This window comes from Salmonella sp. 32070601201500089SM (genome assembly GCF_017573605.1).
Taxonomy (GTDB): domain Bacteria; phylum Pseudomonadota; class Gammaproteobacteria; order Enterobacterales; family Enterobacteriaceae; genus Salmonella; species Salmonella enterica.
This window is the reverse complement of record NZ_JAGETK010000008.1, coordinates 115344-173014: the sequence shown is the minus strand read 5'-3', so window position 1 is coordinate 173014 and position 57671 is coordinate 115344. Positions and strand designations below refer to the sequence as shown.

At 48.8% G+C, this 57671-nt stretch carries 55 protein-coding genes and 2 pseudogenes (2 of these 57 cut by a window edge); 30 read left to right on the top strand and 27 right to left on the bottom strand.

The genetic code is table 11. The features are described from left to right. Both J4728_RS14710 and tyrR read left to right on the top strand, forming a co-directional pair. On the top strand, positions 1-258 hold the final stretch of the coding sequence (locus tag J4728_RS14710) for a YcjF family protein (RefSeq protein WP_023261136.1). 804 nt of this gene lie to the left of the window's left edge; only the last 258 of its 1062 coding nucleotides appear in the window; its start codon lies beyond the left edge, outside the window; the stop codon is at positions 256-258. 147 nt (positions 259-405) lie between these two features. After that, the gene (gene tyrR / locus J4728_RS14705; protein ID WP_001235493.1) at positions 406-1947 is read left to right on the top strand and encodes a transcriptional regulator TyrR; all 1542 of its coding nucleotides are present in this window, start codon (positions 406-408) and stop codon (positions 1945-1947) included. 89 nt (positions 1948-2036) lie between these two features. Here the strand turns inward: tyrR and tpx are convergent, their stop codons facing one another. Continuing rightward, positions 2037-2543, bottom strand: a complete 507-nt coding sequence (tpx, locus tag J4728_RS14700) for a thiol peroxidase (protein WP_000084401.1) — start codon at positions 2541-2543, stop codon at positions 2037-2039. A 115-nt stretch (positions 2544-2658) separates the two neighbouring features. Here tpx and ycjG point away from each other — a divergent pair, with 115 nt between their 5' ends. After that, positions 2659-3624, top strand: coding sequence for an L-Ala-D/L-Glu epimerase (gene ycjG, locus J4728_RS14695; protein WP_001258064.1), 966 nt, complete (start codon positions 2659-2661; stop codon positions 3622-3624). Here the strand turns inward: ycjG and mpaA are convergent. Continuing rightward, positions 3599-4327: a murein tripeptide amidase MpaA gene (gene mpaA / locus J4728_RS14690; protein WP_208211985.1), complete on the bottom strand. Its 729-nt coding sequence runs from the start codon at positions 4325-4327 to the stop codon at positions 3599-3601. The two genes, ycjG and mpaA, sit on opposite strands and share 26 nt — an antisense overlap. Positions 4328-4516: 189 nt before the next feature. Between mpaA and J4728_RS14685 the strand changes: the two genes are divergently transcribed. Next, the gene (locus J4728_RS14685) at positions 4517-6130 is read left to right on the top strand and encodes an ABC transporter substrate-binding protein (RefSeq protein WP_001216553.1); all 1614 of its coding nucleotides are present in this window, start codon (positions 4517-4519) and stop codon (positions 6128-6130) included. A 96-nt stretch (positions 6131-6226) separates the two neighbouring features. Here J4728_RS14685 and J4728_RS14680 read toward each other — a convergent pair whose 3' ends face one another. After that, the gene (locus J4728_RS14680; protein WP_000814362.1) at positions 6227-7156 is read right to left on the bottom strand and encodes an aromatic alcohol reductase; all 930 of its coding nucleotides are present in this window, start codon (positions 7154-7156) and stop codon (positions 6227-6229) included. A gap of 118 nt (positions 7157-7274) precedes the next feature. Between J4728_RS14680 and J4728_RS14675 the strand changes: the two genes are divergently transcribed. Then, positions 7275-8180: a LysR family transcriptional regulator gene (locus J4728_RS14675; protein ID WP_001748425.1), complete on the top strand. Its 906-nt coding sequence runs from the start codon at positions 7275-7277 to the stop codon at positions 8178-8180. 276 nt (positions 8181-8456) lie between these two features. Beyond that, entirely contained in the window at positions 8457-9326 is an 870-nt protein-coding gene (locus tag J4728_RS14670) for an aldo/keto reductase (protein ID WP_000456781.1), read from the top strand. A gap of 90 nt (positions 9327-9416) precedes the next feature. On the opposite strand, the gene bdcA is transcribed toward J4728_RS14670, so the two are convergent. Continuing rightward, complete coding sequence (gene bdcA, locus J4728_RS14665; RefSeq protein ID WP_208211983.1) at positions 9417-10130, bottom strand: SDR family oxidoreductase; 714 nt, start codon at positions 10128-10130, stop codon at positions 9417-9419. Between the two features lie 77 nt (positions 10131-10207). Between bdcA and J4728_RS14660 the strand changes: the two genes are divergently transcribed. Both J4728_RS14660 and J4728_RS14655 read left to right on the top strand, forming a co-directional pair. Further along, positions 10208-10798: a TetR/AcrR family transcriptional regulator gene (locus tag J4728_RS14660; protein ID WP_208211981.1), complete on the top strand. Its 591-nt coding sequence runs from the start codon at positions 10208-10210 to the stop codon at positions 10796-10798. Positions 10799-10926: 128 nt separating this feature from the next. Beyond that, positions 10927-11163, top strand: a complete 237-nt coding sequence (locus tag J4728_RS14655) for a YgdI/YgdR family lipoprotein (protein WP_001168017.1) — start codon at positions 10927-10929, stop codon at positions 11161-11163. Between the two features lie 213 nt (positions 11164-11376). Here the strand turns inward: J4728_RS14655 and J4728_RS14650 are convergent, their stop codons facing one another. Next, complete coding sequence (locus tag J4728_RS14650) at positions 11377-12486, bottom strand: hypothetical protein (protein ID WP_208212000.1); 1110 nt, start codon at positions 12484-12486, stop codon at positions 11377-11379. Positions 12487-12878: 392 nt separating this feature from the next. Beyond that, entirely contained in the window at positions 12879-13766 is an 888-nt protein-coding gene (locus J4728_RS14645; protein ID WP_151339218.1) for a GyrI-like domain-containing protein, read from the bottom strand. Positions 13767-14028: 262 nt separating this feature from the next. Here J4728_RS14645 and zirU point away from each other — a divergent pair, with 262 nt between their 5' ends. From zirU to J4728_RS14625, 4 genes are all read left to right on the top strand, one after another. Then, positions 14029-14874 (top strand): two-partner-like secretion system exoprotein ZirU, encoded by an 846-nt coding sequence (gene zirU, locus J4728_RS14640; protein WP_208211979.1) that lies wholly within the window; start codon positions 14029-14031, stop codon positions 14872-14874. A gap of 74 nt (positions 14875-14948) precedes the next feature. Beyond that, positions 14949-16931 carry a two-partner secretion translocator ZirT gene (gene zirT / locus J4728_RS14635; RefSeq protein WP_208211977.1) on the top strand — a complete coding sequence of 661 codons (1983 nt, stop codon included), beginning with the start codon at positions 14949-14951 and terminating at the stop codon, positions 16929-16931. 20 nt (positions 16932-16951) lie between these two features. Beyond that, positions 16952-17782, top strand: a complete 831-nt coding sequence (zirS, locus tag J4728_RS14630; protein ID WP_001242918.1) for a two-partner-like secretion system exoprotein ZirS — start codon at positions 16952-16954, stop codon at positions 17780-17782. Positions 17783-17880: 98 nt separating this feature from the next. Further along, positions 17881-18438: a redoxin family protein gene (locus J4728_RS14625; protein ID WP_023258477.1), complete on the top strand. Its 558-nt coding sequence runs from the start codon at positions 17881-17883 to the stop codon at positions 18436-18438. 105 nt (positions 18439-18543) lie between these two features. Here the strand turns inward: J4728_RS14625 and J4728_RS14620 are convergent, their stop codons facing one another. Together J4728_RS14620 and J4728_RS14615 are read right to left on the bottom strand one after the other, a co-directional pair. Beyond that, a complete protein-coding gene (locus J4728_RS14620; RefSeq protein WP_000051809.1) occupies positions 18544-18882 on the bottom strand; it encodes an antibiotic biosynthesis monooxygenase family protein in 339 nt (112 codons plus the stop codon). Positions 18883-18909: 27 nt separating this feature from the next. Then, the gene (locus tag J4728_RS14615; protein ID WP_208211975.1) at positions 18910-19596 is read right to left on the bottom strand and encodes a B3/4 domain-containing protein; all 687 of its coding nucleotides are present in this window, start codon (positions 19594-19596) and stop codon (positions 18910-18912) included. Positions 19597-19639: 43 nt separating this feature from the next. Here J4728_RS14615 and J4728_RS14610 point away from each other — a divergent pair, with 43 nt between their 5' ends. Further along, complete coding sequence (locus tag J4728_RS14610; RefSeq protein ID WP_000163372.1) at positions 19640-20242, top strand: helix-turn-helix domain-containing protein; 603 nt, start codon at positions 19640-19642, stop codon at positions 20240-20242. Between the two features lie 81 nt (positions 20243-20323). On the opposite strand, the gene J4728_RS14605 is transcribed toward J4728_RS14610, so the two are convergent. After that, positions 20324-21355 (bottom strand): mechanosensitive ion channel family protein, encoded by a 1032-nt coding sequence (locus tag J4728_RS14605; RefSeq protein WP_000493670.1) that lies wholly within the window; start codon positions 21353-21355, stop codon positions 20324-20326. A gap of 238 nt (positions 21356-21593) precedes the next feature. On the opposite strand from J4728_RS14605, the gene J4728_RS14600 reads away from it, so the two are divergent. Beyond that, on the top strand, positions 21594-21848 hold the full coding sequence (locus J4728_RS14600) for a DUF2534 family protein (RefSeq protein WP_000605645.1): 255 nt from the start codon (positions 21594-21596) through the stop codon (positions 21846-21848). A 54-nt stretch (positions 21849-21902) separates the two neighbouring features. Here the strand turns inward: J4728_RS14600 and uspE are convergent, their stop codons facing one another. From uspE to ogt, 3 genes are all read right to left on the bottom strand, one after another. Then, positions 21903-22850, bottom strand: a complete 948-nt coding sequence (uspE, locus tag J4728_RS14595) for a universal stress protein UspE (RefSeq protein ID WP_001262138.1) — start codon at positions 22848-22850, stop codon at positions 21903-21905. A 150-nt stretch (positions 22851-23000) separates the two neighbouring features. Further along, positions 23001-23753, bottom strand: coding sequence for a fumarate/nitrate reduction transcriptional regulator Fnr (gene fnr / locus J4728_RS14590; protein WP_000611914.1), 753 nt, complete (start codon positions 23751-23753; stop codon positions 23001-23003). Positions 23754-23948: 195 nt separating this feature from the next. Then, positions 23949-24464, bottom strand: coding sequence for a methylated-DNA--[protein]-cysteine S-methyltransferase (gene ogt, locus J4728_RS14585; protein WP_208211973.1), 516 nt, complete (start codon positions 24462-24464; stop codon positions 23949-23951). A 257-nt stretch (positions 24465-24721) separates the two neighbouring features. On the opposite strand from ogt, the gene smrA reads away from it, so the two are divergent. The 4 genes and pseudogenes from smrA (at position 24722) to dbpA (ending at position 29839) form a co-directional block, all read left to right on the top strand. Continuing rightward, positions 24722-25285: a DNA endonuclease SmrA gene (gene smrA, locus J4728_RS14580; protein ID WP_001046799.1), complete on the top strand. Its 564-nt coding sequence runs from the start codon at positions 24722-24724 to the stop codon at positions 25283-25285. A gap of 410 nt (positions 25286-25695) precedes the next feature. Further along, positions 25696-26850, top strand: a pseudogene (locus J4728_RS14575) (methyl-accepting chemotaxis protein). Between the two features lie 145 nt (positions 26851-26995). Further along, positions 26996-27979 carry a zinc transporter ZntB gene (gene zntB / locus J4728_RS14570; protein WP_000387374.1) on the top strand — a complete coding sequence of 328 codons (984 nt, stop codon included), beginning with the start codon at positions 26996-26998 and terminating at the stop codon, positions 27977-27979. Between the two features lie 486 nt (positions 27980-28465). After that, positions 28466-29839, top strand: a complete 1374-nt coding sequence (gene dbpA / locus J4728_RS14565) for an ATP-dependent RNA helicase DbpA (protein WP_000123700.1) — start codon at positions 28466-28468, stop codon at positions 29837-29839. A 43-nt stretch (positions 29840-29882) separates the two neighbouring features. On the opposite strand, the gene ttcA is transcribed toward dbpA, so the two are convergent. Further along, positions 29883-30818, bottom strand: a complete 936-nt coding sequence (gene ttcA / locus J4728_RS14560; protein ID WP_001156217.1) for a tRNA 2-thiocytidine(32) synthetase TtcA — start codon at positions 30816-30818, stop codon at positions 29883-29885. A 105-nt stretch (positions 30819-30923) separates the two neighbouring features. Continuing rightward, positions 30924-31073, bottom strand: a pseudogene (locus tag J4728_RS14555) (tyrosine-type recombinase/integrase); the annotation flags it as partial. Between J4728_RS14555 and J4728_RS24180 the strand changes: the two are divergent. After that, positions 31029-31181 carry a hypothetical protein gene (locus J4728_RS24180; protein WP_000089155.1) on the top strand — a complete coding sequence of 51 codons (153 nt, stop codon included), beginning with the start codon at positions 31029-31031 and terminating at the stop codon, positions 31179-31181. The pseudogene J4728_RS14555 and the gene J4728_RS24180 overlap by 45 nt on opposite strands. After that, positions 31174-31512 (top strand): SMR family transporter, encoded by a 339-nt coding sequence (locus J4728_RS14550; RefSeq protein ID WP_000159240.1) that lies wholly within the window; start codon positions 31174-31176, stop codon positions 31510-31512. Before J4728_RS24180 ends, J4728_RS14550 begins: the two co-directional genes overlap by 8 nt. A 52-nt stretch (positions 31513-31564) precedes the next feature. On the opposite strand, the gene uspF is transcribed toward J4728_RS14550, so the two are convergent. The 3 genes from uspF to J4728_RS14535 form a co-directional block, all read right to left on the bottom strand. Beyond that, positions 31565-31999, bottom strand: coding sequence for a universal stress protein UspF (gene uspF / locus J4728_RS14545; RefSeq protein ID WP_001082296.1), 435 nt, complete (start codon positions 31997-31999; stop codon positions 31565-31567). A gap of 481 nt (positions 32000-32480) precedes the next feature. Further along, the gene (gene nifJ / locus J4728_RS14540) at positions 32481-36005 is read right to left on the bottom strand and encodes a pyruvate:ferredoxin (flavodoxin) oxidoreductase (RefSeq protein ID WP_208211971.1); all 3525 of its coding nucleotides are present in this window, start codon (positions 36003-36005) and stop codon (positions 32481-32483) included. Between the two features lie 60 nt (positions 36006-36065). Continuing rightward, positions 36066-36365 carry a hypothetical protein gene (locus J4728_RS14535; RefSeq protein WP_001137722.1) on the bottom strand — a complete coding sequence of 100 codons (300 nt, stop codon included), beginning with the start codon at positions 36363-36365 and terminating at the stop codon, positions 36066-36068. On the opposite strand from J4728_RS14535, the gene J4728_RS14530 reads away from it, so the two are divergent. Further along, a complete protein-coding gene (locus J4728_RS14530) occupies positions 36281-36547 on the top strand; it encodes a DUF333 domain-containing protein (RefSeq protein WP_001200680.1) in 267 nt (88 codons plus the stop codon). The genes J4728_RS14535 and J4728_RS14530 overlap by 85 nt on opposite strands. Before the next feature lie 43 nt (positions 36548-36590). Here J4728_RS14530 and hslJ read toward each other — a convergent pair whose 3' ends face one another. Both hslJ and ldhA read right to left on the bottom strand, forming a co-directional pair. Then, complete coding sequence (gene hslJ, locus J4728_RS14525) at positions 36591-37001, bottom strand: heat shock protein HslJ (RefSeq protein ID WP_000750316.1); 411 nt, start codon at positions 36999-37001, stop codon at positions 36591-36593. Positions 37002-37111: 110 nt separating this feature from the next. Continuing rightward, complete coding sequence (gene ldhA / locus J4728_RS14520; RefSeq protein WP_000762209.1) at positions 37112-38101, bottom strand: D-lactate dehydrogenase; 990 nt, start codon at positions 38099-38101, stop codon at positions 37112-37114. 239 nt (positions 38102-38340) lie between these two features. Between ldhA and J4728_RS14515 the strand changes: the two genes are divergently transcribed. The 4 genes from J4728_RS14515 to J4728_RS14500 all read left to right on the top strand — a co-directional run bounded on the left by J4728_RS14515 (position 38341) and on the right by J4728_RS14500 (position 42091). Beyond that, positions 38341-40977 carry a YdbH family protein gene (locus tag J4728_RS14515; protein ID WP_208211969.1) on the top strand — a complete coding sequence of 879 codons (2637 nt, stop codon included), beginning with the start codon at positions 38341-38343 and terminating at the stop codon, positions 40975-40977. Further along, positions 40977-41168, top strand: a complete 192-nt coding sequence (locus J4728_RS14510) for a YnbE family lipoprotein (RefSeq protein WP_000784063.1) — start codon at positions 40977-40979, stop codon at positions 41166-41168. Before J4728_RS14515 ends, J4728_RS14510 begins: the two co-directional genes overlap by 1 nt. Before the next feature lie 7 nt (positions 41169-41175). After that, on the top strand, positions 41176-41499 hold the full coding sequence (locus tag J4728_RS14505) for a YdbL family protein (protein ID WP_000760345.1): 324 nt from the start codon (positions 41176-41178) through the stop codon (positions 41497-41499). 142 nt (positions 41500-41641) lie between these two features. Beyond that, a complete protein-coding gene (locus J4728_RS14500) occupies positions 41642-42091 on the top strand; it encodes a GFA family protein (RefSeq protein WP_208211967.1) in 450 nt (149 codons plus the stop codon). On the opposite strand, the gene azoR is transcribed toward J4728_RS14500, so the two are convergent. Then, positions 42088-42693: an FMN-dependent NADH-azoreductase gene (azoR, locus tag J4728_RS14495; RefSeq protein ID WP_000048924.1), complete on the bottom strand. Its 606-nt coding sequence runs from the start codon at positions 42691-42693 to the stop codon at positions 42088-42090. The two genes, J4728_RS14500 and azoR, sit on opposite strands and share 4 nt — an antisense overlap. 200 nt (positions 42694-42893) lie before the next feature. On the opposite strand from azoR, the gene hrpA reads away from it, so the two are divergent. The 3 genes from hrpA (at position 42894) to cybB (ending at position 48307) form a co-directional block, all read left to right on the top strand. Further along, positions 42894-46796: an ATP-dependent RNA helicase HrpA gene (hrpA, locus tag J4728_RS14490; protein WP_208211965.1), complete on the top strand. Its 3903-nt coding sequence runs from the start codon at positions 42894-42896 to the stop codon at positions 46794-46796. A 63-nt stretch (positions 46797-46859) separates the two neighbouring features. After that, entirely contained in the window at positions 46860-47660 is an 801-nt protein-coding gene (locus J4728_RS14485) for a YdcF family protein (protein ID WP_001098497.1), read from the top strand. 116 nt (positions 47661-47776) lie between these two features. Further along, positions 47777-48307 (top strand): cytochrome b561, encoded by a 531-nt coding sequence (cybB, locus tag J4728_RS14480; protein WP_000527273.1) that lies wholly within the window; start codon positions 47777-47779, stop codon positions 48305-48307. A 270-nt stretch (positions 48308-48577) separates the two neighbouring features. Here the strand turns inward: cybB and J4728_RS14475 are convergent, their stop codons facing one another. The 6 genes from J4728_RS14475 to J4728_RS14450 form a co-directional block, all read right to left on the bottom strand. Beyond that, positions 48578-49240 (bottom strand): class I SAM-dependent methyltransferase, encoded by a 663-nt coding sequence (locus J4728_RS14475; protein ID WP_001520112.1) that lies wholly within the window; start codon positions 49238-49240, stop codon positions 48578-48580. A 463-nt stretch (positions 49241-49703) separates the two neighbouring features. Then, positions 49704-51254: a glycosyltransferase family 39 protein gene (locus J4728_RS14470; RefSeq protein ID WP_208211963.1), complete on the bottom strand. Its 1551-nt coding sequence runs from the start codon at positions 51252-51254 to the stop codon at positions 49704-49706. Positions 51255-51390: 136 nt separating this feature from the next. Then, entirely contained in the window at positions 51391-52071 is a 681-nt protein-coding gene (locus J4728_RS14465; RefSeq protein ID WP_000560166.1) for an amino acid ABC transporter permease, read from the bottom strand. Further along, entirely contained in the window at positions 52068-52799 is a 732-nt protein-coding gene (locus J4728_RS14460) for an amino acid ABC transporter ATP-binding protein (protein WP_001196340.1), read from the bottom strand. Before J4728_RS14460 ends, J4728_RS14465 begins: the two co-directional genes overlap by 4 nt. Before the next feature lie 24 nt (positions 52800-52823). After that, positions 52824-53471: an amino acid ABC transporter permease gene (locus J4728_RS14455; protein ID WP_208211961.1), complete on the bottom strand. Its 648-nt coding sequence runs from the start codon at positions 53469-53471 to the stop codon at positions 52824-52826. Between the two features lie 6 nt (positions 53472-53477). Further along, the gene (locus tag J4728_RS14450; protein ID WP_131041357.1) at positions 53478-54239 is read right to left on the bottom strand and encodes a transporter substrate-binding domain-containing protein; all 762 of its coding nucleotides are present in this window, start codon (positions 54237-54239) and stop codon (positions 53478-53480) included. A 906-nt stretch (positions 54240-55145) separates the two neighbouring features. Here J4728_RS14450 and J4728_RS14445 point away from each other — a divergent pair. After that, complete coding sequence (locus tag J4728_RS14445) at positions 55146-55490, top strand: DUF1294 domain-containing protein (RefSeq protein ID WP_000281189.1); 345 nt, start codon at positions 55146-55148, stop codon at positions 55488-55490. 120 nt (positions 55491-55610) lie between these two features. Here J4728_RS14445 and sseJ read toward each other — a convergent pair whose 3' ends face one another. Further along, entirely contained in the window at positions 55611-56837 is a 1227-nt protein-coding gene (sseJ, locus tag J4728_RS14440) for an SPI-2 type III secretion system effector SseJ (RefSeq protein WP_001131436.1), read from the bottom strand. A gap of 425 nt (positions 56838-57262) precedes the next feature. Here sseJ and J4728_RS14435 point away from each other — a divergent pair, with 425 nt between their 5' ends. Next, a protein-coding gene (locus J4728_RS14435) for a membrane protein (protein WP_000997196.1) crosses the window boundary here: on the top strand, positions 57263-57671 show its 5' portion. The gene runs 308 nt beyond the window's last position; the window shows 409 of its 717 coding nt (coding positions 1-409); the start codon lies at positions 57263-57265; its stop codon lies beyond the right edge, outside the window.

Below are 57671 nucleotides of genomic sequence, written 5' to 3'. Positions count from 1 at the left end.
GCGGGGGCCAGTGAGCTGGTGCGTGAAGTCGGTATGGACTGGATGTCTCAGGATCTGGCCGCACGCCTGTCCACGCGCGCGGCGCAGGGGATTGGCGCAGGCCTCCTTACCGCTCGACTGGGAATAAAAGCGATGGAGCTATGTCGACCATTGCCGTGGATCGACAACGATAAACCACGTCTCGGTGATTTTCGTCGTCAGCTTATCGGTCAGCTAAAAGAGACGCTGCAAAAGAGTAAGTCGTCGCCTGAGAAATGACCTTCCACAGGGCGCTGATTGCCTGGCTTTACGCCGCAGCGCCCGTTTTTCCGCCATGCTGTCAATATTTGTTGACAGAATCCTTCCTGCCAGCCGAATAGTGGCTTATCATCTATTTAATGGTTCATTATTCAGGTGAAGGTTCCCATGCGTCTGGAAGTCTTTTGTGAAGACCGACTTGGTCTGACCCGCGAATTACTTGATTTACTGGTGTTACGTAGCATTGATTTACGCGGAATCGAGATTGATCCCATTGGGCGAATTTATCTTAATTTTGCTGAGCTGGAATTCACCGACTTTAGCAGCCTGATGGCCGAAATCCGCCGTATTTCCGGCGTAACGGATGTCCGTACCGTTCCCTGGATGCCGTCCGAACGTGAACATCTGGCCCTGAGCGCGCTGCTTGAGGCGTTGCCGGAGCCGGTGCTCTCATTGGATATGAAGAGTAAAGTGGAGATGGCGAACCCGGCGAGTTGTCAGCTTTTTGCCCAGAGCCAGGAGCGAATGCGGCACCATACCGCCGCACAATTAATCAACGGCTTCAATTTTCAGCGCTGGCTGGACGGTAACCCGCAAAGCTCCCATAACGAACATGTCGTGATCAACGGGCAAAACTTCCTGATGGAGATTACGCCGGTACATTTACAAAACGAAAATGACGAATACGTGTTGACCGGGGCGGTAGTGATGTTGCGTTCCACGATTCGTATGGGGCAGCAGCTACAGAATTTGTCCACGCAGGATCTGAGCGCGTTTAGTCAGATTATTGCCGTGAGCGCAAAGATGAAGCACGTCGTTGAGCAGGCGCGCAAACTGGCGATGCTCAGCGCGCCGCTGCTGATTACCGGCGATACGGGAACCGGCAAAGATCTTTTCGCCTATGCCTGTCACCAGGCAAGCCCTCGTTCAGCGAAACCGTATCTGGCGCTCAACTGCGCTTCAATCCCGGAAGATGCGGTAGAAAGCGAACTATTTGGCCATGCGCCGGAAGGTAAAAAAGGTTTCTTTGAACAGGCGAATGGCGGTTCGGTGCTGCTGGATGAAATTGGCGAAATGTCGCCGCGTATGCAGGCGAAGCTGCTGCGTTTTCTCAACGATGGTACGTTCCGTCGCGTCGGCGAAGATCACGAAATTCATGTTGATGTCCGCGTTATCTGCGCCACGCAGAAAAATCTGGTGGAGCTGGTGCAAAAAGGACTGTTCCGCGAAGATCTCTATTATCGACTTAACGTTCTGACGCTTAATTTGCCGCCGTTGCGCGATTGTCCGCAGGATATTATGCCGTTGACCGAACTGTTCGTGGCGCGTTTTGCCGACGAACAGGGCGTTCCGCGACCGAAACTGTCTGCCGATCTGAGTACGGTCCTCACTCGTTACGGCTGGCCGGGTAACGTTCGCCAGCTTAAAAATGCGATTTACCGGGCGCTGACGCAACTGGAAGGGTATGAGCTGCGTCCGCAGGATATCCTGCTGCCTGACTACGATGCCGCGACGGTGGCAGTCGGCGAGGATGCGATGGAAGGTTCGCTGGATGACATTACCAGTCGTTTTGAACGTTCTGTCCTTACTCAGCTTTATCGTAGCTATCCGAGTACGCGTAAACTGGCGAAACGGTTGGGGGTATCGCATACCGCGATTGCCAATAAGCTGCGTGAATATGGTCTGAGCCAGAAGAAGGGTGAAGAGTAGAAAAAAAGAAGGCCTCCGGATAGAGGCCTTCTTGTGACAAAAGAGCACCGCCTGTAGCACTGACAAACGTAGCGCCAGCAGGCGCTGGCTTATGCCTTCAGGACATTAAGCGCGGCGTCGTAATCCGGCTCGTGGGTGATTTCATCCACCAACTGGCTGAAAATAACGTTGTCGTTTTCGTCAAGCACGATGACTGCGCGCGCCGCCAAACCTTTCAGCGGGCCGTCAACGATTTCGACGCCGTAGTTTTTCAGAAACTCGTTATTACGCAGAGTGGAAAGCGTAATAACGTTGCTCAGGCCTTCCGCGCCGCAAAAACGCGACTGTGCAAAAGGCAGGTCAGCAGAAACGCACAATACGACGGTATTCTCCACTTCTGTGGCCAGTTGATTAAACTTACGAACTGATGCGGCGCATACGCCAGTATCAATGCTTGGGAAAATATTCAGCACTTTGCGTTTGCCTGCATATTGGCTGAGGGAAACGTCAGACAAATCTTTTGCGACAAGAGTAAAAGCCTGTGCTTTGCTACCAGCCTGCGGAATAACGTTGGCAACGGTGACCGGGTTACCCTGGAAATGTACAGTCTGTGACATAATTATGTTCCTATTTACTTATAGTTAACGTCGAAATCCAGTTTAAGTCATTATTCATTAACACGGCAAATACTATTTGTAGCAAGCCGCGTCCGGCGCTATCAGAGGGGAAGAGATGAGATCTGTTAAGGTATATGAGGAAACCTGGCCGTTACATACGCCTTTTGTTATTGCGCGTGGTAGCCGAAGCGAAGCGCATGTTGTCGTTGTCGAACTGGAAGAAGAGGACGTAAAAGGCATCGGGGAATGTACGCCATATCCACGTTATGGTGAAAGTGATGCCTCGGTCATGGCGCAAATCATGAGTATTGTGCCTCAGTTGGAAAACGGGCTGACTCGCGAAGCATTGCAGAAACTGTTGCCGGCAGGCGCGGCGCGCAACGCGGTGGATAGCGCCTTATGGGATTTGCAGGCCCGCCAGCGGCAGCAAAGCCTTGCCGGGCTGCTCGGCGTGACGCTGTCCCCGGTTTTTACTACCGCGCAAACGGTAGTGATAGGCACGCCGGAACAGATGGCTGCCAGTGCGGCGGCACTATGGGAAAAAGGGGCGACGTTGCTGAAAATCAAACTCGATGCTCGTCTGATTAGCGAACGTATGGTGGCGATCCGCTCGGCGGTGCCGGAGGCGACGCTCATTGTGGACGCCAATGAATCGTGGCGCCCGGAGGGGCTGGCGGCGCGTTGCCAGTTACTGGCGGATCTGAATGTCGCGATGCTGGAGCAACCGCTGCCCGCGCAGGATGACGCCGCCCTGGAAAATTTTATTCATCCGTTGCCCATCTGTGCAGATGAGAGCTGCCATACTCGCAGTAGTCTGAAAGCCCTGACGGGGCGCTACGATATGATCAACATTAAGCTGGATAAAACCGGCGGTCTGACCGAGGCGCTGGCGCTGGCAACGGAGGCGCGGGAGCAAGGATTCGGCCTGATGCTGGGCTGTATGCTCTGTACATCAAGAGCGATTAGCGCCGCGCTGCCGCTTATGCCGCAGGTGAGCTTCGCCGATCTTGATGGCCCAACATGGCTGGCGGTTGATGTTGAGCCCGCGCTACGCTTTACGACGGGTCAACTCCATCTTTAGGATGCCAGCGGAGCAGATTCGACATCGCCAGCAAGTATTTTTCGCTGGCTTCATCGGCAGAAACAGGGGGAAACTCGGCGGTAATGCAGTGCAGGTTGAGGTCGGCGCACCAGCTGCCAAACGAACCGGGCGTTTCGTAACCTACGCTGGTTACCAGCGGCAACGCAAACGCATCGGCCAGCCACTCGCCTAGCTCGCTGCGACGTGGATCTTCAATGCAGGCTAGCGGATCGTGAAAAGAGACGACCCAGGCGGGTTGGAGTCGATAAATTAACTGGCAAAGCGCCTGGGTTTCCGGTTCTGAGCCGGGATGGTCGCCGGTTAGCAGCACGACATCACGCTCTTGCGCGCGGCTATTCCAGCGATAAACTGTCTCACCCGCTTTCCAGTTGGCGGCGGGAAAGTTACGGTTTAGATCAATGCCATTCGCATTTGCCCTTAACCCCAGTTGACAGCCATCAGGATTAACGGCAAGTACGACATGATGACGGCGAAGGGTTGGATTTAAGGTGCGTAACGCACAGGAGAGCGTCACCACGGATGAGGTTTCATCCCCGTGGGTGCCAGCCAGTATCAGACCGCTTTCGCGATTGGCGGCAGGCGCCGGAAACCAGATTAGCGGCGCGCCTAGTAGCGAACGTCCATAATGTTCAGTGCCAGGCGGAAATGCGCCGCGCTCGGCACGGGGGCGGGTGACAGTCATACGCGTTTCCCGAAGCTGAGACCAGTAGGGTAATCATCGTAGTGTTGTGTAAAACCCGCCGATTATCAAATGGTTTCTATTTACCCTCTTGTATGGCGCGATATCAACTTTCTGGCGGAAGATAATTGCATTTCTTTCTGCTGAAACAAATAATTACGTTGTCATTTAACTCATCTTTGAGGAACTTCTATGAGGCATTCTGTTTCAGTAACCTGTTGTGCGCTGTTGGTTAGCAGCTTTTCCCTGGCATATGCTGCGGATGTTCCCGGCGGAACGGTACTGGCAGAGAAACAAGAACTGGTGCGTCATATCAAAGATGAGCCCGCTTCGTTAGATCCAGCGAAAGCCGTTGGGCTGCCTGAAATTCAGGTGATCCGCGATCTGTTTGAAGGGCTGGTTAACCAGAACGAAAAGGGTGAAATTATCCCTGGCGTCGCCAGCCAGTGGAAGAGCAATGATAATCGTATCTGGACGTTTACGTTGCGGGATGATGCGCAATGGGCCGATGGAACGCCGGTGACCGCCCAGGATTTTGTCTATAGCTGGCAACGCCTCGTTGATCCCAAAACGCTTTCCCCCTTCGCCTGGTTTGCCGCTCTGGCTGGCATCACTAATGCGCAAGCCATTATCGACGGTAAAGTCACGCCGGATCAGCTTGGCGTCAGTGCCGTGGACGCGCACACTTTGCGTGTTCAGCTTGACAAGCCGTTGCCCTGGTTTGCCAGTCTGACCGCCAGTTTTGCCTTTTATCCGGTCCAAAAAGCGAATGTTGAAAGCGGCAAAGACTGGATGAAGCCGGGAAAACTGATTGGCAATGGCGCGTATGTTCTTAAAGAGCGCGTGGTAAATGAAAAACTGGTGGTCGTGCCTAATACGCATTACTGGGATAACGCGAAAACGGTACTGCAAAAAGTAACATTTTTACCCATTAACCAGGAATCGGCTGCGACGAAACGTTACCTTGCCGGTGATATTGATATCACCGAATCTTTCCCTAAAAATATGTACCAGAAATTATTGAAGGATATTCCAGGGCAAGTTTATACACCGCCGCAATTAGGGACTTATTATTATGCGTTTAACACGCAGAAAGGGCCGACGGCGGATTCCCGCGTTCGTCTGGCGCTAAGTATGACCATTGATCGCCGTTTGATGGCGGAAAAAGTCTTAGGTACCGGTGAAAAACCGGCCTGGCATTTTACACCGGATGTCACGGCAGGATTTAAGCCCGATCCTTCACCGTTTGAACAAATGAGCCAGGAAGAACTTAACGCCCAGGCGAAAACATTGCTGCGTGCAGCAGGCTACGGATCGCAGAAGCCGCTTAAATTAACTCTGCTTTACAATACCTCAGAAAACCATCAGAAAATCGCGATTGCGGTGGCGTCAATGTGGAAGAAAAATCTGGGGGTGGATGTGAAATTGCAAAACCAGGAGTGGAAAACGTATATCGACAGCCGTAATACCGGTAATTTTGATGTTATTCGCGCCTCCTGGGTGGGTGATTACAACGAACCGTCGACTTTCTTATCCTTATTAACGTCCACGCATACGGGGAATATTTCACGCTTTACTAATCCGACTTATGACAAAATCCTGACGCAAGCGACGATGGAAAATACCGCCGAAGCACGTAACGCGGATTACAATGCAGCGGAGAAAATTTTAACGGAACAAGCGCCTATAGCGCCTATTTATCAGTATACCAATGGCCGGTTAATTAAACCGTGGGTAAAGGGATACCCCATTACTAACCCGGAAGATGTGGCCTATAGCCGTACAATGTATATCGTGAAGCACTGATGCGTACTGGTTTCTTGTTAACTCAAGGTAGCCACGCCCGCCGCCTGATGCTGGCAGAAGGCATGGGGATTAAGCGAGCGCCTGATGCCGCCGTTCTCATTGCTGTGTTTTCAGCCAGGCGGCAATATCCTGTGTCGGCAGATGATGTTGTGCATTCCAGGTGTCACTCATCGGCCACCACATACCGTCACCACGCGCGAAGGCGACGCGATAGCGCAGCATTGGATCATGCGGATGTAAACGGAGCTGCTCCTGTAAGTCAGGTAGCGTCAATACGCCTCGGGTAAAGGTTTGCTGCGTCACGCGTTCGACCGTTTCCGCCAGTTTTGCATAAGAGGTCGTTTCCCCCGCGACAAAGACGACTTCGTTAGTGATACGCGGCTGATGCAGATAAATTTCAGTGGTCAGGCGACCAATATCCGCAGGCGACGTGACGGTGACCTGCATTTCCCATCCGCCGAGGGCATTGATGGTTTTTTTGGCTAAGTTGACCACACCAAAGGCTGGTTCGAAGAGAAAAGAGGTAAATATACCAGTTGAAACAATCACCCACTCTGTGACGTTTTGCTCGCGCAAAAGCGTCCTGACGTCATACTGTTCGTCCCACACCGGCTGGCCACTGCCTTTGCCGACCACATCGTAATTCACGCCAAACTGCCAGGGGAAATAGCGCTTAACGCCCGCCTCCAGTACCGCGCGGGTGATTTTTATCTGGGTACCCGCACCGGCGACAAACCCCATACAATTGATGATCGTATCAAAACCGTGGAATTGATCTTTTAACGCTGCAACCGAACTGCCTGCGATGTCGACCGGGATAAACCGCGCACCGGCATCTGCCAGTTGTTGATGAATGCTGGAACGTCGTTTGCTCTGTTTATCCCTGGATCGCCCTGACACAATAACGCTAACGGAACCATTACGCTGTGTGACCGCCGGAACCAACGACGCCAGCACTGACGCCCCCAGTTGTCCCGCACCCAGCACCAATACTTTTTCACCTACCTGATTATTGGATTGTTTCATTTGCACCTCTCTGTGTTGATTCACCTGTAGATAGAGATTACGTCAGGGATCTGCGTTCGATAAGACGCCGAAGACGGGTTAGACTGTTCTGATAAATGGGATAATTGGCGGGGGGAAAATGGACAAGCTGGAAGCGATGCAGGTCTATGTTTGCGTGGTGGATACCCATAGTTTTATCAGAGCCGCCGAAGTGCTGGGCGTGCCGCGCTCAACGGTATCGCGGGTGGTTAAAGAACTGGAATCCTGGCTTAAGATTCAACTTTTGCAACGTACAACTCGCAAACTTAGCGTGACCGCAGAGGGGCGGCGTTACTACGAAGAGTGTAAAAGAGTACTGGCAGATATCGCGGCCATGGAGTCGTCATTTCCCGGCCGGGCAGCACAACCCAAAGGGCGTTTTAAAGTGGGGATGCCGCAATCTCTCGCCCGGCATTGCATTATTCCTACGCTCCCGGCCTTTTTGCGCCAGTATCCGGAGCTGGAGCTGATACTTTGTTCCAGCGATAGCGTGGAGGATATTATCCTGCAAGGGTATGACTGCGTGATTCGGGCCGGCAGGATCGATGATTCCACCACGCTGGTTGCCCGTCCGCTCGCCAGTTTTAACTGGGTGATAGCAGCATCGCCCACTTACATTGAGCGTTACGGTAGCCCTGAAAATTTAGATGATCTGCAAAAACACCATGCGGTCGGCTACCTGAACCACCGCACCGGGCGTACCACCGACTGGTTTTTTACGCGTGAAGGGAAGGATTACGCGATGCGGGTGCAGGAGACGCTGGTTGTCGATGATACGGACGCTTATATTCAGGCCGGAATACAGGGACTGGGGTTAATTCGCGTCGCCAGCTATCTGGTTGCGCCGTATCTGCACAGCGGGGCGCTGGTGACCTGCATGGACAACCATTCTTACGATTTGCCGCTTGCGCTGGTCTATCCGCAAAACAGGTTTCTGCCGCCTGCGGTACGCGCTTTTTATGACTGGTGCAAAACGGCGCTGAGCCAGCCGGAGCCTCTTCGCTAAAAAATATTATTCCGGATATCGCATTGCCTGTTCAGAAAACTTTTTCACAGACGGTCAAAATGACGGTACTGGTTTTTGACGCATAAGTAAAAGGCATTATCAAACAGGTGCTACACGGCGAGGATATAGCAAGCACGGAACGTTTGGATGCAATAAAAAATCTGTACAACTGTTATTAATGAACTTTTTGTATAAATATAATCGGATTTAACAATACTCATTGTACCTGTATTTTGCTCTTATCATGGCGTCTTTACGACGAAAGGGTGCTTTAGCGTGGAATATTCAATATTAAGTAACAACCTTAAAATGCCTATGGTGGGTTTTGGCGTTTTTAAGGTAACCGACAAAGAAGAATGTCAGCAGTCAGTGTTAAGCGCTATTCGCAGCGGTTATCGTCTTATCGATACCGCTGCGGTATACGGCAATGAAGATGCCGTTGGTGACGCTGTTCGTAAAGCTATCGCGACAGGTCTGTGTACCCGTGAGGAGTTATTTATTACTTCTAAACTGTGGGTGCAAGATATGGCTAACTACGATCTGGCCAAAGCAGGTATTGAAGCGTCGCTGAAAAAATCCGGGTTAGATTATTTTGATCTCTATTTATTGCATCAGGCAATGGGCGATTATTTTAGTGCGTGGCGCGCGCTGGAAGACGCTTATGAAGCCGGTAAACTAAAAGCCATTGGCGTGTCCAACTTCTATGCGCATGTGTTAGCCAACTTCTGTGAAACCGTCAGAATTACGCCAATGGTAAACCAGGTCGAATTGCATCCATACTTTGCACAACCCGCCGCGCTGGAAACCATGAAGCATTATAACGTTCAGCCTGAAGCGTGGGCGCCGTTAGGCGGCGGGAGACATAAACCGTATGAAAATGTCATGCTTCAAAGGATTGCCGATGCCCATCAAAAAACCATCGCGCAGGTTGTCCTGCGTTGGAACGTGCAGCGTGGCGTCACGGTTATTCCTAAATCCACTCGACAGGAACGCATTGAAGAGAACTTTGCCATCTGGGATTTCTCACTAACGGATAATGAAATGGCTCAAATCAACGCCCTTGATTTAGGCTACGTTGGCGAAGCGGTGAAGCATTTTAATCCTGAATTTGTTCGCGGTTGTCTTGGCGTTAAAATCTACGATTGATCCCGGCGCTTGCGGATGTTTTCTCGCATGAACAGCTTCTAACACGGTTGCCGGAGCGTAGACGGCAACCGTGTGATATTCGCCTGGCCGTCAGGCGCCGAAGGCACCATCGATGGTGTGCATCGCGCCGGTGACGAAAGAGGCTTCCGGGCCGGCAAGCCATGCCACCATTCCAGCCACTTCTTCAGGTCTTCCGTGTCGTTTGATTGCCATGAAACTGTGCATCAGCTCTTTCATGGGGCCATCTTCCGGATTGATGTCGGTATCAATGGGGCCTGGCTGCACCACATTTATCGTAATCCCGCGGGGGCCAAAATCACGGGCCAGGCCGCGCGCCAGCCCTTGCAGGGCTGATTTACTGGCGGCGTACGCGGCCATTCCCGGTACGGGCATCCGATCGCCATTCACGGAACCGATAATAATAATGCGTCCACCTTCCGGCATATTGCGGGCTGCTTCGACTGACGCATGGTAAGGCGCATGGATATTAATACGGAACAAACGATCTATCGCATCGCTATCTTGTTCCAGCGCATCGCCGAAGAGAGCCACGCCCGCATTGACGACCAGAATATCCAGTGGTCCGTACTCACGCACGAGGCTGATGACGGCATCCCGATCGGCGCTATCCGTCTGGATGGCGGTGCTTCCGGTTTCCGCTGCCAGTTTTTCGGCGGCTTCACGCGATCCGGCGTAGCTGAAAACGACCGATGCGCCGTCAGCGCTAAAGCGTCGTACAATAGCCGCGACGATACCACGACTTCCCCCTAAAACCAGTACAGATTTGTTGCGAAATAGCATCATCAGGATGTCCTTTATGATATTGTAGTAGCCACTACAATATGCGTAATGAAATCATGCCGTCAAGGAGTTATGTAGTAATGACTACAAAACATAGCCGAACGCCGGGTCGCCCTCGTCAGTTCGATCCGGAGCAAGCCATTGAAACCGCTCAACACTTATTTCATTCGCGCGGATACGACGCGGTGAGCGTAGCGGATCTGACAAAAGCGTTCGGGATCTATCCTCCCAGTTTCTATGCGGCGTTTGGCAGCAAGCTGGGGCTGTATACTCGCGTATTAAAGCGTTACAGGATGACCGACGCGATTCCGCTCGGGGCGCTTCTGCGTCACGATCGCCCGACCGCGAAGTGTCTTATCGATGTGCTGATGGAAGCGGCAAGACGTTACGCTGCCGATCCTGATGCCACCGGATGTCTGGTTCTGGAGGGTGCTCATTGTAACGATAAACCGGCACGAGAGGCCGCCTGCGAGTTTTACATCGCTGCTGAAAACCTGATTCGCACTTATGTCGCCATGCGGTATCCGCAAGAGGCTGACCGGACGACGGACTTTATGGGGACGCTAATGGCGGGACTTTCCGCCAAGGCGCGAGCGGGGTATAGCCTGGAGCGTCTTCAGGAGAGCGTGCTTCTGGCTGGGGATGTGCTGGAGCGATTACTGCCGGATTAACGCAGCGCATCAAAAAACCTGAGCCAATCAGATACGGGCAAACAGAGAGCAATAGCCCTAATCATCCATCTTGCCGTTGCGGTATTCGGTAAAGTACATCAAAAATAGAGGTGTCAGGGAAACAAGAAATGCAAAAGTGTAGTCTTATTACGGTACTTAGCTTATCAGTGTTGATGCTAGCCGGATGTACAACGACCTATACCATGACGACCCGGACGGGAGAGATTATTGAAACGCAGGGTAAGCCGGAGGTTGACACCGCAACCGGAATGACGAAATACGCTGATGTTTATGGTTATCATCGCGTTATTAAAACCAGTGAAATAGTGCAGACGACAGAAGGCGCATCGAAGCTGGACTGGTAATGCGCTAAAGCAGTTGGGAGGCCGTGTCCAGTATGGGTACCGGACTGTTTCTGGGCCAGAATTGGATAGAGCGCCTGTATAGCCGAATTCCGGGTCTCGGCTTGATTTGTGTCGTCAGTTATTTGGTTGTTCCCTGTATAGTGAAGATAAACAGTACTCATGGCTAACGGTCTGTTTTGGATTGCTAACTATCCCGGATTCTGCGCGTTTTATTTAGTCACAACCATGGTTAAGAATATTTTGGGTCAGACTTACACGCCGGGTATTAAGATAATCCGTCGCATAGAGAGCTTGATCGGCATCATTCGGTTCAAGAAGAAACGGCGTGACTTTGGGTATGAGATCAGCAAACAGGTTATATTGATCCACAGAGGCAAAATGCCGGGTAGCGCTGGCCCAGGGCATTCGCATCAGCTCTGCGTAAGAAGGGGATAGTTGAACAGGTAAATCAAATTCTTTCAGATTAGCAAGCATCTCCTTATTCATATAAAATGTGACCCTGTTTCGCGAAAAGGTGTTAAGCACTGCCTTCAGTCGTTTAACTTTTGCTTCTTTACTCATGCTATTATCAAAAAAACGTGGTGAAAGCATAATAGCAATCGATGCATTTGATGAAATAACATTATGTAGTGGTTTCAGGGCTACAACAATCTGATCGTTTGTGAAGATACGCTGCGTACCAGAGGAAGTAGTATAGTTTCCACCCAGCCAGATCACATAATCTGTTGTTTTGAGGGGAAGCGCTTTTTCCGGTATATTACCCCTGTCAGGTGCCACTGTTTCAATTGCTAGTGAGTCTTGTCCCCAGACATTATTTACTTTAGAACTCAAAAAATTATATTCTGAAATATTCCTTAGTTTTAGTAGAGTTATCTGCGAGCGGGTAAAAAAGAGATTGAATCTCACTTTGTTCTGCAATTGCCGAAGTAATCTGAGCGTGTTCTGATCGATCAGATGACTATACAGACCAACCGTTTTTCCGGAAAGTATTGCTGAGGCATTGTTCGCAAGAAGCATCTCTTTTATAGCTCCTTGCCCAATAATCAGTACGCAACGGTATTTTTCTGGTCTGATTTTATCTATGGGGATATCGGTAAGATTGACCAGGTCAGGAGTGCCATGCCGCCAATTATCATGAATGACTGTGGCTCCGGAGGCGTCTCCTCCGGCTCCCCTGGTGATAATAAGAGGAGGGTGGGTACTGGCATGTGCGATATACGAAAAACACGCTACCATTGCTAGCGTTGTGTTTCTGATGGTTGTATACATATCGTCTGCCCTGATTTCGAAAATATGAATAATGTCTCCTCTTATAATGTACATCAAAAAGAGAGCATTTTAATTGAACGTTATCTCAACGAGATAAAAGGTTAGCACAGTAAAGTATAGAGAGAATGTAATTATACCAACATTATAGATGTGGGAGCATGAAGGCCCCGCAAGCCGCCCGGCCAGCATACTCCCATTAATAGTTAAAGTATGGACTTTGCTTTTACCGTAAACTGTAGCCAATATTACCTGATCACTACACCGTACAGTACTGTCAGAAATCTGTCCCCGGTGTCGCGTGCACGCAATTTATTTTTTTTAAATTCTTTCAAAACGTTAACTATATTTAATAGTCACTTATTTTACCAGAATCAATACTGAGAGTTTTATTACCGTTCTGAAAAGAGAAGACTTTTCAGATGAAATGCGTGGATGGTACGAAGTCATTACAGTACAGGGATGTAATAATAAAGATCGACAATGGATTCATTACTCTGTTGCTTTTGGACGGATGCCAAATGGAAGTATTCAATATCTTCTCCTTCTCTCCTGATAAGATTCAGTTTTGGCAATATACACATATATATTGTATTGGAAAATTGTTGATATTGTTCCTTATGACCAACGAAATGGAATTTTGCATATTTACCACATTTTATTACCCTCGACATGGGTATTTTTCCTCCATCGACGGAATTATGTTCCATACCAAAAAAACTGCTTACGGCGATGACCTGGTCTTTGGTATTATCCGGCTTAAAAGACGAGAGACAATACACATTTTCGCCCCACGTTCTGAGCGTCTCATGAATGATTTTCCATTTTATAGGCGACGCTTTTTTAGGAAGGTCATTTGTTGCGATCTGATGAGATGTTTGAAATCCGAAAATTTCTTTTGACGTAAGCTGACAAATTTCGAACTGATAATGCTCATCACAGTCAAGCCAGTAGGGAGGCCGTAGGTTTCTGAGATCCCAGAAATCAGCCTTGCGATAGTTATTGGGATTGACGCCAAATGTTTTTTTGAACTCTCGACTATAGGACTGCACTGAATCAAACCCCATTCTGAACGCGATATCTGTGACCGACTGAGAGGTCAGCTTTAGCAGAGTGGCGCTTCTGCTCAACTTGCGTTGTCTGATATATTTTCCGATAGAGACGCCACACTTTTCTTTAAAAAAATCCTGCAAACTCCTTCGCGAATAACCTGTTATAACAACCAGCTTTTCAATATCAATCCTCTCTTCAAGATTTTTTTCTATTTGCTCTAATACTGAGATTATTATGGCTTTTTCATCATCATTCCTCTTTATTGAAGCCGAAAATATAAACATTTAAGGTGTTTGACATACTGTGTTATTAAACTGGTGGGTGGTTGTTAGCTTTTCTGGCAAAACAAGAAAGATTTAAATTGCTTGACGTTTCTGAATAAACTTTACACTTGGAGATCGGATTTTGCCAGTAAAGCTAAGTAATTAGCATGGCGAAGGGCATAATTTCACAGGCGGTTAAAATGATTGAATAACCCTGAATTTTTAGCCCGTGAGATTATAAATCTCGTAATTATTTCTAATGATTTAATAAAAGGGAATTGTTTTGTACTTCAAAAGATCTTTATTAACGTTAGCAATTTGTGCATCCGTGGTCTCAGTAGAGGCGGTGGCGAATACCAGAGCCAATGATATGGCTTCTTCTGCTACACCTGCTTCTGTTGGTCACCGTCCTGTGGCAACTACTAATGCAAAAAAAATAGAAGTGTCTGGGGAACTGACGACCGGTTCAACCCTCCAGATAGCGGATGTTTTTATTAGGGATGAGGATGGGGATCCCTTATCGCTGGATAAAATGAATAATGCCGACGATATTAAATGGTATCTGGTGGATAATGAGGCCGCCGATCCTTCTGGAACCCCGGCGGCAACCGGGACGGCTTTTACCATTCCTGCTGATGCAGGCGGTAAAAAAATTAAAATCGTTTACCGAATTAAGACGGCAACGGGGACGCCGGATAGTGCATTCTTGCCTGCCACTGTCTTATTAACTTCTGCATCTTCTGGGGTGGGCGGCGACTCCGCCGCAGACGGTACGATTTCTAATAAGCTACGTTCTGTCACTATCAATGTGGTGAATGAAAGTGGTAAACCGACTGATGAACTCAACGGTACCAATGACGCCAACACTCCAGTGGTAGGCGGCACCCTTGAAGCGGTACTGGAATGTGCCGCCACAGCGGCGGCTGAGTGTGAGGTCAGTAATTATAACTTTACCTGGCAGATGGCGGATGCCGGGACACCAGATAAGTTCACCGATCTGAATAATAACAACGCTGAAAAACATAAATATATTATTAAGGGAACCGAGCAGAATAAACTGTTCCGTGTCCACGTTACGCCTAAAACGACGAAAGCCACGCCGGAGAATAAACGCGCTATCCGTCGCTGATGGTTATCGCTAAATAAACATCTTATTTAAATACTCCCCCTGCCAGGCAGGTGGGTATAGCAGGAGGCAATAAAGTGGTTTTTTCTAAAAAACCTATTACTAAATATATAACCTGGGCCATTGTTAGCAGTCAGCTTTCACTCCCGGTTATCGCTGATAGCGATAATGAAATTCAGTCGTGGATTGCGGGGACGGCATCGTCTATTTCTCCGCACCTGCAGGAGGGGACGCTGGAGGATTATGCCAAAGGAAAAATAAAGGCATTACCAGGGCAAGCCGCTAATCATCTGGTGAACGAGGGGATGAAGAGCGCTTTTCCGGAGATTATTTTCCGTGGTGGCGTCAATCTTGAAGATGGCGCGAAATATCGCTCATCAGAGTTCGATATGTTTATTCCCGTCCAGGAAACAACATCGTCTTTACTCTTTGGTCAGCTTGGCTTTCGCGACCACGACAACAGCAGTTTCGATGGCCGCACCTATGTTAACGTTGGTATGGGTTACCGCCAGGAGGTCAATGGATGGCTGTTCGGCGTCAATACGTTTCTGGATGCCGACATCCGTTATTCCCACTTACGTGGCGGCATTGGCGGGGAAGTCTATAAAGACAGTATGGCCTTTTCCGGCAACTATTATTTCCCTCTCACCGGCTGGAAAACGTCAGCAGCGCATGAGTTACATGATGAGCGTCCGGCATATGGCTTTGATCTGCGAACAAAAGGCACGCTTCCCGATTTTCCCTGGTTCAGTGGCGAGCTGACATATGAACAGTATTACGGGGATAAAGTTGATCTATTGGGTAACGGTACATTAAGCCAGAATCCCCGCGCCGCAGGTGCGGCTCTGGTCTGGAATCCTGTCCCCTTACTTGAGGTCAGAGCAGGATATCGGGACGCCGGTAATGGCGGATCGCAGGCGGAGGGCGGTCTGAGAGTCAACTATTCCTTCGGTACGCCGTTACATGAACAGCTTGATTACCGCAACGTTGGGGCGCCGTCGAATACGACTAATCGACGTGCCTTTGTCGATCGTAATTACGATATCGTCATGGCGTATCGGGAGCAGGCCAGTAAAATCCGCATTACGGCAATGCCGGTGTCAGGCCTGTCCGGGACGCTGGTGACATTAATGGCGACGGTAGATAGCCGTTACTCGATTGAGAAAGTTGAGTGGTCGGGTGATGCGGAGCTTCTCGCCGGACTCCAGCTTCAGGGGAGTCTGGGCAGCGGCCTTATCCTTCCACAACTTCCGCTGACGGCGACCGACGGTCAGGAGTATAGCCTTTATTTAACGGTGACTGACAGCCGGGGTACTCGCGTGACCTCCGAGCGTATCCCGGTAAGGGTGACACAGGATGAGACCAGTTTCCGTTCCTGGATAAATGTTATCAATGACGATGTTCAGGTTGAGGACGGCAACTTTGTTATCAGTACGCCGCTTCCTGCCGGAGAAGAGGGGAAGGTTATTGAGTGGCACTACGTGCGCGAGCGTTCTGAAGAGGAGTGGGCGTCGCTCAAACCACGTCATATTAAGTATCAATCAGATACGCCGGGTCTGGCATTTAAAGCGCCCGGTGGTACAGAGCGTGACGGCCATTGGGTTGAACGGGTTCTGGTGACCCATATCGGCGATGATGCCCGCTCGCTCAAATTACATATTGAAGCAAGCGGACCAGACGATAAACATCCGGTGAAGGGTACCGTACTACTACAAGCGCAGTCAGACAGTATTGCGCAGAAGGTCACTTCTGTGGAGGTGCTTTTTACGCCGGGTACTGAAGAAGCCAACGGAAGCGTTACTGCGCCAGTCGTCGGAACAGAAATGCGAGCCAGAACGCTTTGTGTAAATAACACGGACTGTACTGATGCGTTTAATTATCAGTGGGAAATCTCGGATGAAATGAAATCCTGGCAATCCGTACCGGGGGCGACAAAAGCCACCTGGCTTCTTCCTTATAGTCTTAATGGGGAATCGCTTCAGAATAAATATATCCGGGTCAGAATTATTTCTGATAAGGAAAATGCTAAGGGTAATACCGCAACCTCTGATGCGAATTAATGTTTTAAAAAGGATCAACAGTGCGTATGTCGAAACATAATCTTATTATCTATAGCCTGCTTCTGGCGGCTGCGCCGATAAGCGTCTTGGCGGATTCGTCGACAACGTCCGCGGCAACCGTCGGGATGTTTTCTCCTCCTACGGCGCCGAGCGTTGGGCACAGGCCTGGAACACCTCGTGATACCTACGAATTGCAGTTTAATGGACTTGGCTTTTCTATTGAAAAGTATACACCTTTTCCGGGAATGACTATTGCGAGGAATGCCAGAAATGTAGGCATCAGAGATCCGGATAATAACTATCAGTCTGCGGAAACTTTTACTACAGTATGTACGTATTATCAGATCAATAAAGATAACTCTCAGCATATACTTAAACGAGAAAAGCCATGTGAGCATAAATTTAATATCCAAAAGGAACATCGGGGTTCAAAGATTAAACTAGAAATTTATAATGAAACGGATATGGCTTCAGCGTCAGGGTACACGCCTGTGCCATCGGTATCTGAGTTCCAGTATATTGAAACAGAAACTATATCTAATACGCCAAGCCCAGATTTAACAGTTATGAGTATAGATAAGTCTGTATTATCGCCGGGTGAAAGTGCCACCATCACAACTATTGTTAAGGATATCGACGGGAATCCTGTAAATGAAGTTCACATTAATAAGACTGTAGCGCGTGAAAATTTAAAAGGCTTATGGGATTATGGCCCTCTTAAGAAAGAAAATGTTCCAGGTAAATATACACAAGTTATAACCTATCGTGGGCATAGTAATGAACGTATTGACATATCTTTTAAATATGCAATGAGTTTCACGAAAGAAATTTCCATCAGAGGAAGACTATAAAACTATATTAATTATTATGTCTAATATAATTCTTTTTATCACCATCATCTTATTATGGATGTTCACCTGGTTTTTTAGCGGATTGCTAAATAATTATTATGGCTAAAATAATACAAACGTTAAAAGGAGAAGTTTTTATGACGCCAACAACAACACAGGATTATATCTCATTGGGTCAGGAACACGCTGTCACCTTTGGCAAAACGCAACTGACCCTCAAACCCGGTATACTGGCTGAAGGCGAACCATTACCCTGCACAAAGGGGCTGGTGAGCCATAATTTATTACCGGGTTACTGTATCCCGGGGATAAAAAAGCGGATTATTGTCGTCCCGTCACTGGATACGCCGGTTTGTGAATGGCAGGTAAAAGACTATAGTGACCGCCTTAAATCAGCGGGTAGCCACTCAAACCGGGCGGTATATGTGCTGAGTATGGATACGCCATTTGCTCAGGCCCGTTTTATTCGGGAACATGATATTCATCCCGGCATAACCTTTGTTTCTGACTACGCTTGCCGCCAGTTTTTGGATAATTCCGGGCTGAAAATTAATGAGCTCAGTATTTTTGCCAGAGCGTTGATAGAGTGCGATGAAAACAATGTGGTTACGCGTGTTAGTGTACCACGAGATATCACTCATCTTCCTGTTTACTAATCACTTATATCAGCACCGCCCCTGCACAGAGAACCGAATAACCGGCAATGCAGGGGCGCAGGCATTCTCTTGTGTGCCCCCACATTTAATATATATACTATTGCATCACGCATAAGGAACTGAAAATGATGCCAGCGGATGGGGCAGGTTAACGTTATGGCACCCCTGAATTTCTGCAATAATCGTCTGGTAACCGGAAAGCCACTTATGACTTTGTGATTTGGCCTGCTGGTGCTGTAAATTATTTATCAATAGCTCCATTGATTCGCGGGTCTGCCAGTAATAATTATTAACTATTCTTCCGCTGGCGGCATCGGTATAGCTTTCCATCCCAATATAGCCATCAATAGACTGCGTATAGCGCTCAATCCAGCCATCCAGTTGATAAAACTCTTCGTCGTACTCTTTTTTTTCGAAAATAAAACTTGTCAGAAACAGCGACATGGTATTTCTCCTGTTACGCAATATCAATCAAACACCTATCAACGTGGATTCAAAACGTAAACCTGGCATCATTTTTTCAAGGCCGTCAGTCAGCATGTTTCCTGCCGCGTACAATTCATCAACCGGCATTTCCGGCAAGCTTTCAAGGATAAACCACATCGCTTTATCTGAAGCGCTTAGTCGGGTACGTACTCCCTGACGCCAGTTCCAGCGCCGACAGGTGACGCCTCTGTCATCGCGCCAGATAACTTCGCCCGGTTCTGGCGACTCGGTGGCGGGTTGTCCTTCTTTCAGAGTATCAAATGTTTCACTACCGTCTGCGAAAACCAGCCGTGGCGATCCACAATAAGCCGCGCTATTTTCGCAGCCTACCGGTACGGCATAGCGCAGGCTCACGGCGTTATAAAGATCAACGACCGGGTCCAGCGCCGCCATTGTTCCATCCTTCAACACGCGTTTTCGTAGCGCTTCCGCCGAGCAGGGGGTGCGCTTTGGTTTTGCGCCGAATGCTTTAAACACCGCATTCCAGGCGTCTATATGCGCCTGTGCCCACGCCGGTTGGCCGTTAATTACGGCCTGACAGGCCTCTTTTAGCGCGATTTCTCCGACCTGCGCATCGCGAACCGGAGCGGCAATAACATTAATACTTAATGCACGAAAGCCGGGAGCGATACGGGCCAGTTCCGGGCTGATTGACGGTAACATAGAAGACATCGCATAATCCTGTAATGACTATTTTCTTCTATGATATCGACCAATGACCAAAAAAGTCAACTTATCGACCACGGCGGGCGCCGACGTCAGCACAATAAATGAAGCTGTTTCCCAACGTATCAAACAATTTCGTAGCCAAAAAAAGATGTCGCTGGATGAGCTTGCGCGGCGTTCCGGCGTCAGTAAAGGAATGCTGGTGGAAATTGAAGGCTGTAAAGCCAATCCAAGCATTGCGCTGTTATGTAAGATCGCGGCGGCAATGGGAGTGTCCGTGGCGGATGTTGTCAACGTCGCCAGCGAGCCGATGGTCCATCTTATCGACCGGGATGCTATTCCGGTGTTGTGGCGCGGCGAGAAAGGCGGCAGCGCAAAACTGATGGCGGGAACCAGCGGGCCGGATATGCTGGAACTCTGGCAATGGATAATGCATCCTGGTGAACAGTTTGAATCGGCAGGGCATCCGGCAGACACCTGTGAATTACTGTTTGTTAATCAGGGAACACTGACATTAACAGTTAATGGTAGACGCTTTATTATTCGGGAGGGCTGCTCCGCTGTAGCCAGAACCGACATGCCTCATGCCTACGTTAACGACACTAATGAGGTGCTTGAATTTACCATGACGGTGAATGAAAAGAGCCGTTGATCACCTTAAGGCGCTAACAACCCGTCATCCGGACAGGGAAGCCTCGGTGCCCGATAAGCGTTATCGGGCACCGGCTATCTTTTATTTTATCGCAGGCGCGGCCTCCGGGTCATCGATATAGAGCGTCTGGCTTGGGAAGGCGAAGTCAGCGCCGTTTTCCTGGACAATCGCAATAATTTTCAGGTAAACATCCTGCTGTACGGCAAGCCATTCCTGCCATACTGTTGTTTTGGTAAAGCAATACACCATAATATTCAGCGAAGAGTCGGCGAATTCATTAAAATAGACCAACAGCGTCTGTTTCTGATCGATATCGCTGTGCGCCTGCAGCATGTTTCTGATAGCGTCAACAATGAGGCCAATTTTGTCGGCATCTTCGTAACGTAATCCAATAACCGTTTTTATTCGACGGTTGGTCATCCGTCCCGGATTCTCAACGCTAATGGATGAAAAGACGGAATTAGGCACGTACAACGGGCGGTGGTCGAATGTGTTAATTCGTGTAATTCGCCAGCCGATTTCGGCGACCGTACCTTCGATATTTCTGTCAGGAGAACGAATCCAGTCTCCGATACTGAAGGGGCGATCGAAATAGAGCATAATACCGGAGAAAAAATTGCTCAGGACATCTTTGCCCGCCATACCAACAGCGATACCGCCGATACCGCCAAAGGTCAGCAGACCGGACAGACTCATGCCAAAATGTTCGCCATACAGTAAGACAATCGCGACAATAATGGTTATTTTTATGACCCGTGCCAGAATACGTGTACTGGTGACATCTCTACCTTTATTGACCTGTGCTTTTTCAAATTGGTTAATAATCAGGAAAAGTTTTATCGTCAGAATAAGCGCAATGAGCGAGGTGCAGATAAAATCAATGACCCCGGAAGAGATAAAACGCAAATTATAATCTTCAATAGCATTATTCAGTATGCTCCCGATGGTCCCAATAATAATCGCGTAAATAAAAAACTGTGCCGCATGGAACGTGAATCCTTTCTTCCACTGTACGTTACGGCTGAGCCAAAATCTCACGACCAGCAACGCCATACCGCAACTGAAAAGTATCGCCAGATTAAATGCGTTTTTGAGAAAAAATTCAGTGAACATTATTGTTTTCCGCTCCTTCCTACGATAACAGCTCAGAATGACCTGATTAACAGGTATTTTACCCAGGATAAACGCGTAGATCATCGATAAGTAAAAAGAAGAAATAGTGCTATCAGCTTTAATCTCAGCGGTTTACTTTTTATGTAAATACAATGTCACGTTTTATAGAGCAGACATCGCGCGATTGTCATGGTATTGTTGCTATCAGGTAAAAAAGTCATCTGTAAAGGACAATACTATGATCATGATGAAGCTGAAATCGGCGAAGGGGAAAAAATTTCTGTTATGCCTGCTGGCAGTGTTTATCGTTGCGGCATCGGTGGTAACGCGCGCGACTATCGGCGGTGTGATTGAGCAGTATCATATTCCACTGTCCGAGTGGACAAGCTCTATGTATGCCATTCAGTCGGCAATGATTTTCGTTTACAGTCTGGTGTTCACTATTCTGCTGGCGATTCCTTTGGGGATCTATTTCCTCGGCGGAGATGAGTAACAGGAATAGGGTATTGGCCGGATGGCAGCGCCATCCGGCAGGACGGAAGAGGGATTAATCGTCCTCGTCGTCCAGTTCAACCGGTGTTTGATACTCATCAGGCTTAATGACTAACAGGTCGCAGCGCAGATGGTCAATGACCTGTTCGGCCGTGTTCCCCAAAAACGCGGCCGAGAGTCCGGTACGTCCAACGGTGCCAAGCACAACGATCCCCGCCTGGAGATGTTCAGCAAGATCCGGGATAACTTCTTCCGGTAAGCCTTTTTCTACATGCGTAACTTTTTCATCGATGCTGAATTTCTGGCGCAGCGCTTTCATCGCCAGTAAATGCTGGCCTCTGATGGCGTCGTTATACACGCTGGGATCAAATTCCGGCAGCTCAATGGCGATATTGATTGGCGTAACGGGGTAGGCGCCGACCAGGTGCACTTCGGTATGATTAACCTGCTCCGCCAATTGTAAGGTCTCTTTTACCAGCTTTTCGTTGAGAGCATTGTGATAGGGCTCTTCGCTTGCCAGGTTCACGGCGACCAGTGCTTTGCCGCCCTCTGGCCACGGCTGATCTTTGACCATCCACACAGGGCTTGGGCATTTACGCAGCAAATGCCAGTCGGTAGGGGTAAAAATGACCGCTTCCAGTCGATCGTGCTGATGCGCCATTTTCAACACCAGATCGTGACTGCCGGCGATAACCTCCTGGATGATGGCCTCAAAGGGACGATTGTGCCAGACCACTTTAATTTCAATGGGGACACCGGCTTCAAGATAATATTTCGCCTGCTCACGTATCCAGGCTGTGCGTTGACTTATTACGCCCTGACGCATTGCGGTGCGTTCGTCAGGAGAAAGCAGGGTGGTCATCTCATACGAGAAATCGTAAATAGGCAGGAAAGCTTTAATTTTGCCGCCAATCCGTTGATGCAAATAAACTGCTCGCCGTAATGCGGGTTGGTCGTCCTGATTGGGATCGATGACCACCAGCATATTTTGATACATAGCCATACAGGGTCTCCTTACAACTGTCATCGCAGTTTGTAACTAAAGAGTAACTCAAATATGGTGAATGAAACAGAGGAAGCGCTTCTGCCAGATCAATAAATGAGAAAAATTTAACGATATGGCAGAAGATAACATCAATGGTTTAGCTGACGTTTAAGCGACGTTGCGGGTATGACCGGCGAGGGCCGCCAGCGCATCGCTGTTTTCAATAGTAATATACTTACCTTTCACCGCCAGCATGCCGCTTTTCTGGAAACGCCCCAGCAGACGGCTAATGGTTTCGACCGTTAAGCCAAGATAGTTGCCGATATCGCCACGGGTCATCGTCAGGCGGAATTCACGCGGTGAAAAACCACGCTGCGCAAAGCGGCGGGACAGGTTGTAAATAAACGCGGCCAGACGTTCTTCGGCGTTTTTCTTCGACAATAACAGGATCATATCCTGATCGCCTTTAATTTCACCGCTCATCAGACGCATCATTTGCTGACGCAGGTTAGGCATTTTGCCGGACAGGTCATCCAGCGTCTCAAAGGGGATTTCACATACCATTGAGGTTTCCAGCGCCTGTGCAAAGCTCGGATGATGACCGCTGCCAATGGCGTCAAAACCCACCAGGTCGCCTGCTAAATGGAATCCAGTAATCTGCTCATCGCCTTGCTCGGTAATGGTGTAGCTCTTAATCGTTCCGGAGCGGATAGCATAGAGCGATTTCAGTTCATCACCTGCTTTAAACAGAGTTTGCCCTTTCTGAATGGGCTTTTTGCGCTCGATGATATTATCAAGCTGATCAAGCTCATGCTCGTTAAGTGTGAACGGGATGCAAAGCTGGCTGATACTGCAATCCTGGCAATGGATAGCACAACCGCCAGACTGAATGCGCCGTATAATTCGCTTTTCCGGGATCATAGGTCTGCTCAAGCCGTAATTGATATTTGTCAATTTTAACATCTTTTTGGTGAGCGCGTAAGTCTGAGCTATCCCGGAGAAGGAATAATTCAAGTATAAGTTTGATGAATACTTTTATCTATTTGAAAATACGTGATTTATTTGTTGTTGCTTTACATAAAAGTGTGACCGATAAGGCACTTTTTGCCTGTATATTCATAATAAAAGATAGCCTTCATGGCGTAATAGCCACCCTTTTCGCTGCACGCCGCCAGCGTATCCGGTCAGAGTGCCGTTACGCCCGATGACGCGATGGCAGGGAACAACAATACTGATGGGGTTAGCGCCATTCGCAGCACCGACTGCGCGTGCGGCGCCCGGTCGTCCCAGTTGCGCCGCCAGTTGACCATAGTGCATCACCTGCCCGCAGGGGATAGTGCGCAAAGCCTGCCATACTTCCCGTTGAAAAGGTGTGCCCCCCGTGGCGGTTTCCAGGGTATCAATTACGGCGAGATTGCCTGCAAAATAATCTGCAAGCTTATCGCTGAGTCCACCGGGGTTAGTCGCAGAAACGCGTTCATAGCCTTCGTGACGGTAGTGGATATTTAGCAGTTGCTCCATACGATCGCGGTACTGTTCCCACTCAATGGCCCGCAGTCGAAACTGCTCATCGCAAACCACCCATAACGGACCTAATGGCGTGGCTATCTTCTCTTCAAGTAATCTCAGCATCCGTTCTCTCACATCGTCTTAGCCTAACGTAAGAGACAAGATATCATGCCAGGAATACCCGCAACCATACTCCTTAAAAGATAGTCAGGGATAACACATTTAGCGCCAGTAATATCGTTGGCGGAGAAAAAGGGAGCCTGGCGAGACGGTTAATTGCCTGACATTGTCGCTGTTATTGGAAATAACTGTAAACCGTTGTCGGTATAACAGGGCACGGTTATGATAACGGCAGTCGCAAAAACGCTGGAGGATGAACCATGAACCTTGACGATAAAGCGCTGTTTCTTGACGCCATGGAGGATGTCCAGCCGCTGAAACGCCATACTGATGTACACTGGCAGCCAACGCGTAATCTTAAAACGCCCCAGCGTATCGACACGCTTCAGCTTGATAATTTCCTGACGACGGGCTTTCTGGATATTCTGCCGCTGAATGAACCGCTGGAATTTCGTCGGGAAGGATTGCAGCAGGGTGTCATCGACAAGTTACGCAGTGGGAAATACCCTCAGCAGGCCAGCCTCAATTTGTTACGCCAGCCGGTCGAAACGTGCCGAAAAATGCTGTTTCGTTTTATCCTGGAGGCGCAGAAAGAGGGGTTGCGTAATGTCCTGATCATTCATGGTAAAGGGCGAGAGGCGAAGTCGCATGCCAATATCGTCCGAAGCTATGTGGCCCGCTGGTTGACAGAGTTTGAGGATGTACAGGCTTATTGTTCGGCGCTGCCGCATCATGGCGGCGGCGGGGCATGTTATGTCGCGTTACGTAAAACGGTGCAGGCTAAACAGGATAACTGGGAGCGCCATGCGAAGCGTAGCCGGTAAATCGTTGCCGCTGGCGGACAGGACCGCCAGCGCAAGCTCGCGCGAACCCGATTTTATGCCTGATATAACGCCTCATCCAAACGCTCAGGATTCTGCAAGAGAACGGGCGATAACGCTGTCCACGGTAATAACACGGAGAAACAGTCATTCGCTTATTTAAGCATCTATTAAAATATACTGGCTTTCGACTTAACTATTAAGCAGAAAATGGTGATAAGTACATCACTTGTCAATATGGATGGATAAATATCCTGGCATAGCGAATATAGGTGATTTTATCTGTTGCACTAAGGGAAATGGCGATGGTCTGCTATTGAATATGGAGAATGTCAAAGAAACAAATGGCAATAGATATCTGAAATGCTATAAAAATAAAACCTGTCTCCTATCCTGGTTGTAGGCCGTCAAAAATGTTGAGAAATATCAGCGTCAGGACATGCATTATTCTATTCATGGTATGTACGTTTCTTTTGGTGGATACTTTACAAATAGCTTTTCTGCACGATCTCCCTATTTTAATTACGTGTAATATCATTTATCTGATCTCGTCATTACTGCTTTGGTGGTATATGACCTGCTATCTGGTAGTGCCAATTAATACCGTGAAGAAAAGTATTGAAGAGGTCGCAGCAGGAAACTTGTCTATTCATATCTCCGAATTTGGCAATAATTGCGCCGGGCGACTCATCCCCGGGATTAATAGTCTGTCGGAGAATATTTCCGCGCTGGTACGTGAAATCAGATCCTCTTCGCAAACGGCAATGACCCTTTCCGAACAACTGGCGGCGCGCAGTATGTCGCTATCCGTAAAGACGGAACAGCAGTCGGCCTCGTTAATTCAAACTGCCGCCAGTATGGATGAAATGGCGGCGAGTACCAAAAACAATGCGGATAATACCCGAATGGCGAGCATACAGGCGGATTGTGCAACCTAATGCGCCCGTAAAGGCGGTGAATTAATGGTGCGGGTTACAGAAAATATGCGTTCTATTACCGACTGTGCCTCGCAGATGACGGAGATTATTTCATTGATTGACGGTATCGCATTCCAGACTAATATTCTGGCGCTTAACGCGGCGGTAGAGGCTGCGCGGGCGGGCGATCATGGAAAAGGTTTCTCCGTGGTGGCCGGGGAAGTGCGTAACCTGGCGCATCGTAGCGCCGAGGCGGCAAAAAGTATCAAGGCGCTGATCGACGTTACGCATGAGAATGTGCGGCAGGGGGCCGCCATAGTGCAGGAGGCTGAAAAAAATATGCAGGAGATTGTTGGCGGCTCCGGGCAATTAAACGTGCTGATGAGTGAAATTTCCACCACCACGCGGGAGCAGAAAAAAGGCATTAACCAGATAACCCTGGCGTTGAGCGATCTGGAAAGCGCAACCCATAGCAATGTTTTAATGGTTGAAGCGTTATCTGCTTCTTCGGATGTTTTAAAGGCGCAGGTGATCGAGTTACAGACTAAAACCGACAAATTTCGTTTAAGCCTGCCGGGTTACAGTGAACATGCTCTGTCGCGCTCTCATGTATCACCTCTTTCGACCATCACCAGGCGCGGCCAGGCCTGATAATACATGTTTGGTAAGCGCCTGTTGCTAAGGCGCTTTTTTCGCACGTTCCCGTCATTCTTTTTGCGCAATGAGAAAATGAGAGATTGCTTAACCTTTCCCGAAAGCTAGACTAACGGCATGAGAGTTGTAACGTGGAGGCGCTGTGGAAGCCATTAAGGGATCGGATGTGAACGTGCCGGATGCCGTTTTCGCATGGCTACTGGATGGTCGTGGTGGAGTAAAACCGCTCGAAGATAATGATGTGATCGATAGTCAGCATCCCTGTTGGCTACATCTTAATTATACCCACCCGGACAGCGCCCGCTGGTTGGCTTCAACGCCTTTACTCCCCAATAACGTGCGTGATGCGCTGGCTGGTGAAAGCTCGCGCCCGCGCGTAAGTCGTATGGGGGAAGGGACGCTCATTACGCTGCGCTGTATTAATGGCAGTACTGACGAACGCCCGGATCAATTAGTGGCAATGCGTTTATATATGGACGAGCGATTCATTGTGTCTACCCGTCAGCGAAAGGTTCTGGCGCTGGACGATGTGGTCAGTGATTTGCAGGAGGGCACCGGGCCCGTAGATTGCGGCAGCTGGTTAGTAGATGTGTGCGATGCGTTAACCGATCACGCCAGTGAATTTATTGAAGAGCTACACGATAAAATTATCGATCTGGAAGATAATCTTCTCGACCAGCAAATCCCACCGCGCGGTTTCCTCGCATTGCTACGTAAACAGCTAATTGTTATGCGCCGCTATATGGCGCCGCAGCGCGACGTCTATGCCCGGCTTGCGAGTGAACGGCTGCCGTGGATGAGCGACGATCACCGGCGCAGAATGCAGGATATCGCCGACAGGCTGGGAAGGGGGTTGGATGAAATTGACGCTTGTATCGCGCGTACTGGTATCATGGCGGATGAAATTGCCCAGGTGATGCAGGAGTCTCTGGCGCGCAGAACTTATACCATGTCGCTTATGGCGATGGTTTTTCTGCCCAGCACCTTTTTAACGGGGTTATTTGGCGTTAACCTGGGCGGTATTCCTGGCGGCGGATGGCGGTTCGGCTTTTCTCTGTTTTGTATTCTGTTAGTTGTCCTGATCGGTGGTGTTACTTTATGGTTGCATCGCAGTAAATGGTTGTAACAAAAGCGCTTTTCAGACCATTTCGGGTGAAAAAACGCCGAGAAATTTGAGCGAAGTCAATAAACCATCTACCTATTCGGGGCAATATCTCTCTCGCAGGTGAATGCAACGTCAAGCGATGGGCGTTGCGCTCCATATTGTCTTACTTCCTTTTTTGAATTACTGCATAGCACAATTGATTCGTACGACGCCGACTTAGATTAGTCGGCTTTTTTTTGCCTGTAGACTATCTGCGTCTACCCTTTAAGAGTCTGAATGACATTCTGGAGGGTAATATGAGCTGTCTTTTGACCTTATTATATCTACACTCGTCCTTGTCGGACCCGATTCCCACTGACCCTGTTCCCATTCCTGAGCCGCTTCCCCGTCCTCAGCCGATGCCCGACCCGCCGCCGGACGAAGAACCGATTAAAATGTCGCATCAAACGCCCGGATCTGCGAGGATACGCGCCTGCTGACTATGAGTCGTTACCGCGAGAGTAAATTGTGACCGCTTTTTCAACCCTGAATGTTTTGCCCGCCGCCCAGCTCAATAACCTTACTGAGCTGGGCTATCTTGAGATGACGCCTGTTCAGGCCGCAGCATTACCCGTCATTCTGGCGGGAAATGATGTGCGTGTGCAGGCCAGGACCGGTAGCGGCAAAACGGCGGCGTTTGGTCTTGGGCTCTTGCATCGAATTGATGTCACTCTGTTCCAGACACAGGCATTAGTGCTGTGCCCGACGCGGGAGCTGGCGGATCAGGTAGCCGGGGAGTTACGTCGCCTGGCCCGTTTTCTGCCAAATACCAAAATTCTGACCTTGTGTGGCGGGCAGCCCTTTGGCGTACAGCGCGACTCGCTTCAGCACGCTCCGCATATCATTGTCGCGACGCCGGGGCGCCTGCTGGATCATTTACAAAAAGAAACCGTATCGCTGGATGCGCTGCACATTCTGGTAATGGATGAAGCAGACCGAATGCTGGACATGGGATTCAGTGACGCTATTGATGAGGTGATCCGCTTTGCGCCTGCGACGCGCCAGACGTTGTTGTTTTCAGCAACCTGGCCTGAGGCCATTGCGGCGATTAGCGGTCGTGTACAGCAGCAGCCAATACGTATTGAAATCGATACGGTAGATGCGCTACCGGCTATCGAACAACAGTTCTTCGAAACATCTGCGCATGAAAAAATTTCGCTGCTACAAACGTTGCTTAGCCAGCATCAGCCAGCGTCCTGCGTGGTGTTTTGCAATACCAAAAAAGATTGTCAGGCCGTTTGTGATGCGCTTAATGCGGTAGGACAAAGCGCGTTGGCGCTCCACGGCGATCTGGAACAACGCGACCGCGACCAGACGTTGGTGCGTTTTGCAAATGGCAGCGCGCGCATTCTGGTTGCCACCGACGTTGCCGCGCGAGGGTTAGACATTAAATCGCTCGAACTGGTGGTTAACTATGAGCTGGCCTGGGACCCGGAGGTGCATGTCCATCGTATTGGCCGTACGGCGCGCGCGGGAAGCAGCGGCCTGGCGATCAGTTTCTGCGCGCCGGAAGAGGCGCAGCGGGCGAATATTCTTTCAGAAATGCTGCAACTCAAGCTGAACTGGCTGAATGCGCCCGCCCGGCAGCCGTTACTCCCTCTGGCCGCAGAGATGGCTACCCTATGCATTGACGGCGGCAAAAAAGCGAAAATGCGTCCGGGAGATATTTTAGGCGCGCTGACCGGCGATATTGGATTAGACGGGGCGGATATTGGCAAAATTAACGTGCATCCTATGCACGTTTACGTCGCCGTACGTCAAGCAGTAGCGCAAAAAGCCTGGAAGCAGTTGCAAAACGGGAAGATCAAAGGCAAGTCATGCCGGGTACGGCTATTAAAATGATCGATAGCATGGCGTCTCAGCGGAGTGCTGAGACGCCTGCAGATTATTTCACTTCGATAACATCAAGCCGCAACGCCTCTAAGGCGGTGTCATCTTCTTCCGGCTGCCAGCCAGCGGGCTGCAAGGGAATCTCTTCACGATCGAACGCTAAATCGCCGCCGTCGACGACCTCGGAACCGTGAGTGATTCCTTTGAAATCGAACAGGTTAGTGTCACAAAGGTGAGACGGCACGACATTCTGCATGGCGCTAAACATCGTCTCGATCCGTCCAGGATAGCGCTTATCCCAGTCGCGTAGCATGTCGGCAATCACCTGGCGTTGCAGGTTTGGTTGCGAACCGCACAGATTACAAGGAATGATAGGGAAGGCTTTGGCCTCAGCAAAACGGACAATATCTTTCTCGCGGCAGTAAGCCAGCGGGCGGATCACGATATGTTTGCCGTCATCGCTCATCAGTTTCGGCGGCATCCCTTTCATTTTTCCGCCATAGAACATATTCAGAAACAGGGTTTGCAGAATATCGTCGCGATGGTGGCCCAGGGCGATTTTGGTCGCGCCCAGTTCAGTCGCCGTACGATACAGGATACCCCGACGCAAACGCGAGCACAGCGAGCAGGTGGTTTTTCCTTCCGGAATCTTTTCTTTCACAATGCCGTAGGTGTTTTCTTCGACGATTTTATATTCTACGCCCAGCTGCTCAAGGTAGGCTGGCAGGATATGTTCCGGGAAACCTGGCTGCTTTTGATCGAGGTTGACGGCGACCAGTGAAAAATTGATCGGGGCGCTTTGCTGCAAATTACGTAAAATTTCCAGCATCGTATAGCTATCTTTGCCGCCAGAAAGGCAAACCATAATGCGATCGCCTTCTTCAATCATATTAAAATCGGCGATCGCTTCGCCAACGTTACGGCGCAGGCGCTTTTGCAACTTGTTGAGGTTGTATTGCTCTTTCTTTGTATTCTTTTGAATTTCTTGCATTATTTCAGTTCTCTGGTACTAAATGGGGCAAATTGGGGGCAAACTTTGCAACTACGATAACCGCGCATTCAACATCGCTACTTGTTCGTCGTTCATGTCATCAATCTACATACCGTAAATTTCATACACCATCTGCGCAGTTTCATGCCCCATTTGGCTGGCGATAAATGCCGGGTTCGCTCCTGCCGTCAACAGCCAGCAGGCAAAAGTATGTCGCGTATGGTACGGATTACGGCGACGAATGCCAGCACGTTTTTATGGCAAGATACGCAATGGTTCAAAAGCGTCTTTATTCTGTCATCCGTATTACTTAAGATATCATCACGACCCGAAAAATATTGGAACGAAGAGATGTATGACTAAAGAAGCTGTAATCTTTCTATTTATCGCCATCGTGGTAGAAGTTATCGCCACGATCTCATTAAAATTATCAGATAGTTTTACGCGTCTGGTACCGAGCCTCGTTACTATCATCGGATATTGTATTGCGTTCTGGTGTCTTACCATCCCAATGCGAACCATCCCTGCTGGTATCATTTATGCCATTTGGTCTGGGGTAGGGATTGTTCTTATTGGATTGATAGGATGGTTATTTCTTGGCCAAAAACTGGATATGCCGGCTATTATTGGCATGTTGCTTATTATCTGCGGCGTAATCGTAATCAATCTGTTTTCAAAAAGTGTCAGTCACTAGGCGATGATGATGATTGATTTGAGCCCGCACTCTCTTATGCGGGCTCGGGTATTTAGCGCACCACCAGTACGGAGCATTCCGCATGACGCACAACGGCTGCGGCGTTGGAACCCAACAGATAGGTAGTAATATCCGGGCGATGCGAGGCGATAATCACCATATCGGCCGGTAATTTTTTTGCCATTTCCAGAATCTTATCTTTAGGAGAGCCTTCTGCAACGTGAGCCTGCACGCGGTCCGCAGGAAGGTTGAATTTCTTGATAATCGCTTCCAGTTGAGATTTGGCTTCGGCTTTCAAATCGTCCATTGCGGGAAGCTCTGCTGAATAAGCCAGTCCCAGGGAAGCGTAATAGGGCAAAGACGGGATTACAGTCAAAAAGTGCACTTTAGCGTCGTCAATCTTTGCTTCGGCTTCAACATGCGAAATCACGCGTTGAGTTAATTCTGAATCTGAAATATCGATGGGTACAAGAATCGTTCTGTTCATAAAACCTCCTGTTTAAGTATCCACTGAAATTCTACTCCCTAAAGGCACTTTATGTACAATGACATACGTCACATTTTAGGTGCTGCTCCACGATACTCTGCGGGGACTACCAACAGGGGAGGACGGCGTAATATTACGCGTATTCCACGTAAATAATCAGCGAGTTGACGTTAAAACGTTATTTCTGCCTTGTCAGGAAAGACCTAAAAAGAGATGTTACCGTTTAATTCAATAATTAATGAAATAATTCACAGTGAAATAGATATAATTTATACGAATGCTTTTGGGGGTATTATACGAAATAAAAATTATACAATATCATTCGGTTACGATATTCTACGCCTGTTATATGCCTTTATTGTCACATATTCATTTTGTCGCTGGGCCATTGCGTTAACCTTTGCTTTCCAGCGTATAAATTGACAAGCCCGAACGGATGTTCGGGCTTTTTTTGTTTCCAGGTTAATCCTTAGAATATTTTTTAATCTGCGCCGGGTTTTTCCGCTTTTCCTGCCAGCAAGGCAAGAAAGTCATAGCGTTTTTGCAAATCCAATGCGGCATCTCGCCATAATTGTTCAGCTACTTCAGGCTGTTGCGCATTCAGGCGACGGAAACGCTGTTCATTAAGCAACGTTTCCGCCAGGGCATCAGACGGTGGCCGAGAGTCCAGAGCCAGCGGCGGCTTGCCTTCATCCGCGCGGCGGGGATCAAAGCGGTATAACGGCCAGAAACCGGTCGCCGTTAACTGGCGCATCTGGTCATGGCTTAGCGCCAGATCGTAACCATGTTCCTCACAGGGGCTATAGGCAATGATCAGCGACGGTCCTGGCCAGGCTTCGGCCTCCTGGATGGCTTTCACCGTCTGGTTTAACTGCGCGCCCAGCGAAATTTGCGCGACATAAACATGACCATACATCATCATGCTGACGCCAAGATCTTTACGGGCTTTACGCTTGCCATGTTCGCCAAACTTAGTGACGGCGCCAAGCGGCGTCGCCTTCGACGCCTGGCCGCCAGTATTGGAATAACACTGCGTATCCAGAACCAGAATATTGACATTCTCCGTCAGGCTTAACACATGGTCTAAACCGCCAAAGCCGATGTCGTATGCCCAACCATCGCCGCCAATCAGCCAGATTGATTTTTCTACCAGCGCATCAGCATCCTTTAACAGTTCCTCTGCGCCCGCAACCGATTTCAGATGTTGGCGTAATGCGGCGACCTGCTCACGCCGAACGTCAGGCGTTGCTTCGGCATGCAGCGCATTGTTTAATTCCGCCGGAATGCGATCGGCGAATTGCGCCAGTAAACGCATGACGCGCGCCCGGTGCTGATCCACGCTCAGACGGAAACCGAGACCAAATTCCGCGTTATCTTCAAATAACGAATTCGCCCATGCCGGGCCGCGTCCGTTGGCATCGGTGGTATAAGGCGTTGAGGGTAAGTTACCGCCGTAAATAGAGGAACACCCCGTGGCGTTAGCGATTAACATTCTGTCGCCATATAACTGAGTCAGCAGTTTAATATACGGCGTTTCACCGCAGCCGGAACAGGCGCCGGAATATTCAAACAGCGGCGTAATAAGCTGCGATGTGCGGATATCAATTCGTTCCAGTTTGCTGCGATCGATTTCCGGTAAGTCGAGGAAAAAGTCATAATTCACTTTCTCTTCTTCCACATGCTCAAGGCGCGACATCATGTTAATCGCCTTGATCTGTGGATTTTGCCGATCTTTAGCCGGGCAGACCTCTACGCATAAATTACAGCCAGTACAGTCTTCCGGCGCGACCTGCAGCACATATTTCTGGCCGCGCATATCGCGGGACTTCACGTCCAGCGAATGCAGACTGGCTGGCGCGTTCTCCATCGCCTGCGGGGAAACGACTTTCGCACGAATTGCCGAGTGAGGGCAGGCAGCGACGCAGTGATTACATTGTGTACACAGTTCCTCTTTCCAGACAGGAATCTCTTCGGCGATATTGCGTTTTTCCCAGCGGGTGGTGCCCATTGGCCATGTTCCGTCCGGCGGCAGGGCGGAAACAGGCAGTGCGTCGCCGAGGCCCGCCAACATGGCGGCGGTAACGGTTTTCACGAAATCCGGCGCGGCGTCGGAGACGACCGGCGGGCGATGCGCGCTGTGCGGATTAACCGCCTGCAACGGTACTTCCGCCAGCGATTCCTGCGCCAGAGCCAATGCCTGCCAGTTACGCTCAACCAGATCCTGACCTTTGCTGCTATAGCTTTTGGCAATCGCGCCCTGCAACTCAACCAGGGCGCTATCGCCCGGAAGAATATGCGTCAGGTGGAAGAAAGCCATTTGCATGACGGTATTGATGCGGGCGCCAAGTCCACATTCGCGGGCGATTTTCGCCGCGTTAACCACGTAAAAACGCGCCTTTTTCTGTTTCAACACCGCCTGAACTTCTTGCGGCAGACGCGACCAGACCTCGTCGGCGCTGTACGGCGTATTAAGCAGAAAGATACCGCCGGGCTTCAGACGCTCCGCCATCTGATATTTATCGATAAACTGTAATTGATGGCAGCCGACAAAATCCGCCTGAGCAATTAAGTAAGCGGAACGAATGGGTTTTTCGCTGACGCGCAGGTGCGATACCGTGAGCCCGCCAGCTTTTTTAGAGTCATAAACGAAATAACCTTGCGCATACCACGGCGTAGAATTACCGATAATTTTAATATTATTTTTCGTGGCGGATACGCTACCGTCGCTTCCCAGACCGTAAAATAACGCTTCCAGTTTAGCGCTGCCGGGCAGGGTATTTTCCGGTAATGGCAGCGAGAGATTAGTGACGTCATCATAAATGCCCACCGTAAACCGTGGTTTGGGTTTCGCGCGGCCGAGTTCATTAAAGATCGCCAGTACGCACGCCGGGCCGAACTCTTTGGATGATAGCCCATAACGGCCGCCAATGGTGCGCGGCAACGTTTCGCGCTCGCCATTATTAAAGGCTTCCGCCAGTGCGGTCATCACGTCCAGATAAAGCGGCTCGGCCTGCGCGCCAGGCTCTTTGGTGCGATCCAGCACGGCGATAGCGCGAACGGTTTCCGGTAATGCCTGTAACAAATGTTTGGCGGAGAAGGGACGGAACAGACGGACTTTCAGAACGCCAACCTTTTCTCCGCGTATCAGTAGCTCGTCCACGACCTCTTCGCAGGTGCCGAGGGCGGAGCCCATCATAATAATGACCCGTTCAGCCTGGGGATGGCCATAATATTCAAATGGCTGGTACTGACGGCCTGTAGCATCGCCAAATGCCTTCATCGCCTCTTCAACATGATCATAAACGGCGTTGTACCACGGGTTGGTCGCTTCGCGAGACTGGAAGTAGGTGTCCGGATTCGCAGAAGTTCCACGAATCACCGGATGTTCCGGATTCAGCGCGCGGGCGCGGTGAGCGTCGATCTCCGCCTGCGGCATCAGGTTCAGAATGGTTTCATCCGTTAGCGGTATAATTTTGTTGATTTCATGCGATGTACGGAAGCCATCAAAAAAATGAATAAACGGAACGCGGCTTTTCAGCGTAGCCCTGTGCGCGATCAGCGCAAAATCCTGCGCTTCCTGAACGCTGGCGGCGCATAACATCGCGCAGCCTGTCTGGCGGACCGCCATCACATCGGAATGGTCGCCAAAAATAGAAAGCGCGTGTGTGGCGACGGTGCGCGCGGCAACGTGCAGTACAAACGGCGTGAGCTGCCCCGCCAGTTTATACAGTGTTGGAATCATCAGCAGCAGCCCCTGCGATGATGTAAATGACGTAGAAAGCGAACCGGTTTGTAACGCACCGTGAACGGCGGCGATCGCGCCGCCTTCCGACTGCATCTCTACCACACGCGGCGTATCGCCCCAGACATTTTTAAGCCCATTACCGGCCCAGGCATCCGCTTGTTCAGCCATTGTTGAACTGGGCGTAATCGGGTAAATGGCGATAACCTCGCTGGTACGGAACGCCACCGACGCTACCGCGCCATTACCGTCAATTGTTTGCATATGACACCCTTACATTGCGCAAAAAAGAGGGACACGCATAATCGTGAGCGCATCCTGTAGTTATCCTTTTATTTTAGCAAAGCCCTTCAAGCCCCATTTTCGCTTTTGTGTCCCTGGCGGGAGGAGAATGGCGATTTCTTGCCGAAAAGACGTAAAAAATTGCCAATAAATGTTAATGAAGCGCATAAATGCGCGCTTTGCCTCTCGACGCGTTAGTTTCTGCTGCCTATTATTTAGGGCGGTGTCGTTTGGATGAATAAACAGAGGGGAGAGAAATGCGCGCAGCGTTTTGGGTGGGATGTGCCGCGTTATTATTGTCGGCTTGCAGTAGCGAACCTGTTCAGCAGGCAACCGCGGCACATGTTTCGCCAGGGATGAAAGCGGCGATGTCCAGCGCCGGCGAAGCGAATTGCGCTATGATTGGCGGTTCGCTTTCAGCGGCCCGGCAGCTTGATGGTTCAGTAATTGGTATGTGCGCGCTACCCAACGGCAAACGTTGTAGCGAACAGTCGCTTGCCGCCGGAAGCTGCGGGAGTTATTAAGCGCGGCGTTTCGCCTGACGGGTATAACTTTTCACTTAATGGCTTAGTGCGCTAAATCCGCCAGTTTATACATTAGCGTTGTTTCTGCCGTCGCCAGCGTTAATTGGTTCGCGGTTAAATCGACCTGTGCGCCCTTGCTGAAGAGCTCGCTGAGGGTGCCGTCCAGCGCGTTAAGCTGTGGATCGGCGCACATCATTCGGGTCATCGCTAAATTTTTCACTTTTAATTCGCCGTCCGACAGTTTTCCTTCGCCGGTGAATTGATTGCACATTTTGCCGGATACCGTCATGTCCTCGCCAAAGCTGAGCTCCGGGCCGGTGACCGTTTTACCGTTTACGCTTTCCAGAACAAAGCGGTGGTGCTCCAGTTGCTCGCGTTTGACGGACACTTTTCCACTGCTCACACACCCTGTCATTATGATGCTCAGGGCGACCAGCGTGACGCTTTTCTTCATTGATATTCTCTGTAATCTGATAGTTAACACTGACTATAGTAATGATATGACCGGATAGATCTTCAGGGGTTATCCGAAAATGCTCCCCTGAGCGCAGGGGAGCGACAGGATTAGAACAGCGCGTTCGGGCAGGCTTCGCCCTTCTCAAGCTGGCTTAAGTTTTGTAACGTGGTTTCAGAGATGCTGATCAGCGCTTCTGCGGTCAGGAATGCCTGGTGCCCCGTAAACAGTACGTTATGGCAGGCCGACAGACGGCGGAAAACATCATCCTGGATAACATCGTTTGACTTATCTTCAAAGAACAGGTCGCGTTCGTTTTCATACACATCCATCCCCAGCGAGCCGATTTTCTGATTCTTCAGAGCTTCGATAGCCGCCTGGGAATCAATCAGCGCGCCACGACTGGTATTAATGACCATAACGCCATTTTTCATTTGGTCGAATGCCGCATGGTTCAGCAAATGGTAGTTTTCCCGCGTGAGCGGGCAGTGCAGGGAAATGACATCCGATTCGGCAAACAACGTTTGCAGATCCACATACTCGACGCCGAGATCAAGCGCGGCGGTGCTGGGATAGGGATCAAACGCCAGTAAACGCATTCCAAAGCCTTTCAGGATACGCAGCGCGGCGACGCCGATTTTACCGGTACCAATGACGCCAGCGGTTTTTCCGTGCATGGTAAAGCCGGTCAGTCCCTCAAGGGAAAAGTTAGCGTCGCGGGTGCGTTGATAAGCGCGGTGAATACGGCGGTTCAATGTCATCATCATGCCAATCGCATGTTCAGCGACGGCTTCCGGAGAATAAGCCGGTACGCGCACCACCTGCAAACCGAGCTCTTTTGCGGCATCCAGGTCGACATTATTAAATCCGGCGCAACGCAGCGCGATGTATTTCACGCCGTGTTTTTTCAGCTCTTCCAGTACCGGTCGGCTCCCGTCGTCATTCACGAAGATACAAACTGCTTCACATCCATTGGCGGTTTTCGCCGTTTTCTCGGTTAGCAGAAAATCAAAAAACTCCAGTTCAAAACCGAACGCTTCGTTCACTTGCTGTAGATATTTCTTGTCATACTGTTTGGTACTATAGACGGCGAGTTTCATATGACCTTCTCCAGTGATGTTTGAATCACACAAATATGCTTAAAATTATCTTACAAAAAATCAAAAATAATTGATAGTCATACATATAATGAATAATTTTAGGTTATCATTCTCCACAACGCCTCAAATAGCCGGAGGGCGCCCCTGCAACATGAACTATTAGGCTATGTACGGGCAATCATGCCAAAATAAAGAGATAGCCGACTGAATTTTTCGTTAAATCAGGAAATTAATGGCCCATGAAGGGTAAATATAAAGCCGCCCTTGCGCTACTGTTACTGCTGATTCTTATCCCACTGACGCTACTGATGACCCTCGGGCTGTGGGTTCCCACTCTGGCGGGAATTTGGCTACCCGTCGGTACCCGTATCGCTCTGGAACAAAGTCCACGCTTGACACGGCATGGGTTAGTGATTCCCGATCTTCGCTATCTGGTCAATGATTGTTCGTTAGCGCATATTACCCAGGCGGAACTGACGCATCCCAGCCGTTGGTTGCTGAATATTAAAAGCCTTAAACTGGATGCCGCATGCCTGGCGAAACTGCCCGCTACGGAAGCTTCTCCCGCCGCGCCGCGTACGCTGGCGCAGTGGCAGTCAATGCTGCCCAATACCTGGATTAACATCGATAATGTCATTCTCGCGCCCTGGCCGGAATGGCAGGGCAAGCTGGCGATCTCCATGACGCCGGTCATTCAGCAGATACGTTATCAGGGCGAAAAAGTAAAATTTCAAGGGCAGCTACGCGGTCAGGCATTGACGGTGAGCCAACTGGAGATCGCCGCGCTGGCCAACCAGCCTCCCGTTAGCCTGGCGGGGGAATTTGTGTTGCCGCTGGTACCGGATGGCCTGCCGGTCAGCGGTCATGCGGCAGCGACCTTGCGTCTGCCGCAGGAACCGTCGCTGGTGGATGCGGAACTGGAGTGGCGTGATAACGCCGGACAGCTCATCGTGATGGCGCGAGGTAATCCTGACCCGATTCTCGATCTCCCCTGGGCGGTAACGCGTCAGCGGCTTACCATCAGCGATGGCCGCTGGAACTGGCCATATCAGGGATTCCCCTTGAGCGGACGTCTGGCTTTTAATATCGATAACTGGCAAGCCGGGCCGGATAATGCGCAAGTCAGCGGACGCCTGAATATTCTGACCCAGGGCGATGCCGGTAAAGCGAACGCGGTACTGACTATCGGCCCGGGAAAACTCAGCATGGATAGCAGTGAGATGCCTCTACAGCTTACCGGCGAGGCTAAACAGAAGGATTTAATCTTTTATGCCGTATTGCCCGCTATGTTCCGCGGCAGTCTGGCCGATCCGCAGCTCACCTTTGCACCTGGCGCATTGCTACGCTCGCGCGGGCGGGTGATTGATGCGTTAGATATTGATGAAATTCGTTGGCCGCTGGCGGGCGTTAAGGTGACGCCGCGCGGCGTTGATGGCCGATTACAGGCTATTTTACGGGCGCACGAAAATGAGATGGGCGATTTCGTTCTTCATCTTGATGGCCTGGCCAATGATTTTCTCCCTGATGCTGGTCGCTGGCGGTGGCGCTATTGGGGGCAAGGAAGCTTTACGCCAATGCGCGCCCACTGGGATATTGCCGGACAGGGCGAATGGCATGATAACACCATCAGGTTGACCAGTTTATCCACCGGTTTTGATCAGTTGCACTATGGCGCAATGACCGTCACATCGCCAAGACTGGCGCTGAATAAACCTATTGTCTGGGTTCGCGACGCCACAATGCCGTCGCTACAGGGCGCGCTGTCTCTGGAGGCGGGAAAAACCATATTTACCAGCGGGAGCATGCTGCCGCCTTCTACCATTAATTTTAGCGTTGAAGGGCGCGAGCCAACCCTGTTCCAGTTTAAAGGCGACCTTCGGGCGGGGGCGATAGGGCCGGTACGGCTGAATGGGCGCTGGGATGGCGAACGCCTTCGTGGACAGGCCTGGTGGCCGAAGCAGTCGCTTATCGTTTTCCAGCCGTTGCTTCCACCGGACTGGAAAATGACGCTGCGCGAAGGCTCACTGTATGCGCAGGTGGCTTTTTCCGCCGCACAGGGGCAGGGGTTTGAAGCAGGTGGACACGGCGTGTTAAAAGGCGGCAGCGCCTGGATGCCTGATAACAAAATCAACGGCGTCGATTTCATTCTGCCATTTCGCTTCCACAACGGCGCGTGGCAATTGGGGACGCGCGGGCCCATCTCGCTGCGTATCGCCGGGATAGTTAACCAGGTCACGGCGAAAAATATCACCGCTGATTTACAGGGCGGTTATCCCTGGAGCGAGTCGAATCCATTACTGCTAAGCGATGTCAGCGTAGACGTGCTGGGCGGTCAAATCATTATGAAACAGTTGCGAATGCCGCAGCACGACCCGGCGCTTTTGCGGGTGCAAAATATTTCATCCAGCGAATTGATTAGCGCCATAAATCCAAAGCAATTCGCCATGTCTGGTCCGGTCAGCGGCGCGCTGCCGCTGTGGCTGAACAATGAAAAATGGATAATCAAAGATGGCTGGCTTACGAATCCTGGGCCAATGACGTTGCGTATCGATAAAGATACTGCGGATGCGGTGGTGAAGGATAATGTCACGGCAGGCTCGGCGATCAACTGGCTACGTTATATGGAGATTACGCATTCGTGGACGAAAATTAACGTTGATAACCTGGGCGTACTAACGATGCAGGCGGCTATTACCGGCAAAAGCCGGGTAGATGGTAAAACCGCGATCGTTAACTTGAACTATACCCATGAAGAAAATGTGTTTACGCTGTGGCGCAGTTTGCGTTTTGGCGACAATTTACAGGCATGGCTTGAACAAAATACAGCGTTGCCGCAACCTCCTTGCCGGAAAGACAAGGACTGTGAGGATAAATAATGAAAATGAGTATTGCCATGCTGTCAGCGCTTGCGTCATTTATCGTGGTGGGGTGCACGCCACGTATTGAAGTCGCCGCGCCGGAACAGCCGATTACCATCAACATGAATGTAAAGATCGAGCATGAAATACATATCAAAGTCGATAAAGACGTTGAAGAACTCCTGAAATCACGCAGCGATCTATTCTGAGGCCATAATGAAAAAGTATTTAATACTATGGGTGCTGACGCTGAGCTTGCTCACACCTTCTGTGTGGGCCTTAACCCTGGACGAAGCGCGCACGCAGGGCCGGGTCGGGGAAACGCTGAATGGCTATCTGGTGGCCTTAAAGAATGATGCCGAAACCCAGAAACTGGTGCTTGATATTAATCATGCCCGCCGCGCCAGTTATCAGCAGTTAGCGGATAGCAATCATCTTCCCGTGGACGAGGTGGCGAAGATGGCAGGGCAAAAACTGGTTGAGCGCGCCAGGCCGGGAGAATATGTCCAGGGAATTAATGGCAAATGGATGCGTAAATAACCGCTTCCCGACAATTTTTTTACCGCAAAATGCATTTTTATATGGGTAATTTCTGAATACGAAGGTCGTATTTACATTAGGCGAACCGGAAGGCTATTTCTATACTGTTGGCTGGTATCACTATTCGCGAGAGTAACCAGGTATGATGTCTGAAAAATTATCTGCTGCCTGCCATTGTGGCAGCGTCGTGTTTACCGTTCAACTTAGCGATGGCTTTCATACCGCCAGGCGCTGCAACTGTTCCTTTTGCAGGATGCGCGGAGCAGTGGCAGTGTCTGCGCCGCTGTCGGGTATTAAAGTGCTAAAAGGGCAGGATAAGCTTACCGAATATCGCTTCAATACGGGCAAGGCGGTGCATTTTTTCTGTTCGGTATGCGGGATATATACTTTTCATCAGCGTCGATCCAATCCCGATCAATATGGGGTCAATGTGGCGTGCATCGAAAATATGTCGCCTTTTGATTTCGCCTGCGTTGAAGTCAATGATGGGGTAACGCATCCCAGCGATGGCGGCAGTAGCGGCGTGGTAGGAAATTTGCGCTACGAACCTAAGAAGTCACCTCCCGTCGAAACGGGAGGCAAAAATATTTAAGCGGCCACTACGCTGTCAATCGCGGCTTTTGCATCGGCCTGGGCTTTAGCCGCCACTTCCGGCCCGTAGGCGATGCCTTCGGCAAAGACAAAATTCACGTCGGTGATACCGATAAAACCAAGGAACACTTTCAGGTAAGGCGCAATCAAATCCGTCGGGGTGTCTTTATGGATACCGCCGCGGCTGGAGAGAACCACCGCGCGTTTGCCGGTTACCAGACCTTCCGGGCCTTTTTCGGTATAGCGGAAAGTGATACCGGCGCGGGCAATCAGATCAAAGTAGTTTTTCAGCTGCGTCGGGATATTGAAATTGTACATCGGTGCCGCAATAACGATGACGTCGTGGGCTTTCAGTTCAGCAATGAGTTCATCAGACAGCGCCAGAGCGTCCTGTTGACGTGGCGTTAAAGGCGCATCGCCCGGACGCATCGCGCCCACCAGCTCGCCATCCAGCACCGGAACAGGGTTGGCCGCCAGATCGCGGACAGTAATTTCATCTGCGACGTGTTTTTCGCGCCATTGTTCAATAAAATAGTCAGTCAACTGACCAGACTGAGAGTACCCTGCCAGAATACTGGATTTAAGAACTAATACCTTGCTCATGGGTGTTTCCTTTTATGTGTTTGAAGGGGCGTGCCCCGTTGCTTGTTGACACTTTATTCACAAATATGTCGCAGGGATAGCGCAATATATCGAACCCTTTGTTCGAAATTATTGAACAACGCAAAAAAAGCCCCAATGTGGTACTCTATACCTATCATTTAAAACGATTTTAAACAGGCAGAATGCTGCCCAAGAGCTTTATGACTGAACAATCTACGTTGACGCTTCAGGTGTTACAGCAGCGGCTGGATGCACTGATGCTGCGCGACAAACAGCGCTTTGCGCGCCGCCTGCATGGCGTAAAGAAAGTAAAAAATCCTGATGCGCAACAGGCCATTTTCCAGACGATGGCGAAAGAAATTGAACAGGCTGCGGCGCAAGTCGCCCTCCGCGAAGCGGCGCGCCCCTCAATCACTTATCCGCAAAATCTGCCTGTTAGCCAGAAGAAACAGGACATTCTGGAAGCGGTCCGCGATCATCAGGTAGTGATCGTGGCAGGGGAAACCGGTTCCGGTAAAACCACCCAGTTGCCGAAAATTTGTATGGAGCTGGGACGCGGAATTAAAGGACTTATTGGACATACTCAGCCGCGTCGCCTGGCGGCGCGCACCGTTGCTAACCGCATTGCCGAAGAGTTGCAAACGGAGCCAGGCGGCTGCATCGGCTATAAAGTTCGTTTCAGCGATCATGTCAGTAGCAACACCATGGTCAAACTGATGACGGACGGTATCCTGCTGGCGGAAATCCAGCAGGACAGGCTATTGATGCAGTATGACACCATCATTATTGATGAAGCGCATGAACGCAGCCTGAATATTGACTTCTTGCTCGGCTATCTGAAAGAGCTTCTGCCGCGTCGCCCCGATCTGAAAGTGATTATTACCTCTGCGACCATCGACCCGGAACGCTTCTCGCGCCACTTTAATAACGCGCCGATTATCGAAGTATCTGGCCGAACGTATCCCGTAGAAGTTCGTTATCGCCCCATCGTGGAAGAGGCTGACGACACTGAACGCGATCAGTTACAGGCAATTTTCGACGCTGTCGATGAACTGGGGCGTGAAAGTCCCGGCGATATCCTGATTTTTATGAGCGGAGAGCGGGAAATCCGCGATACCGCCGACGCCCTGAACAAGCTGAACTTACGGCATACCGAAGTGTTGCCGCTGTATGCACGCTTGTCGAACAGCGAACAGAACCGCGTTTTCCAGTCGCACAGCGGACGCCGTATCGTGCTGGCGACTAACGTGGCGGAAACCTCGCTGACGGTGCCGGGTATCAAATATGTGATCGATCCTGGCACTGCGCGCATCAGCCGCTACAGCTACCGCACTAAAGTGCAGCGCCTGCCGATTGAACCGATCTCACAGGCTTCCGCCAACCAGCGTAAAGGGCGTTGCGGACGCGTATCGGAAGGGATTTGCATTCGTCTGTATTCGGAAGATGACTTTTTGTCACGTCCGGAATTTACCGACCCGGAAATTCTACGTACCAACCTGGCGTCGGTTATTTTGCAGATGACCGCCCTGGGGCTGGGTGACATTGCCGCCTTCCCGTTTGTCGAAGCGCCGGATAAGCGCAATATTCAGGATGGCGTGCGTTTGTTGGAAGAGCTGGGGGCGATTACCGCCGACGAACAGCAAACGGCATATAAGCTGACGCCGCTGGGCCGACAATTATCTCAGCTGCCGGTCGACCCGCGCCTGGCGCGTATGGTTCTGGAAGCGCAAAAGCATGGCTGTGTGCGCGAAACGATGATCATTACTTCCGCACTCTCTATTCAGGATCCGCGCGAGCGCCCTGTGGGCAAGCAGCAGGCTTCCGATGAGAAACACCGGCGTTTCCATGATAAGGAGTCCGATTTTCTGGCGTTTGTTAACCTGTGGAATTACCTCGGCGAGCAACAAAAGGCCCTGTCGTCGAATCAATTCCGCCGTCTGTGTCGCACCGACTATCTGAACTATTTACGCGTGCGTGAGTGGCAGGATATCTATACCCAACTGCGTCAGGTGGTAAAAGAACTGGGGATTCCGGTAAACAGCGAACCCGCAGAGTACCGGGAAATTCACGTTGCGTTGTTAACGGGGCTGTTGTCGCATATCGGGATGAAAGATGCCGATAAACAAGAGTACACCGGCGCGCGTAACGCCCGATTCTCTATTTTCCCCGGTTCCGGTTTATTCAAAAAACCGCCGAAATGGACAATGGTCGCAGAACTGGTGGAGACCAGCCGTTTGTGGGGGCGCATCGCTGCCCGCATTGAGCCAGAATGGGTGGAACCGGTAGCCCAGCACCTGATTAAACGTTCATATAGCGAACCGCACTGGGAGCGGGCGCAAGGCGCGGTGATGGCGACGGAAAAGGTTACTGTCTACGGTCTGCCGATTGTCGCCGCGCGCAAAGTGAATTACAGCCAGATTGACCCGGCGTTGTGTCGCGAGTTGTTCATCCGCCATGCGCTGGTGGAGGGGGACTGGCAAACCCGTCATGCCTTCTTCCGTGAGAATCTAAAATTGCGTGCGGAAGTCGAGGAACTTGAGCACAAATCTCGCCGCCGCGATATCCTGGTGGATGACGATACCCTGTTTGAGTTTTATGACCAGCGTATTAGCCATGACGTTATTTCCGCCCGCCACTTTGATAGTTGGTGGAAAAAAATCAGCCGCGAGACGCCGGATCTGCTCAACTTTGAAAAAAGTATGCTGATTAAAGAAGGCGCGGAAAAAATCAGCAAACTGGATTACCCGAATTTCTGGCACCAGGGCAATCTCAAGCTGCGTTTGAGCTATCAGTTTGAACTGGGCGCGGATGCTGACGGCGTGACCGTCCATATTCCGTTGCCGCTACTTAACCAGGTTGACGAGAGCGGTTTTGAATGGCAGATCCCGGGGCTGCGCCGTGAATTAGTTATTGCGCTGATTAAATCGTTGCCAAAACCGGTACGTCGCAACTTTGTTCCGGCGCCAAACTATGCTGAAGCGTTTTTAGGTCGCGTAACGCCGCTGGAGCTGCCGCTGCTGGACGCTCTGGAGCGTGAACTGCGCCGGATGACCGGCGTCACGGTCGATCGGGAAGACTGGCATTGGGATCAGGTGCCCGAGCATCTGAAAATCACGTTTCGCGTGGTGAATGACAAAAACAAGAAACTGCAGGAAGGGCGTTCGCTCGCCGAGCTTAAAAATGCGCTGAAAGGCAAAGTGCAGGAGACGCTCTCGGCGGTGGCGGATGACGGCATCGAGCAGAGCGGGCTGCATATCTGGAGTTTCGGCGAGCTGCCGGAAAGCTACGAACAGAAACGCGGTAATTATAAAGTGAAGGCGTGGCCGGCGTTAGTGGATGAGCGTGACAGCGTCGCTATCAAATTGTTTGATAATCCGCTGGAACAACAACAGGCGATGTGGTGCGGTTTACGCCGTCTGTTGTTGCTCAATATTCCTTCACCGATTAAGTATCTGCATGAGAAATTGCCGAATAAAGCCAAGCTGGGGCTGTACTTTAACCCGTACGGCAAAGTACTGGAGTTGATTGATGACTGTATCGCCTGCGGGGTAGATAAGCTGATAGATGCCAACGGCGGACCGGTGTGGAACGAAGCAGGTTTCACCGCGCTGCACGAAAAGGTACGCGCCGAGCTGAATGATACTGTGGTGGATATCGCGAAGCAGGTTGAGCGGATCCTGACGACCGTATTCAATATCAATAAGCGTCTGAAAGGGCGGGTGGATATGAGCATGGCGTTGGGGCTTTCCGATATCAAGGCGCAGATGAGCGGTCTGGTATACCGTGGTTTTGTGACTGGCAACGGCTTTAAACGTCTCGGCGATACGCTGCGTTATCTGCAGGCAATTGAAAAGCGGCTGGAGAAACTGGCTGTCGATCCGCACCGCGATCGGGCGCAAATGCTGAAAGTCGAAAGCGTCCAGCAGGCGTGGCAACAATGGATAAATAAATTGCCTCCAGCGCGTCGCGAAGATGATGATGTTAAAGAGATCCGTTGGATGATTGAAGAACTGCGTGTCAGTTATTTCGCCCAACAGCTCGGTACGCCTTATCCTATTTCCGATAAGCGTATTTTACAGGCCATGGATCAGATTACGGCCTAAAAAGCCAGGCGACGATGTCTTTCAAAGCGATCCGGTACAAGTTCGGAACAAAAAGGAGGAATTATGAATACAACGCCATTTCCGGCGCTCTCTGCGGAAACATTGCTGGCGGTGAATACCGTCGGACAGTGGCTGGCGCAAAATGATTTTTCCGGCGAACAACCTTATTCGTCGGATTGCGTCGTCCTGGCGGGCAATGCGGTGATCCCCACTATCGACGCGGCCTGTCGCATCGCCAAAGCGCAAGGCGTTCCTTTACTGATTAGCGGCGGTATAGGTCATTCGACGCCGTTTTTGTACGCCGTGATTGCCCGGCATCCGCGCTACCACACTATTCGCACAAGCGGACGCGCTGAAGCCGCGATCCTTGCGGATATCGCGAACCAGTTCTGGCATATTCCGGCTGAGAAAATTTGGCTGGAAGATCGGTCAACTAATTGCGGCGAAAATGCCCGTTTCTCCTGTGCACTGATCCGTCAGGCGAAAGAAAACATTAACACGGCTATCGTTGTGCAAGACCCCACCATGCAGCGGCGCACTATCGCGGCGTTTCGGCGCGTGACAAACGACGACACCGATGCGCCGCGCTGGCTGAGTTTTCCTGGTTTTGTTCCGGTACTGCGCCACCTTAATGACGGTACACGTTTTGCCAATGTTGAAGAGGGCATCTGGACGGTGGAGCGTTATCTGTCTCTGATTGCCGGTGAGCTGCCACGTTTGCGTGACGATGAAACAGGGTATGGACCGCGTGGTAAAGATTTTATCATTCACGTTGATATCCCACGCGATATTGAAAACGCATGGCAGGTATTGCAGGCAGATACGACGCTGCGCAGTGCGTTAGAACAGAGAGCGTTACGCTAAAAATCGCCCGTTTGCGAGGGTGAACGGGCAAGTGCGACCACCATCTCATAAATTTGATGAATTATTTATAAAAGCTGGTTATGTTGTCGCTTTACGGTTTTCATTCAGGACGCGCTATGGGCAATAAGTATTCCGGCCTGCAAATTGGTATTCACTGGTTAGTCTTTTTTCTGGTTATTGTGGCTTACGCCGCGATGGAACTACGCGGTTTTGCGCCGCGTAGTTATCGGCCCTGGTTTAATATGACGCACGTTTCATGTGGTATCACTATTTTGCTTTTAATGGTGGCACGCTTGTTTATTCGGCTGAAATATCCCACGCCGCCCATTGTTCCTCGTCCAAAACCGATGATGACCGGAATGGCGCATTTAGGACATCTGGTGATTTACCTGTTATTTATCGCGCTGCCTGTTATTGGTCTGGTCATGATGTATAACCGCGGTAATCCCTGGGTCGCATTTGGCATTACTATGCCCCATGCCGCCGAAGCTAACTTTGAACGCGTAGATATGCTGAAATCCTGGCACGTCACGCTGGCGAATCTGGGCTATTTTGTTATTGGACTTCATGCCATCGCTGCTTTGATGCATCACTATTTCTGGAAAGACAATACGCTGTTACGGATGATGCCGCGTAAGCGTGACTGACCGTCCTGTATGACGTTTGCTTCAGGCGGGGTTAACTGCTTAAGGCAAACAAGGCATCTATCAGAGGGGATGGCGTATTCCATACAGAAAACGCCTGCGTCTAACCAGGACCCGTGACGCAGGCGAAGGAGGACGGGTCTACATCGGAAGCGGGTATTATACTTATTTGTATGACAAATAAAATAAGCAATTACTATTCCGTAATCCAATGTTTAATCAACGGGTTAAACCCACATGATCGCGCTGCCGACCGCTCGGAAGTGCCTGTACTTACGATGAGCGTGGCGTAGTGGCGGAAAATAGCGCAACGGCGCCATGTTGCTCCAAAGTCACCTTAGCGAAATGTTCGTCCAACACGCTGCGTAACGTATCGGCTGAATCATTGGTATTACTGAATATTCCTTTCTTGTTATAAACAGCCATTAATTTCTTACCAAAAGCATTGTGAGGAACCTCTTTGCCCAGAATCGTGGCGCCAAAAAGTGTGCCGCCGGGTTTAAGCGCCATACCGGCATTTTTAATTGCCTTCGCTTTTGTTGTCATCTCACCAGGTAAGCAGTGCAGAAGATAGTACATCGAAACGGAATCGAAGCGCCCGTGCCAGTCCGCCGGGAACGTGTCGAAAACATCGTGTTGTAGTGTGGCGCGGATTTTTGTATTACCCACTCGGCTGGCGGCTATTTTCAGGCTATCCGGATTTAAATCCATCAGCGAAATGGCATGAGTCGCAGGTGCATGTTTCAGGTAATAACCTGTACCTACGCCAATATCCAGGTGAGTCTCGCCCATGTGATGCAGGAAGAAAGGAAGTAGTCGCGTATCAGTAGGACACTTCCAGGCATATTTGTTTGAGATATTGAGTACCCACCAGTCATATAAGCTAAGCGTGAATGGGTTATAGACTTTTGCGCCTGATTGTTGTGTATGCTTCATTGTTCTCTCACTAAATAATTTCGCGCTGGAATTAAAACAACGAAGCAATCGTTAGGCAAGCATTAATCAGGTGAGTGAGTAATTTAATGCGACGAATAAAGGCGATATTATGAATTAAGCGGTTATCTTAAAGAATATAGAGGATAATAATAGCTGATAAATGGATTGAACAGTCATATTATTATAAGCTGATAATTAATAATCGTTGATGTACGCGTATTAAGCCCTTTGATAATAACAATGCAATTAAATGCAGGAAGAACAATATTTATTCAAACACATAAAGCGATTATTGCACATTAATTGATATTTTAAATGTTACGCTGAGATAGCCATCTTTATTTAATATCACCTACCTGGAGGCGATATGATTGAGGTTTTTGAAGCGTTTGGCTGGACCTTACTTTTAGGCGGTCTGGCAGTGGCAGTACTGTTTATCACTGCACTGGATAAAAAACGGTAATCATTGCATTTGACGCGCCTGTTGAGTCGATATTACAAATAACTGTACCTGAAATCTACCACTTCTGAAGTTTGCGATATTTTGCCATTCTGACGGCAAGGGATAATCCTGACTAAAGTTACCGCCGCTTACCAACCAGACACGATGGTAACTTTTTGAAAGCGTTGTCAGAGTATCAATATATGTCTGATCGGCTTGCGCATAAAACAGTGAACCAAAGCCATAGGCATTCGGTCTGCCTGATGTTCCATGAGCGTTAGGCGGTGTATAAAGAAACGTACGATAATCTCGCTTATTATAATACACATAACTTAAATAATCGAACATTTTACTGACTACCACGGCATCATTAGGCTGGTGACGGGTATTAATATAGTTTACCAGTGGTTTAAACTCGTCTATGTGCTCAGGGTTATTATGATATGAACCATAGCCGAATAATAAGGTGAATAAGATAAACCAGAAGCCACAAACCGCTTTTTTTGCGCGGGTAAGTAATACCGCGAGCAGGGGAGGAATGCTCAGCGATGAGAAGAAGAAATAACGATCGATAAATAACGGCATCCACCAGGAAATGATGAAGACCAGCATTACAGGGATGACCAGATTACAAAATAATATCAGCTGATATCTTTCATATTCTCCGTTGCATAAAGATATTCGCCCCACAGTACCGATAAAACCTCCCACAGCCAGCCACAGAATGAACGACGGAAAACCCTGTCCGTTGTTTCCGGTAAAAAAATGCCAATACATCGCAGGCAGGTCACGCCATGTTACGGGGGGAATCCAACCGATATCATTACCGGCTCTCAACTGCGCCAGATGAGTCAGTAAATTAAACAATACGGGCAACCAGGGGAGATAAGCGACAGCAATCGCCAGGTTAGCAAACCACCAGCCAGGAAGTTTAAGGTAGCAGGCCGTTTTATGGCTTTGGCAGGATAATATTGTTACTGCGATCCAGTGGGCAATAAGTGTAAATAGGGTGAAATAATGGGTGTAAAAGCTGAACGTCATAAGTAAAGCATACGCGATAAGATAGCGATTATGGGTGGGTGTTTTTATCCACATCATCAATGCTAACGCGGCAGCGAGCGTTAGCATTCCCATTAACGCGTACATGCGCGTTTCTTGACTGTAATGAACTGCCATCGGCATCAGGGCGGCGAACCATCCCGCCAATAAGGCTGTACGTTCATTTGCCAGCCATCGCGTAAGCGCGATAACCAGCACAACTGTCAGGATCCCAAAGAGTAGACTGAGAGAGCGTACCGCTGCAATGCTATCACCCAATAATATGATCCAGTCATGCAGTAACAGATAATAAAGCGGGGGATGCACGTCAAAAGCGGTATGGAATAGCAGATTATCTACGCTATGTCGACTAATCAGCACGCTGGACGCTTCGTCACACCAAAGGTAGCGGTCAGTTAAAAACAGCAACCGTATAAGGACGGAGAATATGACAATGAGACAAACATGATATTTATACTTTATTTTTCTTAACCCATCGCCGGGCTGCCATATTGATAGTTGTGGTAGCGCCATAATATCCTCAATGGAGTAAGACTTAGACCAGAATGGACATCTAACGCAATAATGAAGGTTAAAATCTTAACCAACACTAAATAAAAATAACTTTGATAATGTCAGTGGTGAATTAATCAGAATAGTGCAGTGCAACTCAGTAACCCTGACCGTAATGGCGAAGCAGTCTATGCTCTAAAAACCGGGTCAAACCGACGATAAAGGTAACGCCAATAAGATACACTATGGCGGCAAAAAGGTAAGCATGGAAGAATTTAAAGCTGGTTGCAGCAACCTCCTGAATTCGCGCGAAAAACTCAGTATATTGGATAAGAAAAACGATGGTGCTGTCTTTAAGGTTATTAATCACCTGATTCGTTAAGGCTGGAATGGAAGACAGCAATACCTGAGGCAGTATAATCCACAAAAAGACCTGCCGTTTGTTCAACCCCTGAACGACTGCTGCCTCCGTTTCATACTTATTCAATGCGTTATAGGCCGTTGTCATGTACGCGGCATTATATGCGCCGACATTCAAGGTAAAACCTGTAACCGCCACGGTAAAAGAGGACAGGTGAATGCCAGATTGAGGTAAACCATAATAGATAACAAACAGAATAAGAATGAGTGGCGTACCGATAAAGAAATCCATGTACAGTCGAGTTATGGCTTTTACCACGGGGCGATGGCTCAGGCTCAGAAAGAAAATAATAATTCCCCACAAAAAACCGGTGATGGAAACAATCAGCGCAAGTTTACAGGTTTCTTTAATACCGTCCACAACAAGTGGCAGTTGTTCAGTCAGGTCATTAAAGAAGAGAGACCAGCCAGCGATCATCGTTGTGCCTCGCTAAAAAAACAGTGGATATCTGGATCCGTTTCTCGTAAGGCAAGATCGGTAAAAGCGCCTTCTGCACGAATCTTGCCATGATTAAGAAACGTTACGTTATCGCTTAGTAATCTGGCGAGGCGAATATCATGAGTGACGCATAATATAGTGACGCCATTGTCGTGAAGTTGCTTGATCAACATTCCGACTTCACGAGTCATGAGCGGATCAAGCGCAGACGTCGGCTCATCAAAAATAATGAGTTCTGGGTCGGTGACCATTGTACGGGCCAGGGCGACGCGCTGTTGCTGGCCGCCCGATAATTGCGAAGGGTATTTCGCGCTATGCGAGGCCATATCAAGTTTTTGTAGCTCATGTAAGGCTTTCTCCCGGGCTAGTTGTCCCGGCATGCCAAACACTTTACATAGGGCAAGGGTAATATTATCCATGACGTTAAGATGGCGATACAAAGCGTAATTCTGGAAGACACAACCAACTTTTTTTCTGAACTCAAGAATAGTAAATTCTTTGTCGTAAATATTTTTCCCGTGAAAATAAATATTGCCATAATCAGGTTCTTCTAATCGAAGCAGACAGCGTAAAAGCGTCGTTTTTCCACAACCTGATGGCCCCATGACTACTTTCATGTCTCCCGATTGAATTTTCAGACTAACCGTATCAAGAACCTTTTTTCCTGAATATTCCTTACTTATCTCTTTTAGTTTCAGTAAAGCCATGAGTATCACCTCTATTTTTATGGTTCAACTGATGCGATATTTTTTCTCAAACACTCTGGCCAGAAGAGTAAATACTTTATAAATAATGAAATATAATACCCCGGCAAGGGTATAGATCTGTAACCCGTTCAGCGTGATGGCTGTCAGTGACATTGCCTGCTTCGTTATTTCAGCGATGCCTACAGTATAAGCAAAGGGCGTCGCTTTTAATACAGAAGAAAACTCATTGATAATACCGGGCACAGAAAATCGCAACATCTGTGGCAGTTCAATATTTATTATAACCTGTAATTGACGCATTCCTGCTACTTTCGCTACCGTTATTTCGAATGGCTCAACTAATTTAAGCGCCCCTCTGAACACCTCGGCAAGATAACTCCCGCTGATTAAGCCGACGCTGAGGTTCATGGCCACCAGTGGTGAAACATATATGCCAATCGATGGTAATCCAAAATAAACAAGAAAAACAGCAATAAGTATTGGAATTCCCCGAAGAATAAAGACCAGTACGTCGAGTATCTTCTGTAGTGGAAGAGGGGATAGTCGCCGTAATACGGCGACTGTAAGCCCGGTCAAAAACGCTGAGAGAAAACAGGTAAATGTTACAAGCAGCGTATTACCAATCCCTTCCAATAGGAAATAAAAGATAGCCAGCATATTACCTGATGACATAGCTTACTATTTCATCCAGTTATCGACGATGCCAGATATTTTTTGTGGCCCTTGCTCTTTAAGCCATAAGTTAAAATCATCGCGCACGGGAGAGCCTTTCTTAAAGGCAATGCCAAGTTGATCAACATTCTTGAAAACATAACGACTTTCTATCGGCATCTTTTTCTTATTTTTGAAGGTAAAATAAACCGGCTCTTCTATAAAAGCCAGATCAAGATTGCCATTTTTTAGATCAGCCATCGTCTCATTATAGGTTGGATACAATTTTACTTTACTTAACGAGTAGTATCCTTTGGGCTCCAGATCGTTTTTGATAAGGTCGGAGTAAGCCATTCCTCGAGGGTATCCAATAGAATATTTATTTAATTCATTGAGGTTATTGAGCGTTATTTTATGATTGGCCATACTGACCAGATAAAAAGAGTTGATGTAATAAGGTTCAGAGAAATCAATAACTTTCTTACGTTTATCTGTGATTGAAATTCCCGAAAATGCTACATCTGCCTGACCACTCGCCACTGCGCCAAGCATTCCATCCCAGGCATATTCGGTGATGTTTAGCTTACAATGCCGTGACTGACAGTAAGACGAAAAAAGCTCCAGATCTATCCCCTGCAATTTGCCATCAGCACTTTTAAATAACATAGGGGGAGAGGCTGGTGATACTGCGACATTGAGTGTTCTCCCTTCAACGATGCTATCAGCAAACGCTGAAGACGACATTATTCCCAACACTATCATCGATAAGCCAAATTTTTTGCATAACATGCTATCTATTTCCTGTAGTAAGGTAATGCGTATTATAAATTAAGCATTAGGGCGTGAGCCTGACATTTGCAGGCGTAAAGTACTTAACGTTATGTATTCCATCGCTGTTAACTAATTTAATCAGGAGGTTTGACAGGAATCATCAAAGGGAATGGATTGAATATACCATGAGATATCAACTGGATATGAGTGCAGCGACACCATGAAAGGTGAAAATGTAAAGATACCATAGACATTAGTATACTGGACATAGTTTATGCTCCATTTACGCATACATATTTACATGATAAGCAGATAAATGCTTCAGTGACGGTGTCTTTCATGTCTCTAATTATCATCTTACCACTCTATCCAGGGCCAATATAAAGACTTATCTTTTCTTGTCAAATACATTTTTTGAGCTAAGTTGATTTGCGTGCTATCTATATTTGCAAGCATATAAATTATTTGTCTCATGAACAAACGATAACAAATCAGGATTTCTGACGATGTTGTTATGTTTATCAAAACGTTAACTTGTTTTAATCGATGATAATCTTAATTCAGAAATATCTGAATATATACGGTTGTTGAGATAAAATTCTCAAATTAACATCGTACATCTTATGTAATAAATATAAATACGATTAATAAATCCAAAACTGAGACTGCCAACCGGATAACAAACAGCAATAAAGAGGGTTTTTCATTAAGTTATCCTGGCAACGGTTAAGGTGGTAACATTTTCGGTGGCTTTACCCATTTTAATCGTGTTCACAGCCGTTAATTACCTTATGATTACCATGGTAATTAAAAATGAATCCTTAATGACTCGTTGGCTGAGTGAAAAAAATTCTACATCACATAGGCGCATGTATCGCGTATAATGGGCTCCGATGCCCCTAATTATTGCTATGACATAATGATATGTATCTTAACCGCTTTTGTTATTTACTCCTGATCTCCGCTGCGGTCGGAAGCATTTTTACATCGCATCCCGTCGCGATGTGGTTCCTGCTCGCCAATGTACTAACGCTGGCGATCTACGGTATAGACAAAACGGCGGCACGTAAAACCTGGCGCAGAGTGCCGGAATCCACTTTGTTGGTGTTTGGGGCTGTCGGTGGGTGGCCTGGTGCGATTGTTGGTCAACAACTCTTCCGTCATAAAACGCAAAAGCAGCCATTCAAAACATACTTTATCGTCAGTGTGATAGTGAGTATTGTAGTTACGGTGGCGATCTATCGACTCTATCCATTTTTGTCTTACTGAACATAGACTATGTATCACTTATTTACCAATCGGCAGCAAAGATAGCATCATATTTTCATGCCACCGGCACTATGATATTGAGCTGTGTTTTGCTCAAGACGTACCGCAGCCGATGGAGCTTTATTCAGTGGAATAATGATGAGCTATAAAACTTTCTAACATTATGGCAAAACAATGATGGACTTCCTGGGTTGGATGGACAAGGTCGTTGAAGACGTATTGCGGACATATATCTAGCTGAGGGTCTTTAGCCCCGGGAACATGTACATAGCCGTGGTGAGTATAAGGGTTTTCCGTATCATAACCAATATTACTGGCCGCCTCCATTATCACCTTAAATGCATCGGCAGTCTCGTAATAGCATATTTTATGCTGGGGGTATTTTTCTTTTAATTCTTCAACATTAGTTTTTAACAGGGCATTGTGAGCGATGCTTTCATCCTTAAGCTTTCTTTTTTCATCAGAATGTTTGCCATAAGGTGTTAAAGACAAATCGGGAATCCCCATGACCAGAACATTATTAACGCCACCGGAAATTATTTTTTCAATATCATCAATTTGTTGCTCAACGACCATTATTACATTATCTTTGTGTAGTGTCATATAGTCATTAGCCCCCAATAAAAATATCGCCAGGTCCTGGTGAGAAGGGGTGTAAGATGCGACTTGTCTATCCGTATTTGATACAAAGTCACCGATGCAATTAAAGCAGGAATAGCTTGCCGATGTACTTCCCCCTTCAGCAAAATTAAGCATCTCTTTACCTAAGAAGTGTGGAGATGATAAAAACTCAGTCCAGGTAAATCCATTAGTAAACCTTCCGCCAAAGTATTGACCATAGGAGGGTAAGATATGATGTGTTTTTTCAAACATACGCCCTAAGGAGTCAGACAAGCTGTCGCCAAAAAATACTAGTCTGGTAATATCACCCAAAGAAATATTTTTGGGCTTGGGATGTGATTTATTGATTTCTTTGGCAAGACCAAAAGCTTCCGGATGACATTCAACCTCAATAGATAAAATATTTTCACCATTATCATCTTTAATAATCAACTTATCGGCGTGTTCCTGTGATTCTATAATAAACTGTTCTTTACATCCCTGAGACGCTAAGGCTCGAAGTTTGATGTAGGCTCCGCGAACCTGTACCGGTGTTAGATTCAGTTCCTGATGGTGGTAAAGATTAAAGATACATTCGAGCGCCTCTGCATGGTGGGTGGTAAAGAAATATGCTTTGATTTTCTCCCATAAACTTAATTCCGGAAGGCGTACGCTTTCTTTTATCGCATTAAATTTTTCAGAACTGATAGATGATGTAAAATAACCCTGTCCAACACTCAATGGCATGGTGTCCTCCTTACTTTATTAAACACGCTTTAGCAAAGCATTAATTAGCAAATATTAGCAAGAAAAGTAATCAGGTAAATGGTGTATATGGAATTGCGCCTTTTTCACAGTTTGTCGCCGTCAATAAAATGTATGCAGTGTTTATTATTTTTCAGCGAAGTAAATACATCATCAACAACGTGAGGTTAATACCGGGTACATATTATCTGACTGCTATCATTATTGAGTATGCGCCTGGCTAAGGCAAAGATCTAAAAAAGAAGCCACTCCTGATTTTAGTGTGCTGGCGTGAGTATGAGCTGGCTTGATACTCAGGAAAAACAGACAAACTTATCATCCGACTATTATTGCTAAAGTGCTAGTGTTTTATGTGACATTTTGATTTCTATTTTCATATTAAATATTTCTTAAGTGAGTTAACTATAATGAATGATGATTCAATTATTAAAAACTCTTCGATGCTTTTGGCCTATTTAGGTGGTTTGGGATGGGGAAGCGCCTATTTTTATGGCTGGGGCGTCTCCGCGTACTATGGTTTCCCGTGGTGGTATGTAGGCGTCGGCCCTGACAACATTGCCCGAAGTCTATTCCATGCGATTAGCCTGATGGCTATATTCATAATAGCGTGGGGAGTGGGTATTCTATTATTTTTTCTAGTAAAGCAAAAAGCACGTATCCACGACCTTAGCTTTTTACGTCTTTTTTTGGCAGCGGTTTTGTTCTTTATTCCAATTGTTATCGAGTTTTCTCTCTTAACAGAATCGTTTTTGTGGGAGCTTTTTTTTATCATTTTACTGGTGGCTTTATGCTTATCGGTGGGGATGCGTTTTTATA

What these genes read in the sequence shown, in the direction of transcription:
- J4728_RS14470 (WP_208211963.1), bottom strand. Translation starts at nt 51,254, where the DNA reads ATGGCGCTACCACAACTATCAATATGGCAGCCCGGCGATGGGTTAAGA.
- J4728_RS14455 (WP_208211961.1), bottom strand. Translation starts at nt 53,471, where the DNA reads ATGTCATCAGGTAATATGCTGGCTATCTTTTATTTCCTATTGGAAGGG.
- ogt (WP_208211973.1), bottom strand. Translation starts at nt 24,464, where the DNA reads ATGCTGAGATTACTTGAAGAGAAGATAGCCACGCCATTAGGTCCGTTA.
- J4728_RS14450 (WP_131041357.1), bottom strand. Translation starts at nt 54,239, where the DNA reads ATGTTATGCAAAAAATTTGGCTTATCGATGATAGTGTTGGGAATAATG.
- J4728_RS14605 (WP_000493670.1), bottom strand. Translation starts at nt 21,355, where the DNA reads ATGTTCACTGAATTTTTTCTCAAAAACGCATTTAATCTGGCGATACTT.
- J4728_RS14660 (WP_208211981.1), top strand. Translation starts at nt 10,208, where the DNA reads ATGACTACAAAACATAGCCGAACGCCGGGTCGCCCTCGTCAGTTCGAT.
- J4728_RS14465 (WP_000560166.1), bottom strand. Translation starts at nt 52,071, where the DNA reads ATGATCGCTGGCTGGTCTCTCTTCTTTAATGACCTGACTGAACAACTG.
- J4728_RS14475 (WP_001520112.1), bottom strand. Translation starts at nt 49,240, where the DNA reads ATGAAGCATACACAACAATCAGGCGCAAAAGTCTATAACCCATTCACG.
- ldhA (WP_000762209.1), bottom strand. Translation starts at nt 38,101, where the DNA reads ATGAAACTCGCCGTCTATAGTACCAAACAGTATGACAAGAAATATCTA.
- J4728_RS14650 (WP_208212000.1), bottom strand. Translation starts at nt 12,486, where the DNA reads ATGTACATTATAAGAGGAGACATTATTCATATTTTCGAAATCAGGGCA.
- J4728_RS14485 (WP_001098497.1), top strand. Translation starts at nt 46,860, where the DNA reads ATGAATACAACGCCATTTCCGGCGCTCTCTGCGGAAACATTGCTGGCG.
- J4728_RS14610 (WP_000163372.1), top strand. Translation starts at nt 19,640, where the DNA reads ATGACCAAAAAAGTCAACTTATCGACCACGGCGGGCGCCGACGTCAGC.
- hrpA (WP_208211965.1), top strand. Translation starts at nt 42,894, where the DNA reads ATGACTGAACAATCTACGTTGACGCTTCAGGTGTTACAGCAGCGGCTG.
- J4728_RS14550 (WP_000159240.1), top strand. Translation starts at nt 31,174, where the DNA reads ATGACTAAAGAAGCTGTAATCTTTCTATTTATCGCCATCGTGGTAGAA.
- fnr (WP_000611914.1), bottom strand. Translation starts at nt 23,753, where the DNA reads ATGATCCCGGAAAAGCGAATTATACGGCGCATTCAGTCTGGCGGTTGT.
- ttcA (WP_001156217.1), bottom strand. Translation starts at nt 30,818, where the DNA reads ATGCAAGAAATTCAAAAGAATACAAAGAAAGAGCAATACAACCTCAAC.
- bdcA (WP_208211983.1), bottom strand. Translation starts at nt 10,130, where the DNA reads ATGATGCTATTTCGCAACAAATCTGTACTGGTTTTAGGGGGAAGTCGT.
- J4728_RS14645 (WP_151339218.1), bottom strand. Translation starts at nt 13,766, where the DNA reads ATGTTTATATTTTCGGCTTCAATAAAGAGGAATGATGATGAAAAAGCC.
- J4728_RS14510 (WP_000784063.1), top strand. Translation starts at nt 40,977, where the DNA reads ATGAAAATGAGTATTGCCATGCTGTCAGCGCTTGCGTCATTTATCGTG.
- J4728_RS14505 (WP_000760345.1), top strand. Translation starts at nt 41,176, where the DNA reads ATGAAAAAGTATTTAATACTATGGGTGCTGACGCTGAGCTTGCTCACA.
- smrA (WP_001046799.1), top strand. Translation starts at nt 24,722, where the DNA reads ATGAACCTTGACGATAAAGCGCTGTTTCTTGACGCCATGGAGGATGTC.
- tpx (WP_000084401.1), bottom strand. Translation starts at nt 2,543, where the DNA reads ATGTCACAGACTGTACATTTCCAGGGTAACCCGGTCACCGTTGCCAAC.
- J4728_RS14615 (WP_208211975.1), bottom strand. Translation starts at nt 19,596, where the DNA reads ATGTCTTCTATGTTACCGTCAATCAGCCCGGAACTGGCCCGTATCGCT.
- hslJ (WP_000750316.1), bottom strand. Translation starts at nt 37,001, where the DNA reads ATGAAGAAAAGCGTCACGCTGGTCGCCCTGAGCATCATAATGACAGGG.
- cybB (WP_000527273.1), top strand. Translation starts at nt 47,777, where the DNA reads ATGGGCAATAAGTATTCCGGCCTGCAAATTGGTATTCACTGGTTAGTC.
- J4728_RS14530 (WP_001200680.1), top strand. Translation starts at nt 36,281, where the DNA reads ATGCGCGCAGCGTTTTGGGTGGGATGTGCCGCGTTATTATTGTCGGCT.
- uspE (WP_001262138.1), bottom strand. Translation starts at nt 22,850, where the DNA reads ATGGCTATGTATCAAAATATGCTGGTGGTCATCGATCCCAATCAGGAC.
- J4728_RS14500 (WP_208211967.1), top strand. Translation starts at nt 41,642, where the DNA reads ATGATGTCTGAAAAATTATCTGCTGCCTGCCATTGTGGCAGCGTCGTG.
- J4728_RS14675 (WP_001748425.1), top strand. Translation starts at nt 7,275, where the DNA reads ATGGACAAGCTGGAAGCGATGCAGGTCTATGTTTGCGTGGTGGATACC.
- J4728_RS14620 (WP_000051809.1), bottom strand. Translation starts at nt 18,882, where the DNA reads ATGTCGCTGTTTCTGACAAGTTTTATTTTCGAAAAAAAAGAGTACGAC.
- J4728_RS14685 (WP_001216553.1), top strand. Translation starts at nt 4,517, where the DNA reads ATGAGGCATTCTGTTTCAGTAACCTGTTGTGCGCTGTTGGTTAGCAGC.
- J4728_RS14600 (WP_000605645.1), top strand. Translation starts at nt 21,594, where the DNA reads ATGATCATGATGAAGCTGAAATCGGCGAAGGGGAAAAAATTTCTGTTA.
- J4728_RS14445 (WP_000281189.1), top strand. Translation starts at nt 55,146, where the DNA reads ATGTATCTTAACCGCTTTTGTTATTTACTCCTGATCTCCGCTGCGGTC.
- J4728_RS14515 (WP_208211969.1), top strand. Translation starts at nt 38,341, where the DNA reads ATGAAGGGTAAATATAAAGCCGCCCTTGCGCTACTGTTACTGCTGATT.
- uspF (WP_001082296.1), bottom strand. Translation starts at nt 31,999, where the DNA reads ATGAACAGAACGATTCTTGTACCCATCGATATTTCAGATTCAGAATTA.
- J4728_RS14655 (WP_001168017.1), top strand. Translation starts at nt 10,927, where the DNA reads ATGCAAAAGTGTAGTCTTATTACGGTACTTAGCTTATCAGTGTTGATG.
- J4728_RS24180 (WP_000089155.1), top strand. Translation starts at nt 31,029, where the DNA reads ATGTCGCGTATGGTACGGATTACGGCGACGAATGCCAGCACGTTTTTA.
- J4728_RS14625 (WP_023258477.1), top strand. Translation starts at nt 17,881, where the DNA reads ATGGCTAAAATAATACAAACGTTAAAAGGAGAAGTTTTTATGACGCCA.
- tyrR (WP_001235493.1), top strand. Translation starts at nt 406, where the DNA reads ATGCGTCTGGAAGTCTTTTGTGAAGACCGACTTGGTCTGACCCGCGAA.
- J4728_RS14680 (WP_000814362.1), bottom strand. Translation starts at nt 7,156, where the DNA reads ATGAAACAATCCAATAATCAGGTAGGTGAAAAAGTATTGGTGCTGGGT.
- ycjG (WP_001258064.1), top strand. Translation starts at nt 2,659, where the DNA reads ATGAGATCTGTTAAGGTATATGAGGAAACCTGGCCGTTACATACGCCT.
- nifJ (WP_208211971.1), bottom strand. Translation starts at nt 36,005, where the DNA reads ATGCAAACAATTGACGGTAATGGCGCGGTAGCGTCGGTGGCGTTCCGT.
- mpaA (WP_208211985.1), bottom strand. Translation starts at nt 4,327, where the DNA reads ATGACTGTCACCCGCCCCCGTGCCGAGCGCGGCGCATTTCCGCCTGGC.
- J4728_RS14460 (WP_001196340.1), bottom strand. Translation starts at nt 52,799, where the DNA reads ATGGCTTTACTGAAACTAAAAGAGATAAGTAAGGAATATTCAGGAAAA.
- azoR (WP_000048924.1), bottom strand. Translation starts at nt 42,693, where the DNA reads ATGAGCAAGGTATTAGTTCTTAAATCCAGTATTCTGGCAGGGTACTCT.
- sseJ (WP_001131436.1), bottom strand. Translation starts at nt 56,837, where the DNA reads ATGCCATTGAGTGTTGGACAGGGTTATTTTACATCATCTATCAGTTCT.